At 43.0% G+C, this 57,671-nt stretch carries 49 protein-coding genes (1 of these 49 running past the window's edge); 23 read left to right on the forward strand and 26 right to left on the reverse strand.

Annotated features, from left to right (window positions below):
* Together L4C38_RS18265 and L4C38_RS18270 are read left to right on the forward strand one after the other, a co-directional pair.
* On the forward strand, positions 1-265 hold a 265-nt coding region (locus L4C38_RS18265; protein WP_428796791.1), incomplete at its 5' end, for an IS3 family transposase.
* Between the two features lie 197 nt (positions 266-462).
* Positions 463-1,038 (forward strand): HdeD family acid-resistance protein, encoded by a 576-nt coding sequence (locus L4C38_RS18270; RefSeq protein ID WP_428798985.1) that lies wholly within the window; start codon positions 463-465, stop codon positions 1,036-1,038.
* Between the two features lie 81 nt (positions 1,039-1,119).
* Here L4C38_RS18270 and L4C38_RS18275 read toward each other — a convergent pair whose 3' ends face one another.
* Positions 1,120-3,459 carry a YgiQ family radical SAM protein gene (locus tag L4C38_RS18275; RefSeq protein WP_428798986.1) on the reverse strand — a complete coding sequence of 780 codons (2,340 nt, stop codon included), beginning with the start codon at positions 3,457-3,459 and terminating at the stop codon, positions 1,120-1,122.
* A gap of 263 nt (positions 3,460-3,722) precedes the next feature.
* Between L4C38_RS18275 and L4C38_RS18280 the strand changes: the two genes are divergently transcribed.
* From L4C38_RS18280 to L4C38_RS18290, 3 genes are all read left to right on the forward strand, one after another.
* Positions 3,723-6,179, forward strand: a complete 2,457-nt coding sequence (locus L4C38_RS18280; protein ID WP_428798987.1) for a sensor domain-containing phosphodiesterase — start codon at positions 3,723-3,725, stop codon at positions 6,177-6,179.
* Between the two features lie 148 nt (positions 6,180-6,327).
* A complete protein-coding gene (locus L4C38_RS18285; protein WP_428798988.1) occupies positions 6,328-7,014 on the forward strand; it encodes a hypothetical protein in 687 nt (228 codons plus the stop codon).
* Between the two features lie 82 nt (positions 7,015-7,096).
* On the forward strand, positions 7,097-7,297 hold the full coding sequence (locus L4C38_RS18290; protein WP_428798989.1) for a DUF4250 domain-containing protein: 201 nt from the start codon (positions 7,097-7,099) through the stop codon (positions 7,295-7,297).
* A gap of 53 nt (positions 7,298-7,350) precedes the next feature.
* On the opposite strand, the gene metR is transcribed toward L4C38_RS18290, so the two are convergent.
* On the reverse strand, positions 7,351-8,262 hold the full coding sequence (metR, locus tag L4C38_RS18295; protein WP_428798990.1) for an HTH-type transcriptional regulator MetR: 912 nt from the start codon (positions 8,260-8,262) through the stop codon (positions 7,351-7,353).
* 244 nt (positions 8,263-8,506) lie between these two features.
* Between metR and metE the strand changes: the two genes are divergently transcribed.
* On the forward strand, positions 8,507-10,795 hold the full coding sequence (gene metE / locus L4C38_RS18300) for a 5-methyltetrahydropteroyltriglutamate--homocysteine S-methyltransferase (RefSeq protein ID WP_428798991.1): 2,289 nt from the start codon (positions 8,507-8,509) through the stop codon (positions 10,793-10,795).
* A gap of 95 nt (positions 10,796-10,890) precedes the next feature.
* Here metE and L4C38_RS18305 read toward each other — a convergent pair whose 3' ends face one another.
* From L4C38_RS18305 to L4C38_RS18315, 3 genes are all read right to left on the reverse strand, one after another.
* A complete protein-coding gene (locus L4C38_RS18305; RefSeq protein ID WP_428798992.1) occupies positions 10,891-12,573 on the reverse strand; it encodes an aspartate:alanine antiporter in 1,683 nt (560 codons plus the stop codon).
* A gap of 213 nt (positions 12,574-12,786) precedes the next feature.
* The gene (locus L4C38_RS18310) at positions 12,787-13,050 is read right to left on the reverse strand and encodes a GrxA family glutaredoxin (protein WP_428798993.1); all 264 of its coding nucleotides are present in this window, start codon (positions 13,048-13,050) and stop codon (positions 12,787-12,789) included.
* A gap of 306 nt (positions 13,051-13,356) precedes the next feature.
* A complete protein-coding gene (locus L4C38_RS18315; protein ID WP_428798994.1) occupies positions 13,357-14,016 on the reverse strand; it encodes a TetR/AcrR family transcriptional regulator in 660 nt (219 codons plus the stop codon).
* 277 nt (positions 14,017-14,293) lie between these two features.
* Here L4C38_RS18315 and L4C38_RS18320 point away from each other — a divergent pair, with 277 nt between their 5' ends.
* The 6 genes from L4C38_RS18320 (at position 14,294) to L4C38_RS18345 (ending at position 23,775) form a co-directional block, all read left to right on the forward strand.
* On the forward strand, positions 14,294-16,333 hold the full coding sequence (locus tag L4C38_RS18320; RefSeq protein WP_428798995.1) for a TonB-dependent receptor: 2,040 nt from the start codon (positions 14,294-14,296) through the stop codon (positions 16,331-16,333).
* A gap of 84 nt (positions 16,334-16,417) precedes the next feature.
* Positions 16,418-18,232 (forward strand): ABC transporter ATP-binding protein, encoded by a 1,815-nt coding sequence (locus tag L4C38_RS18325; protein WP_428798996.1) that lies wholly within the window; start codon positions 16,418-16,420, stop codon positions 18,230-18,232.
* 3 nt (positions 18,233-18,235) lie between these two features.
* Positions 18,236-20,017, forward strand: a complete 1,782-nt coding sequence (locus tag L4C38_RS18330; protein WP_428798997.1) for an ABC transporter ATP-binding protein — start codon at positions 18,236-18,238, stop codon at positions 20,015-20,017.
* Between the two features lie 3 nt (positions 20,018-20,020).
* A complete protein-coding gene (locus tag L4C38_RS18335; RefSeq protein WP_428798998.1) occupies positions 20,021-21,286 on the forward strand; it encodes an MFS transporter in 1,266 nt (421 codons plus the stop codon).
* A gap of 258 nt (positions 21,287-21,544) precedes the next feature.
* Positions 21,545-21,979: a GNAT family N-acetyltransferase gene (locus L4C38_RS18340; protein ID WP_428798999.1), complete on the forward strand. Its 435-nt coding sequence runs from the start codon at positions 21,545-21,547 to the stop codon at positions 21,977-21,979.
* Positions 21,980-22,524: 545 nt separating this feature from the next.
* Complete coding sequence (locus tag L4C38_RS18345; protein WP_428799000.1) at positions 22,525-23,775, forward strand: iron-containing alcohol dehydrogenase; 1,251 nt, start codon at positions 22,525-22,527, stop codon at positions 23,773-23,775.
* A 39-nt stretch (positions 23,776-23,814) separates the two neighbouring features.
* On the opposite strand, the gene L4C38_RS18350 is transcribed toward L4C38_RS18345, so the two are convergent.
* The 5 genes from L4C38_RS18350 to L4C38_RS18370 all read right to left on the reverse strand — a co-directional run bounded on the left by L4C38_RS18350 (position 23,815) and on the right by L4C38_RS18370 (position 29,205).
* On the reverse strand, positions 23,815-24,669 hold the full coding sequence (locus tag L4C38_RS18350) for a MurR/RpiR family transcriptional regulator (protein ID WP_428799001.1): 855 nt from the start codon (positions 24,667-24,669) through the stop codon (positions 23,815-23,817).
* Positions 24,670-24,953: 284 nt separating this feature from the next.
* The gene (gene panP, locus L4C38_RS18355; RefSeq protein ID WP_428799002.1) at positions 24,954-26,603 is read right to left on the reverse strand and encodes a pyridoxal-dependent aspartate 1-decarboxylase PanP; all 1,650 of its coding nucleotides are present in this window, start codon (positions 26,601-26,603) and stop codon (positions 24,954-24,956) included.
* Between the two features lie 180 nt (positions 26,604-26,783).
* Complete coding sequence (locus tag L4C38_RS18360) at positions 26,784-27,296, reverse strand: hypothetical protein (protein ID WP_428799003.1); 513 nt, start codon at positions 27,294-27,296, stop codon at positions 26,784-26,786.
* Positions 27,297-27,362: 66 nt separating this feature from the next.
* The gene (locus L4C38_RS18365; RefSeq protein WP_428799004.1) at positions 27,363-28,268 is read right to left on the reverse strand and encodes a LysO family transporter; all 906 of its coding nucleotides are present in this window, start codon (positions 28,266-28,268) and stop codon (positions 27,363-27,365) included.
* 16 nt (positions 28,269-28,284) lie between these two features.
* The gene (locus tag L4C38_RS18370) at positions 28,285-29,205 is read right to left on the reverse strand and encodes an HDOD domain-containing protein (protein WP_428799005.1); all 921 of its coding nucleotides are present in this window, start codon (positions 29,203-29,205) and stop codon (positions 28,285-28,287) included.
* A 375-nt stretch (positions 29,206-29,580) separates the two neighbouring features.
* On the opposite strand from L4C38_RS18370, the gene L4C38_RS18375 reads away from it, so the two are divergent.
* From L4C38_RS18375 to L4C38_RS18415, 9 genes are all read left to right on the forward strand, one after another.
* On the forward strand, positions 29,581-30,168 hold the full coding sequence (locus L4C38_RS18375) for a TfoX/Sxy family DNA transformation protein (RefSeq protein WP_428799006.1): 588 nt from the start codon (positions 29,581-29,583) through the stop codon (positions 30,166-30,168).
* 110 nt (positions 30,169-30,278) lie between these two features.
* Entirely contained in the window at positions 30,279-30,668 is a 390-nt protein-coding gene (locus L4C38_RS18380) for a ribosome recycling factor family protein (protein ID WP_428799007.1), read from the forward strand.
* Positions 30,669-30,826: 158 nt separating this feature from the next.
* A complete protein-coding gene (locus tag L4C38_RS18385) occupies positions 30,827-31,183 on the forward strand; it encodes a helix-turn-helix domain-containing protein (protein ID WP_428799008.1) in 357 nt (118 codons plus the stop codon).
* A gap of 327 nt (positions 31,184-31,510) precedes the next feature.
* On the forward strand, positions 31,511-31,825 hold the full coding sequence (locus L4C38_RS18390) for a hypothetical protein (protein ID WP_428799009.1): 315 nt from the start codon (positions 31,511-31,513) through the stop codon (positions 31,823-31,825).
* Between the two features lie 110 nt (positions 31,826-31,935).
* Positions 31,936-32,931 carry a dihydroxyacetone kinase subunit DhaK gene (locus tag L4C38_RS18395; protein WP_428799010.1) on the forward strand — a complete coding sequence of 332 codons (996 nt, stop codon included), beginning with the start codon at positions 31,936-31,938 and terminating at the stop codon, positions 32,929-32,931.
* 138 nt (positions 32,932-33,069) lie between these two features.
* Positions 33,070-33,705, forward strand: coding sequence for a DAK2 domain-containing protein (locus tag L4C38_RS18400; RefSeq protein ID WP_428799011.1), 636 nt, complete (start codon positions 33,070-33,072; stop codon positions 33,703-33,705).
* Between the two features lie 11 nt (positions 33,706-33,716).
* Positions 33,717-34,601, forward strand: a complete 885-nt coding sequence (gene lsrF, locus L4C38_RS18405) for a 3-hydroxy-5-phosphonooxypentane-2,4-dione thiolase (protein ID WP_428799012.1) — start codon at positions 33,717-33,719, stop codon at positions 34,599-34,601.
* 10 nt (positions 34,602-34,611) lie between these two features.
* Positions 34,612-35,157, forward strand: a complete 546-nt coding sequence (locus L4C38_RS18410; protein ID WP_428799013.1) for a DUF1097 domain-containing protein — start codon at positions 34,612-34,614, stop codon at positions 35,155-35,157.
* A 218-nt stretch (positions 35,158-35,375) separates the two neighbouring features.
* Positions 35,376-35,804: a VOC family protein gene (locus L4C38_RS18415; protein WP_428799014.1), complete on the forward strand. Its 429-nt coding sequence runs from the start codon at positions 35,376-35,378 to the stop codon at positions 35,802-35,804.
* Between the two features lie 108 nt (positions 35,805-35,912).
* On the opposite strand, the gene L4C38_RS18420 is transcribed toward L4C38_RS18415, so the two are convergent.
* The 3 genes from L4C38_RS18420 to L4C38_RS18430 all read right to left on the reverse strand — a co-directional run bounded on the left by L4C38_RS18420 (position 35,913) and on the right by L4C38_RS18430 (position 40,260).
* Positions 35,913-36,710, reverse strand: a complete 798-nt coding sequence (locus L4C38_RS18420) for a cysteine peptidase family C39 domain-containing protein (RefSeq protein WP_428799015.1) — start codon at positions 36,708-36,710, stop codon at positions 35,913-35,915.
* A 479-nt stretch (positions 36,711-37,189) separates the two neighbouring features.
* Positions 37,190-38,818 carry a HAMP domain-containing methyl-accepting chemotaxis protein gene (locus L4C38_RS18425; RefSeq protein ID WP_428799016.1) on the reverse strand — a complete coding sequence of 543 codons (1,629 nt, stop codon included), beginning with the start codon at positions 38,816-38,818 and terminating at the stop codon, positions 37,190-37,192.
* A 281-nt stretch (positions 38,819-39,099) separates the two neighbouring features.
* Positions 39,100-40,260: a benzoate/H(+) symporter BenE family transporter gene (locus L4C38_RS18430; RefSeq protein ID WP_428799017.1), complete on the reverse strand. Its 1,161-nt coding sequence runs from the start codon at positions 40,258-40,260 to the stop codon at positions 39,100-39,102.
* 98 nt (positions 40,261-40,358) lie between these two features.
* Between L4C38_RS18430 and L4C38_RS18435 the strand changes: the two genes are divergently transcribed.
* Complete coding sequence (locus tag L4C38_RS18435) at positions 40,359-40,898, forward strand: helix-turn-helix domain-containing protein (RefSeq protein ID WP_428799018.1); 540 nt, start codon at positions 40,359-40,361, stop codon at positions 40,896-40,898.
* A gap of 153 nt (positions 40,899-41,051) precedes the next feature.
* Here the strand turns inward: L4C38_RS18435 and L4C38_RS18440 are convergent, their stop codons facing one another.
* From L4C38_RS18440 to L4C38_RS18455, 3 genes are all read right to left on the reverse strand, one after another.
* On the reverse strand, positions 41,052-41,531 hold the full coding sequence (locus L4C38_RS18440) for an aminoacyl-tRNA deacylase (RefSeq protein WP_428799019.1): 480 nt from the start codon (positions 41,529-41,531) through the stop codon (positions 41,052-41,054).
* Positions 41,532-41,685: 154 nt separating this feature from the next.
* The gene (locus tag L4C38_RS21310; RefSeq protein WP_489686415.1) at positions 41,686-42,768 is read right to left on the reverse strand and encodes a methyl-accepting chemotaxis protein; all 1,083 of its coding nucleotides are present in this window, start codon (positions 42,766-42,768) and stop codon (positions 41,686-41,688) included.
* A gap of 424 nt (positions 42,769-43,192) precedes the next feature.
* Positions 43,193-45,253, reverse strand: a complete 2,061-nt coding sequence (locus L4C38_RS18455; protein ID WP_428799020.1) for an alkyl/aryl-sulfatase — start codon at positions 45,251-45,253, stop codon at positions 43,193-43,195.
* Between the two features lie 143 nt (positions 45,254-45,396).
* Between L4C38_RS18455 and L4C38_RS18460 the strand changes: the two genes are divergently transcribed.
* Positions 45,397-46,308: a LysR family transcriptional regulator gene (locus tag L4C38_RS18460; RefSeq protein WP_428799021.1), complete on the forward strand. Its 912-nt coding sequence runs from the start codon at positions 45,397-45,399 to the stop codon at positions 46,306-46,308.
* 86 nt (positions 46,309-46,394) lie between these two features.
* Here the strand turns inward: L4C38_RS18460 and L4C38_RS18465 are convergent, their stop codons facing one another.
* The 10 genes from L4C38_RS18465 to L4C38_RS18510 form a co-directional block, all read right to left on the reverse strand.
* On the reverse strand, positions 46,395-46,835 hold the full coding sequence (locus tag L4C38_RS18465) for a GNAT family N-acetyltransferase (RefSeq protein WP_428799022.1): 441 nt from the start codon (positions 46,833-46,835) through the stop codon (positions 46,395-46,397).
* A gap of 408 nt (positions 46,836-47,243) precedes the next feature.
* Positions 47,244-47,972 (reverse strand): GntR family transcriptional regulator, encoded by a 729-nt coding sequence (locus tag L4C38_RS18470; RefSeq protein ID WP_428799023.1) that lies wholly within the window; start codon positions 47,970-47,972, stop codon positions 47,244-47,246.
* 166 nt (positions 47,973-48,138) lie between these two features.
* Entirely contained in the window at positions 48,139-49,080 is a 942-nt protein-coding gene (locus tag L4C38_RS18475; RefSeq protein WP_428799024.1) for a transketolase family protein, read from the reverse strand.
* Positions 49,077-49,928, reverse strand: coding sequence for a transketolase (locus L4C38_RS18480; protein WP_428799025.1), 852 nt, complete (start codon positions 49,926-49,928; stop codon positions 49,077-49,079). Before L4C38_RS18480 ends, L4C38_RS18475 begins: the two co-directional genes overlap by 4 nt.
* 66 nt (positions 49,929-49,994) lie before the next feature.
* Entirely contained in the window at positions 49,995-51,347 is a 1,353-nt protein-coding gene (ulaA, locus tag L4C38_RS18485; RefSeq protein WP_428799026.1) for a PTS ascorbate transporter subunit IIC, read from the reverse strand.
* 11 nt (positions 51,348-51,358) lie between these two features.
* Positions 51,359-51,625, reverse strand: a complete 267-nt coding sequence (locus L4C38_RS18490) for a PTS sugar transporter subunit IIB (protein WP_428799027.1) — start codon at positions 51,623-51,625, stop codon at positions 51,359-51,361.
* Between the two features lie 10 nt (positions 51,626-51,635).
* Positions 51,636-52,079: a PTS sugar transporter subunit IIA gene (locus L4C38_RS18495; protein ID WP_428799028.1), complete on the reverse strand. Its 444-nt coding sequence runs from the start codon at positions 52,077-52,079 to the stop codon at positions 51,636-51,638.
* 447 nt (positions 52,080-52,526) lie between these two features.
* Positions 52,527-53,087 carry a copper-resistant cuproprotein CopI gene (gene copI, locus L4C38_RS18500; RefSeq protein WP_428799029.1) on the reverse strand — a complete coding sequence of 187 codons (561 nt, stop codon included), beginning with the start codon at positions 53,085-53,087 and terminating at the stop codon, positions 52,527-52,529.
* A 22-nt stretch (positions 53,088-53,109) separates the two neighbouring features.
* Positions 53,110-56,238: an efflux RND transporter permease subunit gene (locus tag L4C38_RS18505; RefSeq protein WP_428799030.1), complete on the reverse strand. Its 3,129-nt coding sequence runs from the start codon at positions 56,236-56,238 to the stop codon at positions 53,110-53,112.
* Positions 56,235-57,671, reverse strand: partial view of an efflux RND transporter periplasmic adaptor subunit gene (locus L4C38_RS18510; RefSeq protein ID WP_428799031.1) — the 3' portion only. The gene runs 276 nt beyond the window's last position; only the last 1,437 of its 1,713 coding nucleotides appear in the window; its start codon lies off the right edge, out of view — the gene reads right to left on this strand; its stop codon occupies positions 56,235-56,237. The genes L4C38_RS18505 and L4C38_RS18510 overlap by 4 nt, the downstream gene beginning before the upstream one ends.

The following is a 57,671-nucleotide window of genomic DNA, read 5'->3' on the forward strand; positions in this document are numbered from 1 at the left end:
TCGACAGTACCAGAAAAAGGTAGCGGAGAGTGGGTTAACGCAAAGCATGTCGAGAAAAGGTAACTGCTTGGATAATGCTGTTGCTGAAAACTTTTTTGCTTTACTCAAAACAGAGATGTATCACAACCAAAGCTTTGAAGATGCAGATGATTTGATAGAGCAAATTAAAGAATACATCGAGTACTACAATACCAAACGTATAAAAGTGAAACTAAAAGGCCTGACTCCGATAGAATATCGAACTCAGGCCTTGAAAGCCGCTTAACAGAAATGTCCAACTTTACGGGGTCACTTCAAAACAGCCGGCTTTTTCTTTTTCTACAGTATTGTTCCATTTTCCTGATTTTTAATGACTACAATTACTAATAATGGAATTTATGCTTTTGCTTTAAGTGATTGTTGCAATTAATTAGAGGCGTAGATTGGTAAACATAAGATCGATAGAAACTGTAGGAAATCACTATGAGCGATGTACAACAAGATACGACTCAAGTAACAGCTCAAACACTGCTATCTAAAGGCTGGAAATGGTTTGCCATGGTGGGTGTACTCATCTCCATTGCGGGTTTAGGCTCATTGAGCTTACCTGTTATTGCAGGTGTAACCATCACGACTATTGTTGGTGGGCTATTTTTGTTTAGTGGGATTGTTCAGGCTTACCATACGTTTAGCATTCGAGCGTGGAAAGACAAATTGTGGTACGTGTTAAGCGCTGTACTTTATATTGTAGGTGGCGTGTTTATTCTGTTTAATCCATTTGCTGGTTTGATCACCATGACAATGTTGATGGTCGTTGTGATGATGTTTAACGGTGCCACCCGCATGATCTTTGGTTTCCGAAGCCGCTCGTTACCTGGTAGCTCGTGGGTAATCTTAAGTGGTTTGGTCTCGTTGCTGATAGGAGGCTACTTCTTTACGTTACTAGAAGATCCATCATTCTCGCTTTCACTACTTGGCACCTTTGTCGGTATCTCTCTATTAATTGAAGGTATTAGCTTTGTCTTCCTTGGATTGCAGATGAAAAATGCCGCCAAATAATAGATAGTTAGGGTAAAAAAATAGGCCTCAAAGGAAAAACCTTTGGGGCCTATTTTTTAATTCAGCTTCAATCGAGACTAATTAACGGCGTTTAGGTTTGCGATTGCCTTGCTGGCTATTATTTTGCTGGCTACCACGGTTACCTTGCTGGGTTCGTGATTTACCTGCACCATTTGAATTGCCGTTTTTCGCTTGATCCGTTTGGTCGTTACTACGTTGCTTAGGCTTGATAAAACCACCTTTGCTAGTGGTAGATGAACCATTTTGACTTTTGCCTTTCTCGCCACGTTTTGCCTGGTTTTGATTACCAAAACCGGGTTGATTAGTCGTGTGTTTAGTGGCAAAACGCTGTGAACCATGACGACCAGATTTACGACGTTGTGCCGGAGTTTGCACACTAAGGTCGTCTTCTGGCACTAAGCAATTTGGTTTGTCACCAATGAGGTATTTCTTACCCATGTCGATTAGCGCATCGCGAATAATTGGCCAATTGTCTGGATCATGGTAACGAAGTAGTGCTTTGTGCAAGCGACGTTGACGTTCCCCTTTTGCGACTGGCACCACTTCGCGCTGTTTGTATTTAACGCGTTTCAGTGGGTTAGTTTCTGAGTAATACATTGAAGTTGCATTACACATCGGTGATGGGTAGAAGTTTTGTACCTGATCACATTCGAAGTTGTTCTTTTTCAGCCAAAGCGCAAGGTTGAGCATATCTTCATCTTTAGCTCCCGGGTGAGCGGAAATAAAGTAAGGAATCAAATATTGCTTTTTACCTGCTTCAGCGCTGTATTTTTCGAACATCTCCTTGAAGCGATCATAACTGCCCATGCCCGGTTTCATCATTAAATCGAGCGGAGCTTTTTCGGTATGCTCTGGAGCAATCTTTAGGTAACCACCAACGTGGTGCGTGACGAGTTCGCGTACATATTCAGGTGACTCAATCGCAAGGTCATAGCGAACACCAGATGCAATCATTACTTTTTTGACACCTTTTACTTGGCGTGCCGCACGGTAAAGATCGATGGTGTGTTTGTGGTCAGTATTTAGTTTGTTACAAATACCAGGGAAGACGCACGATGGGCGACGACAGTTTGCTTCTGCCTTTGGATCGCTACAGCCTAAACGGTACATGTTTGCTGTTGGTCCGCCAAGGTCAGAAATTGTGCCAGTGAAGCCCGGCACCTTATCGCGAATTTCTTCTAGCTCACCCAAAATTGATTCTTGAGAACGGTTCTGAATAATCCGACCTTCGTGCTCAGTGATCGAGCAGAATGAACAACCACCAAAGCAGCCGCGCATGATGTTAACCGAGGTTTTTATCATGTCATAAGCAGGAATTTTCGCTTTGCCATACATAGGATGAGGTACACGAGCAAATGGTAAACCAAATACAAAGTCCATCTCTTCGGTCGTCAGCGGGATAGGCGGCTGGTTTATCCATAGTTCGCGGTCACCATGGCGCTGAATAAGAGCGCGACCAGAGTATGGGTTGGTCTCTAAGTGCATGACTCGGCTAGCATGAGCATACAAAATACGGTCGTTGTTGAGCTTTTCAAACGGAGGTAAACGTATCGCACTGGTTTCTGCATCATGTCGAGATGGGCGAATAGTGATCGGTTGTGCTTCCGATTTTTTCTCAGTGCTGGTTTCGCATTGTTCTTCAACAGCGTAAGGGTTTACTGGTACATACGCCTCTTTTCGCGGCTTTTCAATGCGTGAGGAATCGATAACCGTATAGCCTTGCGGAGCTTCGGCAAGATTAACCGCGGTGCCGCGAATATTGGTTAGTGTTGAAATATCTTCGCCGTCAGAAAGACGATGAGCAAGCTCGATGAGTGCACGCTCGGCGTTACCAAACAACAAAATATCCGCTTTTGCATCAAATAATACTGAGCGACGAACTTTATCTGACCAGTAATCATAATGGGCAAGACGACGCAAACTGGCCTCGATGCCACCGAGTACGACTGGTATGCCTTTATATGCTTCGCGGCAACGTTGTGAATACACTAAAGTTGCGCGGTCAGGGCGTTTACCGCCTTCGTTATTTGGTGTGTAGGCATCATCATGGCGCAATTTTCTATCAGCCGTGTAGCGGTTGATCATTGAATCCATGTTACCTGCGGTGATGCCAAAAAAGAGGTTTGGTTTACCCAGCGCCATAAAGGCATCTTTGGTGTTCCAATCTGGCTGAGCAATAATACCGACGCGAAAACCTTGTGACTCAAGTAAGCGTCCAATAATCGCCATACCAAAGCTTGGGTGATCGACGTACGCATCACCCGTTACGATGATGATGTCACAACTATCCCATCCGAGGGCATCCATTTCCTTACGGCTAGTCGGTAAAAAAGGCGCAGTACCAAAGCATTCTGCCCAGTACTTTTTATGCTCGTGAATTGGAGTGATGTTGTTGTACATATTTTGCTCTTAGATCCAGTGAGCGCGAATTATAGCGGCTTGAATCACATCTATCTATAGCCAAGTGATGTCAAGATGCTCAGTTGTTTTGTTATCATAGTTTATTGGCTTAGGTGTAGGCGATTTGTTGAGCGTAATTGTATGATTTTTATGCAGGTAGTTTCGTCATCTACTTAATTTTATTTGATTTGCTACCCTTCTAACGCTGTAGTTTTCTTGATTGGGTTAAACTGCTGTGAGTATTTAACGGATTGAGTATAACAATGAATGATGCTATCCATCATTTGGCGGACACAGAGCCAAACACGGAAGTAAAGAAGCCGAAATATCTGGTCTATGACTGGGAGATTAACTTGGTTTCGCGAGAATTTTCCTGTGATCACGATGTTCAGCAACTGTTTTTTGCCCAGTCATTTGATTCGTTGCCCGTCGTAGAGTTTTTAAAATTAGTGCCTCGCCAACAGAAAAAAGCAGTTAAGGCCGCTTTTAGAAAAGCCTTAACTTCTAATCAGGAGGTCTATTGTCATTGTTGCCTGTTGATCCCCAATTCTCTATTCACTTATGTTGAACTCTCAATTTCTCGCCATGGAGAGCTGCGACTGAAAGGGACCATTTCACCATGTATGGTTGTTCCAGGAGCAACAGAAGCGGCAGAGTTATTTTATTCGATATTTGAAAACCAACATCAAGGGATAGTTGTGACAGATGCTGAAACCCGCATACTGGCTTGCAACTATAAGTTTGAGTCGATGAGTGGCTATTTAAGGCATGAGATAGTCGGGCTAAAAACACACATCTTTAATTCTTCCCATCACGATGATCGCTATTTTCAGGACTTGTGGAATGCGCTTAACCGCGCAGGTTATTGGAGTGGAGTGCTGTTATCTCGCCGTGCTAATGGTGAAGTGTCTCCTCAGAATATCACGATACAGTCCGTCTCCTTAAGTAATGGGAAAAACTACTACATTGGTTTTTATTCTGATCTGTCGACGCAGCTAGAACGGGTAGAAGATATCACCTGTGGTGGGGTCGATTTGTTAACACAATTGCCAGTAACAGAGCGCTTTCTTGTCGATTTGGAACGGCAATGTGGAAAAATAGACAGTCAAAGCAATCTTCTGGTTGTCGCGATGCAGCCTAATTTTTCTTGTGCCAATGTCATACAGGCTAAGCGACAGTTTGCCCAGTATTTAAAAACACACACCAATGCCCTCTGTTGTGGCTATATGGATAGCGGTCGTTTTCTAGCGGCATTACCGATTGCCGTGGAATGCCAAGATGAGCGTATTCGCGATATCGCTAAAACGTTAGGTGCGTTTTTTCAATACTTTAAACAGGGTGGAGAGGTTCTACATACGCAAGTAAAAACGGGAAAGGTAGGCGTGTCTATTTTTGGTGTTGATGCAGAAACACCAAGCCGTTTGGTTTCCCATGCTTGTCAAACATTGTTAGAACTACAACCGGGAGATCGGCGGAAGATGGCGTTTTATGAGCGCGATATTCACCATCAAATCGAGCGGAAAAAACGTTTAGAGGCGCATTTACTACACACACTGGATAACGATAAAGTTGAAGTATTGTTTCAACCGATTATTAACCTCAAAACACAACAAATTGAGAGATTTGAAGCATTGTGTCATATCCCACCTTTAGAGGGGGAAAAGGTGAAGACGGAAGAGTACATTGCTATTGCTCAAGATCTTAACCAGCATACGCGTTTGGATGAAAGGGTGGGTAGTTTGGCGCTGTGCGAATTTAAATTGCTGGCACAGGAGTTCGGCGAACAAGTTGGATTATCCATCAACCGTGCATTTACTAACGATGATAACGTTTATGAAGAGCTGAAAAAGTTATCGTTAGCGCTCGATAAAGCTGGCATTTCACCTGAAAAATTGACCATAGAATGTACCAATTTACCGTTTCTGTTAGGTAAGGAAAAGAATCGTCAAATCATTCAATTACTCCGAGAGGCTGGAGTGAGCATTGCCGTTGACGGTTTCGGTACGGGTTACGCTTCATTTGGATACTTGAAAGATCCTTTGATAGATGTGCTAAAAATCAATCGCCAGTTTATTGCCAATCTACAACCAAATTGTCGTGAATATCATTTGATCGATACTCTTATTCGATTGAGCCACAAATTAGGGCTTGCAGTGGTTGCGGAAGGCGTTGAGTCTGAGCAAGAGTTGCAAGCCGTGACTCAGTTGAGAGTGCAATATATTCAAGGGAAGTTGGTTGCTCAACCGCAGCGATTAGAGCAAATTCTTGGTCAGGATAATTATTGTCAACTTTCCTCAAGCACCAGTACTGAAATTAGTCATTCGATTATTCAACTCGCAAATCTACAAATAAAGCACCTTGACCCTGGAGACCCACTCTCACTGGCTTATCAGTATTTTGAAGACAGTCTGAGTGATGTTTTGCCAGTGATTGATAACAGGCAATGCGTCGGAGTTGTTGACCGTTCGGGGATCAATCTGCACATGACGCCAAATATGGGTACTGATTTAGAAAGTAGCCGAGAGCAGGGCAACTGGAGCAAATCTGTCAATCGAATGATGAAACCGGTCGGATACACTTTAAGCTATTTAACCGATCTGCAAGAGGTAAGGCAACTCGTGGTCAGTCAGCCTTTCCCTTGGTTGCTGGTCGATGATCATGGTCATTACAAAGGGCTTATCGACGTATATTCGGTATTAAAATATCTAGCGGATAGTTGAGATTGGGAGCTTGAAAACCTACTTTGTAGGCTTAAATTACACAGGATTGAATAGCAATTCATGCTGAACCAAGCATCTCGAGGTTACTTGGTTATAGTAAGTTTGCTATTATCCGCATCCACTTATATTAAAACAGAACAGAAATTCCATGGTTCAGCATTTGTTAGCAGTATTTGCCCCGTTACTACTGGGTGCTCAGATTATTTTAACGCTAGTACTTGTGAAGGGTGAGATATGCCCTGGTCAGCGTGGTCGTATTCATAAGATGCTCCCTACACTCGCGCTTTTGTGGCTTGCTGTGGCATCACTAAAGATGCAAGCATTTATGGTGTCAGCGGCGTTGGTGTACTTCTTTTCTCAAGTTCAGACTAAAAAAACACGTGAACGTGGACCACTATGGGTGCTGTATTTAGCCAATGGTTTGGCACTTGCATACGTAGGTATTATGATTAGTGAGCAGCCGAGTGTTGCTGCTGGTGCATACGTAGTGATGCAAATATTTTTGCTAGGCGCTTGTTTTGCGCAGCTTTTGTTGGTTATTGCACGCTCTCGATTACAAGCGTTCCAGCGTATTTTGCCGATCGTGGGTGTTGTCTCTGTAATGTTGACGAGCCTAACGATACTGTTGAGTGTTTATGGTTTAGCAGAAGCGCAATTACAAATGATCATGATGCCAATTTTTACCACTCTAGCGTTCATGATTGGTGCTGCGATTGTTTGGTGTATACCTCTGTTTGTTACTAAACCTGCCACTAAGGCTCAGCTAACTCTTACCTTATTGATGTTGATTGCGGCGATTATGTTTTCTCTACCAATTTTCAATGTAGTGAGTTAACGGTATTTAGATCGTCTTCACTGTTAATTTACTCAATGAGAGCTAGTCTTGAAGTAAGTCTACTTAGATTGGGAGTGGAGATATGGATCTGAGCAATGTACGAAGCCTAGATAGCGTTATTCTACTGGGCATAGTCAACGAAAAGCTTCGTTTGGAATGTGATAGCTTTGACGAATTGGTTAGTCGCTATGAAATGGATGTTGAGCAAGTTGTCACAAAGCTCGACACGGTAGGTTATCAATACGATCCATTGACGAACCAGTTTAAAGCGAGCCAGCGTTAAACCGTCTTTAAATTAAAAACGCCTTTACCGATTTGTTCAGTAAAGGCGTTTTTTTAAGCTAATTTTATGCCAACCAAATGGCTCTTACATTGCTGTTTTGCTGTGGAGAAAAACGCCTGCAAATATCGTTTTTCCTTATCTGAATTCCGTGTCGCAGCGAATAAGCGCCGCCATAACCCATCGCCTAAAGCGACACTACTAATTAATCCTTGTCGTGAAAACTCACTGATCGCCCAATTTGGTAGGGCGGCGACACCAAGCCCAGCTGAAACCATTTGTACCAACATTAAGGTATTGTCGCACTGCTTCCATTTTGCTGGTTCCACACCAGCAGGTTGAAGAAAGTGTTTTACTACATCGAGACGTTGCTTCTGCACGGGGTATGAGATCATCGTTTGTTCGGCAAGGTCTTCTGGCTTTATCTGCGATTTTTCAGCGAGTGGGTGGTTAACCGCAGTGATTAAACGCATCTCAAAATCAAACAGTGGCTCAAAGTGGATTTCAGAGCGAGGTTGAATATCTGAGGTGATGACTAAATCGAGCTTGCCACTCATGAGTGCAGGCAGCGGTTCAAAACCAAAACCGGAAGAGAAATCTAAAGTAACGCTTGGCCAAGTGGATTGATACTCCTTTAGCGCAGGCATTAGCCATTGAAAACAAGAGTGACATTCAATCGCCATGTGTAGGCGACCATTTACGTCTTCTTTTAAGTTAGCCAACTCATTTTGAGCATTTGCAAAGCGAGGTAAAACATCATCAGCCAAACGCAGTAAGATATCACCCTCTGAAGTGAACCTGACTGGTCGGGTCTTGCGAAGAAACAGTTGCCCACCTAAGCGTGATTCAAGATCTTTAATTTGATGAGAAAGCGCCGACTGAGTTAGATGTAATGCCGTCGCTGTCGCAGTGAGAGAACCAGTGTCCCGCAGTGAAGTCAGCGTTCGTAGATGTTTTAGCTCTATCATTATTTCCCTTCATCCCACATTCCTTTGTATGAATATTATTAACCTAACCAGTATTGGTTTGTTTGTAAACGTCTAGACGGCTCTATTTGCAGCTCATATAACAGCGAATAATCTAGAACATGAAATTTTCTAATAAACAGGTTGAATAATTGGATGTTGTTCATAATTAAAAATAGCGCGATATTTTAGCCATCCGGACATCTTTGTTGTCCACCTAAATGAATCAGCACAAGGATTAGGCGAAATGGCGACGACTACACATATATTGGGTTATCCACGAATCGGTGAAAAACGCGAACTGAAATTTACGTTAGAGAAATACTGGCGTGGTGAAATAGAGCAAAAAGAACTTAAACAAGTTGGCGCCGAGCTGCGTGCTAAAAACTGGCAAACACAGTCAGATGCGGAGTTAAGCTTCGTTTCAGCAGGTGATTTTGCTTGGTACGATCATGTTTTAACCACCACACTTTTACTTGGGCATGTACCTAAGCGCCATCAAAATGGTTTTCCAGATCTAGATACATTGTTCCGTGTAGGGCGTGGTCAATCACAAGCTAACTGCGGTTGTTCTGGTAGTGCAGCGTCAGATATGACGAAATGGTTTAACACTAATTACCATTACATTGTGCCGGAGTTCAGTAAAGATGACTCATTCGAAGTAAGCTGGCCACAACTGTTTGAAGAAGTGAATGAAGCGGTTAAAGCTGGACACAATGTTAAACCAGTATTGCTGGGGCCTTTAAGCTACCTTTACCTAGGTAAAGAAGTTGATGAAGGTTTTGATCGTCTCACACTGTTACCGCGTCTTCTTACTGCATATCAAGCAATTTTGGCGAAGTTAGCCAAGCAAGGCGTCGAGTGGGTACAAATCGATGAGCCTATCCTAGGGCTTGAACTTGATAAGAATTGGTTGGATTCGTTCAAATTGGCTTATCAAGTGATCCGCAGTGACGTAAAAGTGCTATTAACCACTTATTTTGATTCAGTTGAAGAGACGCTAGACCGCATTGTTGAACTTAATGTTGATGGGCTACACGTTGACCTTTCAGCGGCACCAGAGCAACTTGATAGTATTGTTGCGAAACTGCCTCAAGGTTGGGTTTTGTCGGCTGGTGTCGTCAATGGTCGAAACGTATGGCGCGCGGATCTTTCTAAACAGCTCGCGTTGCTACAACCAGTGAAAGAAAAACTAGGTGATAACCTATGGGTTGGTAGTTCTTGCTCACTGCTTCATAGCCCAGTCGATTTGGAACTAGAGCCAGTATTAACCGAAGAAGTGAGAAGCTGGTTTGCATTCGCTAAACAAAAAGTGGCGGAAGTATCACTTCTAGGCAAAGCGCTAGACGGTGACCAAAGTGCAATTTCAGCGTGTGACGCTTACAGCGCACCAATTCAAGCACGTAAGAGTGCAACTCACGTAAACAAACCACAAGTGCAACAACGTCTAAGTGGCATTACTAAGGCTTTGGTTGAGCGAAGTGCGCCATATAAAGAGCGCGCAGCTCACCAAGCCGAAGTATTAGGCTTACCTTTGTTCCCAACGACGACCATCGGTTCATTTCCTCAAACTAGCGAGATTCGACTACAACGTGGTGCTTTCCGTACTGGTAAGTTAACGGAAGCAGAATACGAAACCGCACTGAAAGGACACATTGAAGATGCTGTTAAGCGTCAAGAAGCACTAGACCTTGATGTATTAGTGCATGGTGAAGCTGAGCGTAACGACATGGTGGAATATTTTGCTGAAAACTTAGCGGGTTTCCAAACCACCAAATTTGGTTGGGTCCAGAGTTACGGTTCACGCTGTGTGAAACCAGCGATTGTTGTTGCCGATATCGAACGTGAAAAACCAATGACAGTTGGGTGGTCAACTTATGCCCAATCACTAACCACTAAGCAAATGAAAGGTATGCTGACAGGCCCTGTGACGATTCTATGTTGGACATTCCCACGTGAAGATATCACACGCAAAGAGATTGCGAACCAGCTAGCACTCGCACTACGAGATGAAGTGGCTGATCTACAAGAAGCGGGCATCAACATCATTCAAATTGATGAGCCAGCTATTCGTGAAGGATTGCCGCTGAAAAAGCGTGACCATAAAGCATACCTAGAGTGGGCTGTGGATGCATTCAAGATATCAGCGGCAAGCGCTAAGCCAGAAACGCAAATTCATACACACATGTGTTACTCAGAGTTCAATGAAATCATCGAATCTGTTGCCGCATTGGATGCTGATGTGATTACTATTGAAACGTCACGCTCTAATATGGAATTGCTCAAAGCATTTGAAGAGTTCAATTACCCTAATGAAATTGGACCGGGTGTTTATGATATTCACTCGCCAAATATTCCAACAGAGGAGTGGATTGAAGGTCTAGTCAATACAGCGGCAACCAAGATCCCTGCAGAGCGACTATGGGTTAACCCAGATTGTGGTTTGAAAACACGTAACTGGGAAGAAACCGAAGCGTCATTAGCGAATATGGTTTCGGCAGCGAAGAAATTGCGTAAAGAGTTTGCTGATGCATAATATGGATTGAAAACCTAACCAGTTAATATCCAAATAAAAACTCCCCACGGTTTAGTGGGGAGTTTTTGCATTATGGTGGCTTGACGGTGAACTGATTAACTGAGAATGATGAGTATCGTTCCGCCGAGCGTCATCAAAATATTCGCGATAGCATAAGTACCGGCATAACCAAGCGCAGGAATGGTTGATTTTGCGTACTCATTTACGATGTCCATTGCCGGACCACAAGTACGCGCGCCGATGATAGCGCCAAACAGCAATGCGCGGTTCATTTTCAGCACATATGCACCTACTAGGTAAGCGATTACCACAGGCACCACGCTGACTAAGAATGCTAAGCCAATCACTTGTGGACCAACTTGGGCGAGATGTGCAAACATCTTGCCACCAGCACTCAAACCAATACCTACCATAAAGAACATTAAACCTAAGTCTTTAACCATGTTCAATGCGCCTTGCGGTACATAACCAAAAGTGGGGTGATTTGCGCGCAAAAAGCCCAGCATAATACCCGATAGCAACAGACCAACCGCGTTGCCTAAGCCAAACGAGACTTGACCAAATGTCATGGTGATTAACCCAAACATAATGCCGAGAATGAAGAAACTACAAAATGCCAATAAGTCGGCCATTTGGCTATGAATTGAGATGAAACCAATTTTCTCGGCCAAACCGTGTACTCGGCTCTTCTCACCACTTACTTGCAGTATGTCACCTTTTGCCAGCACGATATCGAGATCCATTGGCATTTCTATTTGAGCACGTACCACACGGTTTAAGAAACAACCGTACTCAGAAAGGTTGAGATCCGAAAGGCGCTTGCCGGCGATAGAATCACTCTTCACCACAATTTCTTCTTCGACGATACGTAAATCAAGTAAGTTGCGGTCAAATACTTCTTTGCCATTACGGAAGCTAGGGTCAAGACGAGCATGACTATCGGGGAAACCAACCAACGCGATTTCATCGCCTTCTTGCAAAATCGCATCACCATCTGGGTGGGCTAAGATGCCGCCGCGACGAATACGTTCAATATAACAACCGGTTTGGCGGTAGATACCGAGTTCACGCAAGTTTTTACCATCGGTCCAAGCAACCAATTCAGGACCTACCCGATAAGCTCTAATAATTGGCAGATAAACTTTACGTTGCCCCGAGCTACCAAGTCCACGTTCCTGAGCGATTTTTTGCGCAGAGTCAGACAAGTTTTCTTTTTGCAGATTGGGTAGCAGTTTGGCGAACATGATCATGCTGATTAATCCAATCAAGTATGCCATGGCATAACCAACCGATAAGTTTTCGAGTACCAACCCAAAGTTCATGTTGTGTGGTACGGTCGCTAACCCTGAATTGAGAGCATCTTGAGCGCCAACTAGCACCGGGGTTGAGGTTAGGGCACCGGCCATCATACCTGCAGCTAAACCAAAATCGAGCCCCATCATCTGGCTACCAAAATGAGTGATGAACAAAGCCGTTGCGAGAACGATCAAGCTCAAAATAAAATAGTGCTTACCATCGCGGAAGAAAATACCGAAAAAGTTCGGACCAGCCTCAATACCAACACAATAGATGAAGAGCATGAAGCCGATAGTTAACGCGTCTGGGTTGAAGGTGAATCCAATGTGACCCATTACCAAGGCGGTAATCAGTACACCTATCGAGTTACCCAGTTGTAAGTTACCAAAACGAATTTTACCAATGGCAAGACCGATGGCTAATACCACAAAGATGAGGAGGATAGGGTTTTGTTTAAGCAATAGTATGACGTCAATATTCACAGGGCAGTTCTTGTATCAATACCAGTCAAATACTCAGTATTCAGAGTAAGAGGTTAAGTTAGGCAAATTGTAACTGAATAATGGCAAAAGAAGCAGAAAATATTAATATTTTTATCAACAAAAATAGTAGGCTAATGAGAAGGTGGTCACTAAATGAGAGGCATAAAAAAACCGCTGTAAGCAGCGGTTTTCTCGTAAGAAGAAGCGAGTAGTTTAGTCAAACAGACCAAGATTCTCTTTTGCGTATGCTTCGAACTCGTCACAGCCACCGATATGATCTTGATCGATGAAGATCTGTGGAACGGTTTCAACAGGTTTACCAACCGTTTTCTCTAGATCAGCTTTAGAGATGCCTTCTGCTTGGATATCAACATAGCGGTAGTTGAAATCGTCACGTTTTGCTTTGAGTGTTTCTGCGTGCTCTTTAGCACGAACACAAAATGGGCATGCTGGGCGACCGAAAATAACTACGAACATAGAATCTTTCTCCTTAAATTTTATAGCTGCCACTATGCCGCAAAGCTTGGCGAAAATAAAGTGGCAATTAGCTCTCGATTCAATAGGGAAAAGCTATCGCTAGAAAAGTAAGCAAAACAATCGGTCAAATTCTCGAAAGTACAAATTGTATGCAAATAATTGCTTGAGGCGTGCTTGGTCAAATTGTTTTCCTTGTCACAAGGCAATGATTACTGCCTCAGTTTTCGTACGACTAAGGAAAAGCTCCTGCTAATTAAGCTGGACATATTCACCTGTCGATTAGGTGTTTTCATCGAAGCTAAAACATCAACTCTTCTCTCGGTAAACAGATGCGCCAGCGATAAGTAAATCCAGTTTTTGATCCCACCACAGGGTTAAATCGCCGGCCATCGCATTCATTACATAACTGACATGGGGTGAGTTTTCTATATCACTCATTTGCTCCCACGTATGATAACGATGCTCAAGGGATGACATTCCAGCTCCTTTCGCTTTAGCAAGTTCTTGCCATGAAGACGCGCAATCGGTGGTCATATCAATAATGCTATTAATGATGAGCGCAGAAGATTCCGTCGAAAAGCCAAAACTGTCGAGTTGACGACAAGCAATAGCGAAAGCGTTGATGCTAGCTTCTGGCGCTTGGTTCATTGAACGACAAACATTTGCCAGCCCCGGATATTGGGCAAACAAATTCCAAAGTTGAGTTGCGACAAAGCGTAAGCACTCCTGCCAATCGTCTCCCTGATAACGGAGGTCCAATTCGTTCAGGGCTCTAGAAACCGCCAGCAACAACACATCATCTTTGTTTTTAACGTATCGATAAAGGGTCGTCCGGTCGATGTTTAGTGCTTCTGCTAACCCTTTGATTGTGACCTTATTGATACCGGTTGCTAACGCTATATCTGCAATTTCCTCATAACTAAGTTTCGCAGGACGTCCAAGTTTTGCTTCTGAGTAGTGGGGCATTCCTATCCTTATTTTTTATCAATTTTAACTTATTCGGTTGGGTAGGGAACGATTACTGTCCAATTGAATTTGGTTGATTGAGGTTACTTGTCTGTCAATCCAAGTTCAAGATATTCAATAGCATCCATTCAAATGAACTCCTATCAGCATATTGATAATGAGATTGATTTTCAAAAACACTTTCGCTACAGTGTGTTGCAAAATTACTTTTAAGACAGTTTTTTCAGTCGTTCAAACCCTCTTTTATGCAGTAGATTAGTTGTTAGGTAGGGATATTATGCGTTTTACCCATTCAAAATTAGCGTTGGCAGTTAGTTTAATTCTCGCCACAGGAAACAGTTTTGCCCAAGATAGTGAATCTCAGGTAGAGACTATGGTCATTACGGCTCAGAAAGTAACCCAAGATGAGCAGGATATTGCCATTTCAACCACGACGTTTTCCGGCGATGAGCTTAAGAAAAGTGGTACTGAAGATGTCGAAGAGTTGATTAGCCGAACTCCAAATGTCTTTATGGTTAATGCTGGTAACCCTTCGGGTGCGAGCTTTATATCAATTCGTGGTGTATCGCCATTTATGGGCGGTCAAACCGTTCAAGTATTAGTTGATGGCGTGGCTTACTACACCTTTGACAACCAGCTCCTTGATGTAGAGCGAGTCGAGGTTCTGAGAGGTCCGCAAGGCACGCTTTATGGTCGCAATGCCTCTTCAGGCGTTATCAATGTGGTTACCAATCCAGCAGATTTTGTCACTGAGGGCGAAATTGGCATAACTATAGGCGACTACAATCGCAGAGGTGGGAAGATTATTTCTGGCGGCGCGATTGGCGATAGTGATACTTGGGCTTATCGAACGGCTGTTGAGTTTACCGACAGTGATGGTTACTACACACATGCTAAAACTCGACAAGATGATGTGGATGAGGTTGATAACTTAAATGGTCGAATCAAGCTACGTCGTGCTCCCTCTGATAGTCAATGGGATATTACTGCCACACTAGCAGCGACAAGAATTCGCAACGGTAATACGTCTATTGCGTCATTCGACAATCTTAAAGAAGACCCTCACAAAGTGTACTCGGAAACAATCGGTCACTCTGAGGTGGATTTGTATTCTGGTGCGATCAACGCAGCTTATGAAGGCTCTAGCGTCGATTTCGTTTCGTTAACTTCTTATACCTATGAGAAAAAAGATGAATATAACGATCTTGATTTCAATGATTCGAGTCTTATAGGGATCAGTCACTCACTCGCTCTTGATACTGAGCAGAAAAAGTTGGCACAAGAATTTCGCTTGGTTTCAAAACAAGATCGAAATTTCCGTTGGTTAGCTGGCGTTTATTTGCAAGCAGAATCGATCACTAATGGTGTCGAAAACAATATGAGTGGTTCAGTATTTGTTATCGATGCTGATAGTGATATTCATAACTATGCGGCCTTTGCCAATATTGCGTACGATTTAACCGACAATCTAGAGTTTATCGCTGGTTTGCGCTTCGACTATGAAGATATCGAGTACGATTACCACAGTACCTTTATGGGATTCGATAATGAAAAGTATTTAAAAGACAAATCACACTCTGAAATCTTACCTAAACTAGGCCTTAACTATCATGTGTCTGATGATGCAATGCTTTACGCTTCGGCGTCGCGTGGATATAAGAGTGGCGGTTACTACCTCACAGCCCCAGCAGAGCAATACGCAGAGTTCGACCCAGAATATACCATGAACTATGAAATTGGTATGAAGAGTGAATGGCTCGACCAGCACTTAGTATTTAACACCGCACTATTCTGGGTGGACTGGAGAGACCAGCAGGTTGAAGTGGGACAATACCCAAATACCTACGTGGAAAATGTGGCAGATACTGTCAGCCGTGGCGTAGAGGCTGAAATTTCATGGTACGCATTACCTGGTATGAGATTATTTGCAAATGGTGCCTTTACTGATAGTGAGTTTAAAGACTATCAGCACGGCAACTTGGATTTTTCCGGCAATACACCAAGCAACGCACCAAGATATAACTACAGTGTCGGTGTCAATTATACCTTCCTAGAAAACTACTTTGTGTATCTGGACTATAACGTAACCGGAGACACCTATTTTGATGTAGAGAACAAGGTCGAGCAAGACGCATATGGTGTGCTTAACCTGCGTGCTGGCTACTCCAATGACATATTTGATTTGACGTTATGGGCGAAAAACTTGGCTGATGAAGAGTACATCACCCGTGCGTTTAATATGCCAGCTTTCCAGTCTTGGTACGGACGTTCGGGCGATCCTATGACTGTAGGTATCACCGCGAATATCAATTGGTAATTTCTTATTAGTGTCTCAGTGATATATGGCCACCAGCGATGCAGGTGGCCATTTTGGATACTTTAGTTTAGATAGGTATTGGAAATGGAAAGTAAACCTAAGCAAAACGACTCGCCGATTTATTGGTTATTTCAACTGGTAAGTGGACAAAAAAAACGACTGATAGCCTCTATGATTTTAGCTGTTTTATATTCCTCGCTGTCCGTTGTGCCATATATCGCGGTTTATATGCTCGTCGATGGTTTTATTTCCAATACAATTAATCTGCAAACGGATGTTTGGTACTACATTGGCTTGGCTGGCGCAGCGCTTATTGCCAAGTTGGTCCTACAACTGTTCTCAGGACTACTGTCCCACAAAGCGGCTTTCCAATTGTTATTTGATGTTCGACGTCAGTTGGTGTCTAGCGTAGGGAAATTAACGTTAGGCGAAAGCAATAAACTGGCTTCTGCTAGTTTAAAAAAAATAATCGCAGATGATGTCGAGCGGCTTGAAACATTTATCGCACATCATATGCCAGATATGGCAGCAAGTATTATTACGCCTATTATAACCACCCTTGTTTTACTGTTTATCGATTGGCGCTTGGCGCTTTGTGTATTAATCCCTTTACCGATCGCTATCGTACTGCAACTTAAAATGTTTTCTGGCTTTAATCAGCGTGTGGAGGAGTACCATCGAGTTTTAGCTCAGCTACATATTACCGTGGTTGATTTTGTTAAATCCATCGCAGTGGTCAAAGCGTTTAATATGACCGTCAGCTCTCACTCGAAATATCGAAAGGCTGTGGATGACCACCATAACTTAGTTAAACAGTGGCTGTTGGAAACACAAACACCCGCGTCGCTATTTAAAGTGTCTCTCGATACTGGGCTGGTGTGTTTACTTCCTGTGGGGGCGTTGTTGGTTGCAAATCAATCACTTGATATCGCCACCTTATTTATCTTTTTGCTGCTGGGTGCTGGCTTGATGGAACCACTGTTTAACCTGATTCAATTTGGCGGCATGTTCAGTGAAATGCTTAAAGCAGTAGAGTCGATAAATAGTTTTATTGCTAAAGAGGCGCAGTCAGAGGGCGAAGCGTGGCAAGAAGTGACATCGACGGACGTCGAATTTGATCGTGTTGATTACGCAATTGATCACCAACATGCGATTTTAAAGCAGCTCACATTTAAGGCAGAGACCGGGCAAATTACAGCGATTGTTGGTCCGTCTGGAGCCGGTAAAACCACCGCTGCGCAAATGATTCCGCGTTTTTTCGACTATCAATCTGGCGCTATTCGTATCGGTGGCATTGAGCTGAACAAGTTCCCGCTGAGTCAACTGATGTCTCAAGTGAGCTTTGTGTTTCAGGACGTTTTTATCTTTGAGCAAACCGTCGCCGATAATATTCTCATGGGTAATAGCAAGCTCACGCAGCAAGAGATCGAACAGGCAGCGAAAGCTGCTTGCGCCCATGAATTTATCATGCAACTTGCCGATGGATACCAAACCCTAATTAAGCAGGGGAGTTTGAGCGGTGGGCAGGCACAGAGATTAGCGATTGCAAGAGCTATAGCCAAAGATGCGCCGATTCTGATTTTGGATGAAGCCACGGCTTACGCGGATGCGCGCAATGAAGTGAGGATCCAACAAGCATTGTCCAAGTTGATGCTCGGAAAAACAGTACTGGTGATAGCCCATAGGTTAAATACGCTGACTGAAGTGAATAAGATTGTCGTGATGGATCAAGGCAGCAAAGTGGCAGAAGGCACGCATCAACAATTGCTGACATATTGCAGCGTATATAGAAACATGTGGCAGGCGCACTTACACAGCAAAAATTGGCACTTATCAGCCGATTCTGAACCGCTTGCAGAGCAAGCGCATTTAAGATCTCAAGTGACAGCCGAGGTGTAAGTTATGTTACCGATTCAAACTTTGAAACGTCTTACTGGTGGTCGAGTAAAAGGCTTGGCCAGCATTACATTTTTGACGGTTGTCGACGCATTTTTAGCTTCTGCACCATTTGGCTTTGTTTACTATATTTTGCTCGACATGCTTTCGTCGACTCCTAGTCTTAACTACCAACTGTTCTTATGTTTGGTATGTGTTGCGATGATTGTTTTTAGAGCGATGTTAGCGCGAGCTATTCATGTCAATATCAATTTAATAGGTTTTAATGCCGGGCGCACTGTTCGTGAAAGGCTTGGTGAACATTTACGTCAAATGCCAATGGGCTTTTTCCAAAAGTCCGACTTTGGTGGCGTCAATAACACGCTGCTTAAAGACGTTGATAGAGTCGAGCATATCTTCACCCATTTATATGCGCCGATCATCGCCACAGCCTCTGTACTGGTCTTCTTTGCTGTAGGTTTAACGCTCAAAGATTGGCGCATGGGGGCTGCGATGCTCTCTACCTTACCCCTTGCTCTGCTCGCCTATGTTTTAACATCAGCATACGCACGCAAGTGGCAGAGCTATATGCAGCGACTGATGTACAATCTCAATGACACCTTACTAGAGTATATGGATGGTATAAAGGAGCTAAAAGCCCATTCTATAACGGGCAAAATGTTTAAACGTTTGGACGGGATCTTGGAAGAGACTCGGCAGAAATCTATGCCAGCGGAGCGTGCCGCTGCGTGGCCGGTCTATAGTTTTAATCTATTGGTAGAGTGCGGTTTTTTAGTGGTGTTAGTCACGTTGACCTTCTTCTGGCTTGAGCAGTCAATAACACTTGCCGAAGTGTTGCTGTTTTTGATCGCAGCAATGCGCTTTTTCCGCCCGTTGCTTAATATGTCGATGTTTATGGCGGAGTTGAACTATATGAAGCTCGCCGTCAACCGGATAGAGGATCTAATGTCACGACCAGTAATGGAGAGCGGCGGAGAGCGGCCTCAATTAACGGATTTGACCATCTCTTTTGACAAGGTGTGCTTTAATTACGAGCCTAGCGCCGTGCTATTCCAGTCACTCGATCTTACGATTCCTCAAGGCAAGGTAACGGCTTTGGTTGGGTCATCGGGCTCGGGCAAATCCACCATCGCTTCGCTGGTGGCTCGATTTTGGAATATTGAGAGCGGGAACATTTGGCTGGGGCAGGGGGCGAATAAGATTAATTTGGCCAGTTTAGAGGTTGAGCACTGGCTAAAGTATGTCAGCGTGGTGTTTCAAAGCAGCTATCTGTTTAGTGATACCATAGCGAATAATCTGCGCGTCGCGGCGCCCAATGCCAGCGATGACGAGCTGTGGCAAGCGCTAGACAAAGCCAAGCTTAAAACCCGAGTTGAAGCGATGGAAGATAGTTTGCAAACCCTAGTTGGGGCGCAAGGAGTCCACCTTTCTGGCGGTGAAAAGCAACGTCTTACTATAGCGCGCGCACTGCTTAAAAACGCACCAGTGGTGATACTCGATGAAGCGACTGCTTCTCTTGACCCTGAGAACGAACGAGACATTCAACTCGCAATGCAAACATTGATTGAAGGTAAGACTGTGCTGGTCATTGCACATAAGCTTTCTACCGTTCAATTTGCCGATAATGTTGTTGTCTTGGAGCAGGGCAAGATTGTTGAACAAGGCAATCATCAGCAATTGTTGCGCCTAGAAGGCATCTACTATGAGCTGTGGCAACTTCAACAGCAGGCACAAAGCTGGCGGCTTACTAATTCTCATCAATCGGTTAACGACGCTGAAGGAGTGTGATAAATGGAGATTGCAACTAAGCGTAGTTTGGCGAGCAGTAAAGTGGCACCTAAATTGATGTTCACCTTGGCTTGTCTCTATTTTGTGCAGGGTATACCGATTGGGCTTACCTTCTATGGCATTCCAGCCCTCTTACGCACAACGGGAGTGGCACTAGAGCAAATCGCGATGGTTCAAATTGTTGGTCTGTTCTGGGCGTTAAAATGCTTTTGGAGTTCGGTGGTTGAAAATCATTGGAGCGCAAAGTTAGGCAAGCGCCGAAGCTGGATCCTACCAATGCAACTGGTTATCGTCGTCACGATTATGTTACTTTCGTCGGTTGAAGTGAGCGCCACCAATCTCCCCATTATTGCCGCGATACTTGCGTGCATGTCATTTGCTGGTGCGACCCAAGATATTGCTACTGACGCATTCGCGGCAGAAAATAGCCACACTGAATCTTTGGGCGTAACCAATACCATTCAAATGAGTGGGGTGTTGATTGGACTTATGGTTGCAGGGCCACTTTCTACTGGGCTGTTTGAGCACTTAGGCTATCAAGTTACCTGCTGGATATTGGCTGCGTTGGTTTTGGTGGCCATGTTGCCAATAACACTTTGGCGTGAATCTGCGTCAAAAGGGCACGTGTCTCACTCGGCATCGCTAAAGAAATTCTTTGCTACCCCAAATTCGACGCCAGTCTTAGTTATGTGTTCATTGGCGACCATAAACGGTGTGATTATCTTAGCGATTATCAAATTTGTATTGATTGATAGAGGTTGGAGTTTGAGTGACGTTGGCTTAGTCACGGGCATTGGTCATTTAATGTCAATGTTACTCGGATGTCTTTTAGGTGGGATAGTCATCAGTTATTTGACGTTTAAGCGGGCGTTAAGTATTGGTTTGTCTGGTGTGATTAGTGGCGGTTTGATCTGGTTTAGCATTACCCAATCTTCTGAGCTACCCGTTCACTTAGTGTGGATCGCGACCTTTGTTGTTGGCGTCAGTATGGGGTTAGTCGCAGTGGCGGTTTATACCTATAGTATGAGGTTTTCCAAATCAAGTAATCAGCCGGGGATCAATATCTCGGTATTTCAAAGTACACAAACTTTTGGTGAGATTGTGTTTTCATCTATTGCCACCTCAATCGCTGGCGTATTAGGTTATGGTTCTGCGTTTATCGCTGGCGCTATGATTGGTTTCGCCTGCTTGATCGCCCTTTATCTCTGTTACTGCTATAGAGGTTTTGCAGTGAATACTAAGCAGCCTCTTAGCGCAGAGCCGTTGTAAGTTTGTGCGTTGCTTGGTTTCACACCTATCTCTACGCTCTATCCATGGGTCTTGCTATCGCAAGGCTCTCTATCTAAATAGCCTAGATATTTAATACGTGATCTGGAAAGCATATCCTTCTAATCATTGGATTTATTTGAAACGTGAGTCCTGTTAACATACTGAAAATACTTGAATCGTATTGGGTCAAGTGATCGCAACAATTTATAGACTAATTCGATGATGTCCAAATGCTAACCAACTAACATGCCTATTAATATGACTGTAATCTACCGCTCAATTGAACAACATGAATTTGCCATGATGGCACAGCTGGAGCAGTACTGCTTTGGTTCTCATGCTCTTCCTGATTTCTTTTTCCGCCAAGCATATGATTGTTGGCCGAAAGGGTGCTTTGCTGGTTTTAAAGACCATAAGATGCAAGCTTTCTTGATCCTCGCCCAAAGTGAAACACCTGATATAGGTTGGATTCTTTCCGTGGCGGTTTCACCGGAAGTGCAAGGTCAAGGTATCGGACGCAACTTGCTTTCTTACCTACTTAAGCAGCAGACTTACGGACGTGTTCGACTTACCGTTGATCCTGATAATCAAGCTGCGCTAGGCTTATATCAATCATTAGGGTTTATTAAAATTGCCGAAGATGCTGATTATTTTGGACCAGGTCAGGCGCGCTGGATGATGGAATATAGTTAGCTATGATGAGGTAACCTATGTGGTCTCTACTTGAGTTTGCTTGAGCCAAAAAGTTATACCCGTCATACTTGAAGTCGTAGCTGTGTTGGCTGTGTTCGTACGACCCAATCATATAGTTCACCTATACTCAGGGAACGTTCTTACTTGCCGCCTACCTGCATCTTGAAGTGTCTATTTGAGTAAAATAGACCGAACTTCACCGTCGATCACACTTGATAAACTTAACTCAGCGGCAATAATTTTAGTGTGACCTTTAGGCGGGGAGGATTTATTAGATATGGCATGTCTTCAAAGTTAACATTGTTCATGCTTCATAAAATATACAGCTAAACGTGCTCCTACTCAAATATCAACTAATGGAACTGACTAAAATCAAAACAAAATGATTTGAAACAAGGAACAAGAAGGTGAGGGTGTGTTGCTATGATTACTGAGGATAGATTTTGAAAGTATCACCACTTAGTCGCCATTGATGGTATTAAATCAAGTTAATTAATATAGCGCACTGAATTTATTTGATTTAATTTCATTCTGGAGTTTGGTGTATGTTCCAATTCATGACCTCCACGCGCATAATCTTTGGTGAAGGTGCGCTTCAATCCTCTCTCTCCGTAATTAACCAGTTTGGCTACAGTGTGTTGTTGGTGTCGGGTAAAAACATTCAACGTGCTTCGCCGATTCTCCAATACATCAAGATGCAAGGTATGCGTTATCAACACGTCGCAATTTCCGGTGAACCCAATATTACCATGGTGGAAGAAACGGCGTTAAATGGTCGCAAATTTAAACCTGATATGGTCATCGCGATAGGAGGTGGTAGTGTTATCGACATGGGTAAAGCGCTTGCCGCGATTATTCCAAACCAAGGTGATGTTTACGATTATGTTGAAATTGTCGGTCGTAACGTTCCGTTAAAGACGAAGCCTATCCCTTTTATAGCCATTCCAACCACGGCAAGTACTGGTTCTGAAGTGACACGAAATGCGGTTTTGCGCTCTGGACAAGATAAAGTCAAAGTGAGTTTGCGCAGCCCAGATATGCTGGCAGATGTTGCGATTGTCGATCCGACATTAACCTATGCTACCGATGCTTATACCTCAGGGCGTGGCGCCATGGACGCCTTCACTCATTTAATGGAAGCTTACGTGTGCGGTGAGCCCAATCCAATCACCGATATGATTTGTGAAGAAGGGTTACGCCGATTGAGTCGTTCGGTACTTGCAGGTTGCTTAGAAGATGACTTGAGCGCACGCGGTGACTTGTCTTTTGCTGCAATGCTTGGCGGAATGGCGATAACCAATGCCAAGCTTGGGGCTGCCCATGGTTTAGCATCGGCTTTAGGTGGGAAACTGGCAGCGCCTCATAGCGTGATTACAGCTAGATTAGCGCCCTATGTAATGCTAGAAAACATTCGAGCTGCCAAAATAGCGGGCAGGGCAGATGTCCTTGGAAGATATAGAAAAATGGCACATTTGTTGACGGGACGAACCAATGCTTCTCTTGATGATGCAGTGTTATGGGTCAATATGATGCTTAGTCAGCTTAAATTGCCGGACTTAAGTGAATTTGGGGTATGTAAAACATCGTTTGAGAAAGTGGCTGATGACGCACTCAAATCGGTGGCGATTAAGGGAAATCCATTACCATTGACCAAAGAGAGGTTGATGTTTATTTTGCAGCAGGTATGCCAGTGTGACGGTAGTTGCGAGAAAGAGCCAACTTTTGATAAGCAAACTCAAGTATCACTGGTGTCGCAATCAGACCAAAGTGGGCTTTCAGCCTTTCACCAAACATGATAACCACTAAGCGTAAGAAAGAGGCCGCATGGCCTCTTTTTAAAAGTGTGACAGTTTATCGTAGCGTGAATCTTTCAGCGCGTCTTTTACTCGTCTGAGGTTTTCACGGAAACCAGTACCGCGACGTAGCGTAAAGCCAGTAGCTAATACATCGATAACAGTCATTTGTACAACGCGACTTGCCATAGGCATGTATACGTCGGTATCTTCTGGCACATCAAGTGATATGGTCAAAGAACTGGCTTTATCTAGTGGCGAATCTTTAGCTGTAATTGCGATTACTGTCGCGCCGTTTTCACGTGCTAAGTGAGCAATTTCGACCTGACTCTTAGTTCGACCAGTATGAGAAATCAGTACGATAACATCATTGTCTGAGCTGTTAATACAACTCATACGCTGCATCACGATATCTTCAAAACAGGTAATTGGAATATTAAAGCGAATAAATTTGTTTTGTGCATCTTTTGCTACAGCAGAAGACGCGCCCAAACCAAAGAACGAAATACGTTTTGCTTGGGTAAGCAAATCTACAGCACGGTTTACTTGCATTGGATCTAAGCTGTTTTTAGCTACATCCAAACACGCCATGGTTGATTCAAAAATCTTATGGCTGTATGCATCAGGACCATCATCTTCTTCGACATTACGATTGACGTAAGGTGTTCCGTTAGCAAGGCTCTGCGCAAGGTGCAGTTTAAAATCTGGGAAACCTTTGGTGTCCAAGCGACGACAAAAACGGTTTACAGTAGGCTCACTTACATCAGCCATCTTGGCTAATGTAGCAATGCTAGAATGAATAGCAGTTTGTGGCGACGCCATGATCACTTCCGCGACCTTACGTTCGGACTTACTGAAATTTTCTAGGTTTTTCTGGATTTTTTCTAATGTATTCATAGTGTTCACAAGGGTATAGAGAACAACTTGCTCAACGAGCGTCTTGTCGTCTCAATCGTTACAATTAAGTGTTTTACGAACAAGAAACGCTCGATAGCGCCGTTGGACCAGTATAAACCTAACCTTAAGTATTACAGTAATTTTTATACAGACCAATTGGCTAGAATATGACAGGCATCAAACAAAATTTTGTGAAAACTACAAAATTTATATCTATTATCACGTGTTCTGTCGTGAATATAACTGCTATTGATAACAAATTACATTAAAAAAGAAAGAAAATTTCAGTTTGCCAATATTTTGTCTGCAACTTGATCAATTTTTGTTAATAGACTTTGAGCACCCGTCTGTGCGATTTCGCGCTGTTCTTCCAATACGCTCTGTAAAATTTCGCAGCTTGATAATGGATTAGCGAGCACCACTCGGAAAACAATGGTATTCAGACCATTCACCTGTTCAGGATTGAGTCGTGTCCGTGAAACAAATGAACGACCATTTTCACGCTGGCGTTTTTGCACAAACTTAGTGAGGTCATTGAGTAGTTTGTTCATTTCAGCAAGTTGATCTTGTGAGGCCACTGCATTAGCTTTACGCACTTTTGCTGGCACATAACGATAAGTGAGTAGGCATAGTTCAGGCTCTGAAACTAACTCAAAATCAATCTGCTGTTTGATTAAATCGGCGAAGTAAGCCGCTTTCTTAATACTTTGATCAATCAGCAACTCATAGCCTGGTCGACTGATAATATGCATTGCGGCATACACCAACATTGCCATACCTGAGCGAGAACCTTCTAATGTATGGCTGCCGAGGTCTTTTGAACCTTTGCGTAAAATGTATTGAGCGTGGTGCTCTATTGATTTCATCGCAGCAGGGTCTTTAAATAGCACCATGCCAGCACCCATAGGGATATACAGCTGCTTGTGTGCATCAATAGTTACAGAGTCAGCCAATTCGATGCCATTGAGTAAATGACGGTGATTGTTTGACATTAAGGTCGCACCACCCCATGCCGCATCGACGTGAAAATGGCAGTTCTCTTGCTGACAAATAGCCGCTATATCAGCAAGTGGGTCAATGTTGCCTGTCTCAGTCGTTCCGGCAACACCGATCACAGCAAAAGGTTTAATACTTTTTGCTTTTAGTTCTTGAATCTTGCTCTTAAGGCTTTCAGGGCAAATACGGTTATTGCTGTCTGTTTCAACTGCGACTAAGCCGTCTTGACCTAAACCTAATACGTCTGCTGCTTTCTTCAGTGAGTAGTGACCACGTTCAGAAACAAGAATTGCCATACCTTCGTAGCCATAATGCTTCATGGCTCTGAATAGCCCTTCTTTCTCAACACCACGGAAGCCGTTTTGTGGGCGAAGGGCGTTATTGCGCGCTACCCAAAGAGCGGTAATATTCGCAATTGTGCCGCCTGAACAAAATGCACCTAGAGAGTGGTTGGCGCTATGCATCCACTGGCTATAGAAGTTGTCATCTTGAGTATAAATAAGGCGGTGTAGCATGCCGAGCACTTGGCGCTCAAGTGGCGTAAATGCTTTAGATGTCTCGATTTTCACCAAATTTTGGTTGAGCGCGATCATGATCTTAGAAAGCGGCATCAAAAAATAAGGGAGTGCTGAGGTCATATGTCCAATAAAGCTTGGTGCAGAAGTATGCACTGAGTGTGCAACTAGCGTTTCAAGCAAATGCTGGGTGTGGTCGGAAACAAACTCTGGTTGCTCAGGTATAACAGGCGAAGAGAAGTCTTTTTCAATTTCTCTTAGAGGTTTTTCTTCCGCGACGATATGCTCACGCAAAAACTTATTTAAGTTGCGCGACAATTCAGCTTCGATTTGAGTTAGTGTTGAGTCTGGGCCTTCTGGGACGGTAAAGATTCGGAGTAAACTCTCGAAACTAGCGTCGGCCGTTTTTTGTTCCGATACCATGCAATGACATTGCTCTTATCATATTTTGTTGCAGACGAAGAATCTAAACGAAAAACAAAAAAATGTCCCGTCTTAATTGAAGAAACTTAGATTGTAAGTTCCGCTGTTGATTAAAATGTAGGTAAATTGATGGTTAATTAACCTAAGCGGTGTTCTCCGGGGTAATTAACCATAATTATACTAAGGACAAGTCATTGATTCGACTTTGGCAATTGATGTGTTGTAACGTTTTAATGCACTGTCAATTTTAGTTGGATGGCTTAACAGATCAGCAAACGCTGAGCGAAGCTCGTAGTTTTGAGGATGAGGTTGATCTTGGCGATCTGCAAAGGTTTTTTCTGCAGCATTGCCCAAAGAATCGCTGCGTGACGCGAGAGTTTTTATATCTTTTTGTTCTAATTGCAACCATGCTTCAACGGGCTTTTCGCTCGCCACTTTTGACGAATCATTCTCAAGGTAGAACTTAACGGCTTCTGCATTAAGATTAAAATGGTTGCGTCGACCATCCAAATACCACTGACTGACTTCCTTGAGATCAGGATACTGCTCTGCTGTTAGTTGCGCTAAATCTTCATACCAGTGCATTGATGCTTCTACATAAGCATCGTATTTATTCGATAGGCAAGAGTTGTCAGCAGCAAAGGCCGCTGTAGAAGTCGCGCTTAGCAGCAGTGCTAGTAACGTACGTTTCATGGTAACTTCCTAGTTGTTATTAATTGTGGGCGTAGTTTAAGAGAATTTTAAATGTATTCCCACGATCTAGCCCGCAAGTGAGACAAAGAACAGCATCAGTACTGGTACTAATAGGCTAAGTATGAAGCCGCTAACGATTGCAACGGGCACGCAACGCACGCCACCAGTGGTTTGAATCACAGGGAGGGTGAAGTCCATTGCAGTTGCACCTGCGTAACCAATTGCTGTGCATGGACGAGTGCGAATAATCAGAGGTATTAGCACCAACGCTACGAGTTCGCGCAGTAGCTCTAGCATAAATGAAGCGCCGCCATATATTGGTCCAAACGCATCACCCATCAAAATACCAGCTAAAGAGTACCAACCAAACCCTGACGCCATGGCAAATCCGCGGTAGATATCGATATCGAGTATCATCGCTGCGATTGCGCCGCCAACTAAAGAACTCACTATAATCAGTGCGGCGATGCACATACCTTGTTTGTTGATTAGGATTTGCTTTAGGGTTAAACCGCTATTACGCAGTTGAATACCAATGAAAAATAGCAAAAGGAAAAGTATCCATTCGCTGGCCGTATCGACCCAAGAAAGATCAAATGGCAACATTAAGCCAATCACTAGACCACCGCCCACCACTAAAATGAGTTTCAATGATTCCATTGCCATGGAAGATAGTGGAAGGTGAGTGTTTTTCGCGTCAACCTCAAGCGGGAGAAATTTATCCACTATTGGTAATACTGCGATATTGCATGCACCTAAGCACACGAAGAAAGTCGCGGTATAAGACAAAATGGTTTGAAGGTTGTCACCGAGATTATCCAGTGCCGCGAGACTTAATCCCATTAGCGCCAGAATGACATAAATGAGATGGGTCGTGGTGGCATTGATTCTATCGAGTAAACGTTGATTTGAAACAGCAATAAAATACCCCACTACAAGCGGGGCAAAAATAAATAACATCCCTGAAAACATACAACTTCCTGACGGACTAAAGCCCGCTTGCTCTGATTAATTCTTGTATTTTGTTGCGAAATTCACTATCGCTCAAATTGGTCAAGTTGTACAGAATATCTGCACCGGTAACATCGACTTCAACCGTGTGGTCGTCAATATTCTCGTCGTTTCTGCGAAACATTAAGATATGGTGAGCGATACGAGCTACATCGAGGTATGAGACATCAAAATCGGTATTATGCTGATTTTGATTCATCGCGACGTCAATAAAGTCGGCGTCAAAACCCCACTTAGTTAACACCAAGCGACTAGCCGCAGGACAAAGAGCGCTAAAAATTCGCAATGCTAGTTCGCTATCTAAATAGTTACCATTTTCTAAATAGAGGTAGTATTCGTTTACGATGCAAAATAAGCCAATATCGGCGAGCAAGCCAGTTAGTAGTGCCTTATCGGAAACCAAATGTAGGTAATCATCAGACTCTGTCTTTCTAAACTCTTTTGTCACCATAACCATGGTTGCAGCCAACTCTTTTGAAGTGGTCGCGCTTTGACGCAAAATTTGATTGCACTCTTTCGAGAGGTTGACAGAATTTTTTAATTGTTCAATTGCTTGCGCTGTGACGATGTCACGCACACGGACAATGCCCAAACGAGAAACAGCAGTAATCACCTCAGTACATTGAATGTTGCGACGATTGAAAATCACTGAGTTTGCAATGCGAATCACTGCGGCAGTAAGCCCTGGATCCTCAACGAGGCAATCGGCGACATCCATTGCTGTTGTAGAATCTTGAGTACATAATTGCTGTATTTTGGTGACAACTTCCGGAATGGGAGGAAGGGTAATTTTACCTGAGTCGATAGAGCTCTCTATAAAAGAGGCGAATTCAGTTTCAATTCCTTTCTCGATTAATGCGCGGTTTTCTGGCAGCCAGTAAAAAGATAGATGAGTCATAGCATTTTTATTATGGTTCTTATTTGTCAGAAGTGTACCGTTTATACGAGTAATCAAGCAATCAAAGAATGTTACTCAGTGATATTTCAGTTAATAATTTTAATTCACTCCAAAAGATGATTTTCTGCCGAGCTGAAAATGATGCATTTTGTTGAATGTGATACCGGTCCCATAAAAGTGTCATTTGATAACGATTGATGTGAAGTTTGACCAGACTTAATTTGTTTCGTTAACTATCATTTCCCAATACAAATTAAACACTAAATAAACGCCGAAATTCAATACTATACAAATATATCGGCAAAGATTTTTTTTCGCTTTTTAAATGCTGCAAGTCTGGTGATCACCAATAATCGGGGAAGATTAGAAGGATCAATGGATATGACAGAGCAATCGTTCGTTCAATATGTAAGTCAGTATGGAAACTTCCAAAAACGTTCAATGTTTGGAGGTACAGGTTTATTCAAAGATGATGCAATGTTCGCTTTAATTAATGGCGATCGTGTATTTATTCGAGGTGGAGATAGCTTAGATGAAGAGCTTTGCACTCTAGGGTGTGAAAAATACCGCCATGTTAAAAAGCAAACCACAGCGACTGTAAATTACTATGATATTAGTGATATTTTTACGTCTCGAGATGACAAGTTAGACTATCTTGTCAAACAGTCGATCGATTATTCTGTGTCACAACGTAAATTTAAGCGTTCGTCTGCAAATCGTCGTTTAAGAGATTTGCCAAATATGCAGTTAACGCTAGAACGTATGGTGAAAAAAGCAGGTATCGATGATGTGGATGAGTTTGTTGATCTAGGAGCGGCACAAGTCTTCTCTCGTGTTAAGCAAACTTATGGCAGTGATGTTGATGTTAAACTGCTATGGAAATTTGCCGGAGCAATTGAAGGCGTGCATTGGAAATTGATACAAGAGCCGCGCAAGCGCCAGTTGCTGGCAAACTGTCAGTAACGCAATCGTGTTAGTCGATTAAAAAATTTTGAAAACACCGAGTAAGTTGCTCGGTGTTTTTTTGTTTCCCTTGCTGTAAAGTAGCCTAAGTTTTAAGAGATGATCGAGCTATGTCTGACGAACGCTACACAGCATCACTCCCTTCTTTAATACATCGGATTGGGCGAGAGCAAGCTAATTTTATTCGTGCAATTGCAACTGAACATGGTTGTCAAATTCAGCGTGTCCGACGATCTAGAAATTGGCAAGCACAAGGGAGCTATAATAATTTACAAGCACTGCTGAAGCATCTTCAAGCGCATGATTCGTTAACAAACCAGTTTGTGATTGGTAAATTAGTTGCGTTACTCGCGCAAATTGAACCTCCCGTAACAATAGAACAGCAACTTGCTCAATTGCTACAAAGTAATCCCAATATCACGCTTAGTGAATTAATGGATATTACCCAGTGTGATATTTCTCAAGCAAGGTTGGCACGCTTTAAAAACGAGACATTGTAACCTTTCCATTTATCCCTAGTTATCAAGCCTTATATTCATTTTAAATATTCCAACATTCTAGCCGCGCCCGTTTTTTAATCACGTATTGTTTTCCCATTCACGGTTTTTTTCAGCAGGTTCATAGATTATAGACTTTTCATTGCCTAGAGGAGTTCTCGATGTACCAACAACTCACGGAAGAAAAGCGCTTACAAATTTGGGCGATGAGAAAAGAGGGTAAAAACCAATCGGAGATAGCTAAGCTACTCAATATCCATCGCTCTACGGTTAGCAGAGAGCTTAATCGTAACTCAGGTCCTTATGGGTATGAACCTCAACTAGCCCAACAAATGGCCGCGTATCGAAAGAAATTTCATCAGCAAATTATTGAACAGCAATATGAAGAGTTGTTTAGAGAGCTTATTCGGCTCGGATTGAGCAAAGATAACTGTAAAAAATTTGTTCAAAATCACCATCCAGAACTCTCTGTAGAACAGTTAGATCAGCTAATTAATTCGTGCCAGCGAGAAAAATAACGTTAATTAGGTTTAAAACGTGAAGTTGATCACGTGTTGCACTTGCTCATAAAGTGGCGATTACGATTGGATTACCTCTGTTGCACTTGCTCAAGCCTATCAAATTTCCTCTTACTGCAACCGAGAATCAATGTTGCACTTGCTCAAGAATAGTCAATTTTTACGCTTGTTGCACTTGCCCAGTTAATCGTTAGTTGTTTGTTTAACTTGTTGTTTTCATTGCGCTTTTTAAGTTTGTTTCAACGTGATTTATATCACGTAAAATATTCATGATTCTTCTTATATTCATTTCATCGAACAAAGAACACACGATCTAAGGAGTATGAAATGAGGAAATTTAGTCATATTGGTATCCCGACACAACATGTTCATCAAGGCGAGGTTTTTAATCAAGATATCGGACTTTACGCTACAGACTTCAATCACAGTGAACACAATATTGAGTGGCTGAGGTTCTTAGAAGAAAGCCCTATGCCGGAAGCACTGAAAACGACCGCGCACGTTGCTTATGAGGTCGACAATCTTGAAGAGGCGATGCAAGGAAAAACGATTCTATTGGAGCCATTTAATGCTAACGAATCATTGAAGATAGCCTTCATTATGGAAGATGAAGCACCTGTTGAGCTAATGCAATACCTCTAAATATAAGATGAATGCAGGACTCGTTATGTATTGGCTGCGGTAGAAAGCGCATAACCACCGCCTGTGATTTAAAGGATTCTCAATCAATCACGATTACAGAGAGTAATATTATGAAAAAGTTTATCAATAACGCTGAAAACATCACGATAGAACTTCTCCAAGGCTATGCAATGACTTTCCCTCAAAAGGTGAAAATCGTCTCCGACAAAATTGTTGCTCGTTTTGCACCTAAAGATCCCAATAAAGTCGCGATTGTAACCTTAGGTGGGGCGGGTCATGAGCCTGCGTTAAGTGGCTATGTTGGCGAAGGCATGTTGGACTATTCCGTTGTCGGGGATATCTTTGCTGCTCCTGGTGCGCCTAAAGTTTTTGAAGCGTTGAAACTGGCTGACTGCCCAGCAGGGGTTTTGCTTATTGTGCTTAACCACGAAGGTGATGTCATGGCTGCAAACATGGCAATGGAAATGGCGGCACGCGAAGGTATTAACGTTAAAATGTTGCTGACTCATGACGATATCAGTGCGGGTCTTCAAGCTGATATCAAAGATCGCCGAGGCTTAGCTGGTTGTGTTCCTATTTATAAAATTGCTGGTGCGGCTGCGGAAGATGGTTTGAGTTTAGATGAAGTCTATCGTATCAGTGACAAGTTCAATCAAACCATTGCAACCCTAGCGGTTGCTATGAGTAATGCAACCCATCCACAATCGGGCATGGCAATCGGTGATCTGGCTAATGATGAAATGGAAATTGGCATGGGTCAACACGGCGAGGGTGGTGGTGGACGAATGAAAATTCAATCAGCTGACGATACAGCGCACATTATGATTGAGCAGCTCTGCAAGGCAATCGACGTGCATGCGGGTGACGATGTGATGCTAATGGTGAATGGCTCAGGTGCTACCACGCTGATGGAAATGTTTATTGTTGCAAGGGCTTGCCACTTAACCCTGCAAGATAAACAAGTCACAGTTGCGCGTTCAAAAGTGGAAGAAATTCTAACTGTTCAAGAAATGGCAGGTTTCCAAATGTGCTTAGCCAAATTTGATAGTGAAGCGCTAACCTACTGGGATAAACCCTGCAACGCTCCTTATTGGACCCAGCAATAACCAAACGCCCTTAACGTAGCAGCTAACAGTTAAAGCTGACGTTAAGGGAAATCTATCCGTCAAAGGCACCTTTTTTATATGTGGTATCAGCAATGAAGCCACGTAGGGCATTGCTTTGCCTAAAGTAGGGAGAACACCATGACTGTATTAAATCAGCACCTTTTATTTAGCATGCTTCAAACGGCAACAAAGAACCTATTGGAGCAAGTTCCAATGCTTAATGAATTAGATAGTAAAACCGGAGATGGCGATCATGGTTCTACTATGTTGCGAGTATGCCATTGCATCGATAAATCAGTAAGTCGCGAAGAAAAACAATGGGATAAGCAGGTTGATGCGCTTGGATGGAGCATCATGGAGCAAGATGGCGGTTCAGCAAGCATGTTGATTGGCAACCTGTTCTTGGGATTAAGTGAAGGGTTAACCAGTGAAGAGCTTAACCCGATAGAAACTGCCATAGCTTTCCAATTTGGCGTAGAGCGTGTCATGCGATTAAGTGGTGCCCATCAAGGTGATAAAACCATGTTAGACGCGTTAATTCCAGTGGCTGAAACCATGCAATCTGATGCAAAAAATGGGGCGACTCTTGAAGAGCTGTTTGAACATGCAGCCATCGCAGCAAGATTGGGAGCGGAATCGACCAAGGCGATGATTCCAAAACGTGGTCGGGCAAAAAATATGGGCGAAAAGGCAATTGGCTTTATTGACCCCGGAGCAACCAGCATGGCGATTCTATTTGAATCGTTTAATCAAGCCGTCCACCAAGTTCATTAAGGAGCATCATTATGGCTGATAAAGATGGAAATCAAATAGCAAAAGACTACGGATTGGATCAACCCGCGACTGGTCAATCATTCTATGTCAAAGGCATGGATCATGTTGATTGGGGAATGAAAGATCGCCTTAGCCGAATCTTTCGTCCAGAGAGTGGTAAAACGGTAATGCTCGCGTTTGATCATGGCTACATCATGGGAGCGACGGCGGGATTAGAACGGCTCGATCTCGCGATTGAACCTCTTGCACCTTATGCAGATGCATTAATGGCAACGCGTGGGGCGCTAAGAACCTGCATTCAACCAATACACAATAAACCAGTCATTCTGCGCGCAAGTGCTGGAAGCACAGTACTTAATGACGACATGAGCAATGAAGTGGTTGGCGTGGATATCGATGATGCGGTTCGCATCAATGCCTCATGCTTAGCCATTCAAGTATTTATTGGCGCTAATGGTGAATGTTCGAGCTTGCATAACTTAGTTAAAACGATTGATGCAGGTGCTCGGCTTGGTATCCCTACATTGGGTGTGACTGCCGTTGGTAAAGAGATGGAACGAACTAACCGTTATTTCATGCTTGCGTCACGCGTACTTGCTGAGTTGGGGGCACACATCGTTAAAACCTATTACTGCGAGGATTTTGAAAAAGTCGTCGCAGCATGTCCAGTGCCAATTGTGGTCGCTGGTGGTAAAAAAATTCCTGAGTTTGATGCATTGACCCTAACCTACAACGCAATTCAAGCAGGCGCAGCGGGTGTTGATATGGGGCGCAATGTATTCCAATCTGAAAGCCCGATCGGCATGCTTAAAGCAATCAATGCAGTGGTGCACTCAGGTTTAACACCGAAACAAGCTTTTGACTTATTCGAAACTGAAAAAAACACACTACTTTAAGGAAGATAACATGAAATTTTCGCAATTTATTGTCATTCCAATCATGGTCGCGTTTTTAGCTTTTACGATTCAAATTGTTGATCAAGTTGTGGCTCCACTTATGCCTATAGAGGGCAATGTTGGGTTTGGCTGGATAGCATTTATTGCCTGGGCGATGTACTTCATGGCAGGCTGCAATGTTGAAGGAGGTAAAAAGACCTTTTTTGGCTATATCTCGGGCATTATTGCCTCAATAGCCATCATGGAGTTCGGCGGAGTCTTTAATGCACTCGGATTTTTTGCGGTGCCAACGGCGATCTTTGTGGTGGTGGTGCCATGTATCTGTTTAGAACGGCTACCACCGTTTGATTTTGTGCCCGCGCTATTTGTAGGAGCCGGAACCTTCTTTGGCTTTATGTCTTACGTAGGTGGAGCGACTTATCTAACTGCCAGTATCACAGAGTTAATCTATTGCCTTATCGGCTTAGGTTATGGTTGGGTAACGATTAATCTGCGCAGCCGCTATGAGTACTATGTAGAGCACGGCTCTGATCACGGAGCGCATGTCAGTCATTAATTTAAGAAGCGAAAGTGTAGTAGACCCCAGTATTAATTGAGATGCTGGGTTCTACATTTTTGGCTCATCTAAAAGACAAAATGTGCAATTATCGATACAAAACTAACAGCGATTAGATGAAATTTCTGGACCTAGAAAAAAAAGCTTTACCTGAAGTTAACTTGAGGTTTTATAGTTGATGCATCCAAACAGGGAATATCAACTAAAGGATTAAACTTATGAAAACCTATTTTGAGCACGCCAACATCTCAGTCGTTAACCCACAAAACACCATCAAGCTTATTCTAGCGGCACTGCCAGATTGGCAAGTGCGTGGTAAAGGTGAATATGAAAATGGTCGGGGTGAACAAATCCAATGGTTTCATGTCGGGGATGAGACATTTTACCTCGCTATTGACTCACAGGGTAAAGGGCATATGCCATACTGGACAGAGCGTTTCACTGGGCTCAACCATTTAGGCTTTGCGGTAGAGAATCTAGGCGAGACAGTAGAGCGTTTGCAGCAAGCAGGATTCGAGCTCGATCATTGGGGGGCTGAACACCCGCATCGAAAAAATGTTTACTATATGGATGAACACGGCATTCAAGTTGAGTTTGTCGAATATTTCTCGCAGGTCGCTGAAGAACGTAATGATTACGAGTTGTAGTTTAAATATTGCCCTCCAAAATGGAGGGCAATATTTATCGTGGTTAGGATACGCTCGGAAGTAAATATAAACGCTAGTGACTATAGAGTGTCGGGCGTTATCGTCATGCTAACTTTCGAGTTTAAGCTTGGTATTTTCTATCGTATAGAAGTAGCTTTCATGTTTATCTAAGACGAGATGTTTAAACGTCATTGTGTCTTTACTAGCCACAAATAGCTCTGAACTGTCGATAACAGTTCGCTTAGAGTCCATGTCAATTCGATGTCTCGATAAAGTGTATTGCTGACCGACAAGTAAATCTTGGACTCGAATCCCCAAATTAACTTTATCTTCAGTTTCGCCTAACACTAAAAGCCGAACTGGGTGGGAATTCGGCTTGTTTTTGTCATGTAAATTGATGCCATCTACGGCAATGCCAAAATAGAAATTAGAAGAGTTTTTGAGGTTATAAGGCTTGGAAGACGACAGGAAGAGTGATTCTTCAACGACAACCTCACCATGGTTTCGATTATTACTGTTGTAAAAAATATTCCATTTATCGTAACCAGTTAGAACTACAAAATGGTCTAAATACCAATTCGGATTTCCGGAAGGGTTTCTTTTTACACCAGAGAATACGGGTATACGGTTTGCAAGGTTATGTTTAACCCAACGAATGTAATCACCAACGTCCTGTCCTCTCTCGTTTATATAAAAAGAGTAGTCAAAACCGAGCAGTTTCATTACCGATTCAATTTCATCTGAATAAAGGTCCAAATGCTTTGGTTTGCCGAGTTGGTTTATGGTTTTTTGGGAGTGGTAGTAGCCATAGTGTAAGGCGATCATTTGAATGGATACCTCACCACACCAACCAACTCGTTCAACACCGGCTGTATAGGTATCCCAGTTCAAATTTGGGATGTTCAATTTAATACTGTCGTCATTGATTGTATAAGTTGACTCTTCTAGAGACCGCTGGCTGTTATAAAAAATTTGCTCAGGTTTAACATGCTTGCAAGAAGCAATGAATGTTACGGAAATTATAATAATAATTCTTAGGACGAAAGTCATTGAAATACCTTAGCTTATCTACACGACTTTACCCAAGTCACGTCAAGATGCTTAGGTATACATTTGTATTTAAGAGTCTGTTGTAACACCCATTATACGGTAACAAGCTTTGAGCATGAGTTTAAGTGACCATCTTTCGACTCGCATAACAACTCTCTCTGACTACAAATCAGAAATTTGCTTAAGTGTCATTTATTACAGTTTGGATCGTAACTGTTTAGATATCGGAGTGAGGGTGGAATACGTCGCGTAGCCCAAATTTTTGAATGTTTGAGTTAGGCAAGAGAACGCCCTCATTGAGGGCGTTTACTGGAGTAGTTTAGTCAAGGTTAGCGTTATAACTTGAACGACTCGATTCGTACTTTAAGGCCGTGAGCCAAGCTACTAATTTGTTGGCATGCCACTGCAGTTTGTGAAGCCCCTTCAGCCATTACCGTTGACGCACTATTTATGTGAACAACGCTACGATTGAGCTCTTCAGATACTGAATTTTGCTCACTACAGGCCGTTGCGATTTGGGTGCTCATCTGTGCGATATTGTCAACGGACTGTTCAATCTCGTTGATCTGATTGCCAGCCTCATTAACTTGTTCAACACATTGAGCGATTCCAGATTGACAATCTTTGCTCGATAGTCCCATTTTGCTCGTATTGGCTTGCAATTGATTTACGATTTCAACGATTTGCGATGTTGAGTCTTGGGTTCGTTGAGCTAGCGAACGTACTTCATCCGCAACGACCGCAAAGCCGCGTCCTTGTTCACCAGCGCGCGCGGCTTCAATCGCGGCATTTAACGCCAATAGATTGGTTTGTTCAGCAATACCTTGAATTACATCAACGACCATATTGATGTTTTTGGAGCTTGATTCGAGCTCTTGAGCGAGTTCTTCTGATTCCTGAATAGTGACAGAAACTCGTTCAATAACTGCAATGGTCTGATGAAGCGTCTGAGTGCCTTGTTTTGCTACTTCGGTTGCTGAGTATGCAGACGTTGCGCCGACTTCGGTATTCTGCGCAACTTCACCAACTGCAGCTTGCATTTCAGTCATGGCTGATGCCATCGAAGTTAGCTCTAATTCTTGGTTCTGCATACCGCTTGCGGTTTGAGAAGAAATAGCACTCACTTCTTCGACGGCCGCAGTAAGTTGAATCGTCGAATCACTGATTTCAGAAACGAGCGAATGAAGGTTAGATTGCATGGTCACCAATTCTTTAAGCAAGGTGCCTAGCTCATCTTTGGTGAGTTCTCGCTCATCAATAGAATTGTTGAGTTGTCCGTGAGCGATTTTTGATGCGAAGTCGAGCGCTCGGTTCACTGGTCGGCAGATCACACGAGACAACAACACAGATGAAAGAATGATCACCACAGCAATCACCACAGCTCCGATGCCGGCACTGTACTGAGCCGACATTGATTCACTTTGTACTTCCTCGCCAATATGACTCACCATTTCATCATTTAACTTCAGCGTATCATCAAGGCTAGTGAGTGCTTTGGAATAAGTAGAAAAGCTCGCCAGTACAACGTCGTTAGCACTATTTATGTTGCCGTTTCTTAAAAGGGTATTATAGGTTCTCGTTTCTTGAATATATTGGTTCCAAGTATCTTTAAATACTTGAAAAGCTTCCTTTTCGTTTCTGTCGAGAGGTAAGGCTTCAAAAGAAGTGATGCCAGTTTGGACATCCGAACGCCACTGGTCGAGGTCTTTCAGCCATTCTCCAATTTTCGGGTGGTTACCATTAGGTAACAATGAAAATTCATCTTTGCGAACTTTCGTAATATCGACTTGAATCCCTTTCAATATTGATACGGATGGTAGACTTTTGTTGGTTAACATTGTGATATTTTGATTGAGCGTAGATAAGCTCAAAACCAACATGATTGATACTGATATACAAACTAAAAAAACAGTTAAATAACTAAGCCATATTTTTTTTACGATGCTTAAATCTCTAATACTCATGTCTCTTCCTGAAATGGATTTACCCAGTAGTCGACACCACGTAGTTAGTGGTGAACAGACCAAAATATAAAACTCAAGTAATAAATGATTTGATTCACACTCTTTTGTCGACTTTTTCGTATTGTCGGCACGCTTTGTTACACTTTATCGATAAAGTTCATTATATGTGAGTGATTTGTATCACAAAAATAATTAATTGTTGAATGTGTTGATATCATTTTTTGCAGATGGCATCGCAATACAAAGATAGAGTGTGATCCATTATGTTTTTTATCAATAGCTTATGTGGATCTGTTCGTTGTTCGTAAATGGATCATTCCGATAAGTAGTCCCCACAACGTAGCACTGACCCCCAAAAAGCTAACGCCTGAAAGAGTAATCAGAAATGTAAATAGCGCAGACTCGCGATAGCCAACCTCTTGAAGTGTATTTGTTAGGCACATGAGTAATGTTCCTAATAACGCAAAGCCCGCTAAAATTTTTGTCACTTCAGGTGGTAGCGCCATAAATAGTGTAACTACGGTTTTGGCGAAAACTCCTGCGATGAGATAGAAAACGCCAGCCCATATTGCAGCGCGATACCTATGTGCACGGTTGGCATCAACTTCTGGTGTCATACAAATAGCAGCAGAAATAGCGGCAAGATTGGCACTAAACCCACCAAATGGAGCAAAGAGAATATTGGTTAATCCTGTGCCAATCAGTATTGGTTTCACTGGCGGACTATATTGATAGCTTTTGATCATCGCAATACCCGGTAAGTTCTGAGAAAGCATAGTCACGAGGTAGAGAGGAATGGATAGATTCAATATTGATGCTATATCAAATCCAGGTTTTATCCATATTGGTTGAGCTATAGAGAACTCAATGGTTCCGAGTTCAGTGTTACTAACGATCAAAGTGCATATAACGCCGATAGTCAGTAGAACAAGCATTGCGTATTTGGCAACAAAACGCTTCGCCAGTAAAAAACCAGCGAACATAGATATAAAGATCACTGGCGTAGTCGTGATCGTTTTAAAACCCTCAAGACAAAAGGGGAGCAATATAGCAGCCAGCATAGCTGTTGCTAGTTGTGATGGAATACGCTCTAACGCTCGACTTAATGGGGTGATTAGTCCGGTTAGAAGTATCAACCCCCCTGACACAACAAAGGCACCAATAATGACGTTTAAGTTATAATCGTGCGCAGAAATAGCGAGCATTGCTGCTCCCGGTGTGGACCAAGCAGTTAAGATCGGCATTTTGTAGAACCAAGAATAGGCGATGGATGTTAGCCCCATAGCAACGCCCAATACCAGCAGCCAACTTTCAATTTGTGCGGGTGTTGCGCCCGCAGTCGTTGCTGCTTGAATAATGATAACCACCGAACTTGTGTAACCGACTAATACCGCGGTAAATCCAGCAGAAAAATGACTTAGATTGAATTGCCTTTTTATCATTTTCTTTTCCTGATGCTGTGATAAAATTCCTTTGTGCGCTAAAGCGCACACCAACCAAAGTATCATCGTGCGTTATAGCGCACAAGAGGCATTGCATTGTGAATGATTCAGTTTTTAAATCTGAAATAGCTAACCATTTGAAATATGAAAGGAAAAAGAAAGGGTTGAGTTTAGATGCTACATCCAAACTTACGGGCGTTTCCAAAGCCATGCTGGGACAAATCGAAAGAGAAGAGTCTAGCCCAACGATTTCTACGTTATGGAAGATCTCGAGTGGGTTGGAGACTTCTTTCTCAGCCTTCTTTGCTAATTCTCCTGAGCTACTTTCAAGCCAGCAAACATTTCCTGAAGATGGCTCAATGAAAGTGAATACTGTATTCCCTTATAAGGCGGATAGCGGTATGGAAATGTTTGAGATTACACTGACCGAGCATCATCGACAGATGTCGTCGGCACATGGGGTAGGGGTAATTGAACATGTACTGGTGTTAAGTGGGCAGTTGAATGTATATTTTGACAATCAATGGCACCCGTTATATGCCGGAGAACGGCTCCGTTTCTTGAGTGATCAACCACATGGGTATGAGGCGATTAGCGAAACCGCGATATTCCAAAATATTGTTTGCTACCCAAGGTAATGTAGTTGATTTGGAGTGTGAAGCCTTAGATGTAACCGTTACTTAACTAGAGTCGGACAGCCGAGTGCTTTGCTATCTAGTGGCTAAAGAAAAATGCCCCCAGTAAGTACTAGAGGCATTTGGATCTAACTGTCAACACTAATGTAATCTGCATCAATGGAATACTTCGCTACTAAATCGAAAGCACTTGCTTTGACCCATTAGCTGTTTAAATGACTCTCTATCGAGCTTAATTAAGGTTTCATGATCACCCGCTTCAAGATAGACTGAATCAAGGTTGGTTAAGGTTTCATCACACAAGGTCGACATATGATAAGGGCTGCCAATCGGTGGAACAGCACCACTATCGCAATCGTCGAACAACTCATACACTTGCCTCTCTTTCACAAGATGAAAGCTCGCACAGAGCTCGTCATTGACTCGAGAAAGACTGATCTTATTGTTCGAAGGAAGAACCGCCATCACATGATGTCCTTCATGATCTTCAAGTACAACGCCTTTCGCTAAGCTCATGAGCGGGATGCCCGCTACAGAGCCGCTGTGCAATGAGCTCCGGCTATGTATATGTTGAACCGTCTGAAAATGAATATCGTGTTCTTTTAAATATTGATTAAATCGAGCCGCAATAGTCATACGCAACTCCTTATATCTAACACCCAGTTTAAGTATAGAAACAGTGAGCCATTCAGACCAATTTAGCCGTGCATAATATCGCCAAATAGCGAGTTTTAATGTGCATTTTGATTGGCGACAGTTTTTGCTGTGTGATGATCCTCGCAAGGGAAGGCTAGTCTAGCTCTTGTGCTAGCGTTTCCAACCCAGAAATTACACTATCAGCAGCACTCTCCATTTGTTCTAGGTACTGATATGCTTGTTCTGCATTACCATTGATTAGAGTCTCTACTGCTTTTAAGCCAAAGGTATGCACATCTGCGTGAGGTTGTTCTAAACGCTTAAAGCTGTTGAATTCAGAAAACAAATCACGCCCACGTCCTCTGTAATACCATTTACCCAACCTACAATCATGGTGACCAACAATTAATTCTGCGTTTGGTTTATCACTATTAAAATTCCTATATACATCTATTTTCCAAGCGACATGGTCAAGAGCTACCAGCCTCAGAAATATATGGTTATAGCTTCGTTTTACAATGGCGTATAACTTATTGGAGTTATTAACCAAGATAGTGATAATATCAACGAGCTCTTCAATTTGCGCACCTAAAATATCGAATTCTTCATTGATTTTCGACATGTCTCTATGGCAAGAAGAGGTGTTGTCGCTAATTTCAGAAACAACATCTTTTATTTGTTGTGCTGACTGACCAGCAGTTTGAGCAAGGGATCTGACTTCATCAGCAACAACAGCAAAACCTCTACCATGTTCACCCGCACGAGCGGCTTCAATAGCGGCATTCAGAGCAAGTAAATTGGTTTGTTCCGATACGGCATCAATCGTGACAACAAACTTAGCGATATCTTCAGCGTTTAACTTTAGAGTATCTACCTGCATACCGATTTTTATCGTATTATCTTTTGTATTTAATAGGCTTTCTTGAAAACTTGCCAGTAATGCTAGCCCATCTCGAGTCTCTTCATCATACGAAGACAAAAAGCGTTCTGTCTGAGCTGCCGACTCAGCTAGATTGCTGCGGATTTCTTGCAATGGGGCGGTTGTATTGATAATGCGGGAGATCATCGCTTGGCTTGAGTCATACTCTCCCTTTAGCTGACAGCATTCCTTTTCTAACATGATGATTTTTTGTGACAAGTCTTCTTGAATGCTTATGCTGGTACGTAATTCATTTTTTGATGAAGATAATTCACTTGTTAGCGAGTTTATTTTGTTTACAGAAATTAGTTTATACATGGATAATGTTCTTAAATGCGAATCGAGAGCATTAATCTAGATGAATATATGCCGCGCATAGTACGCATTTTACTCTACAAAAAAAAGGGCAATAAATAAAAGTAACAAATTATTTCTGATATTTAGTGATTTTTAATTAAATATAGTAAACAAAGAGGTGTAATTTGTAATGGTATGATATTCTAATAAATCCCTTATAGAATTCGCAATGTTCACCGCTCATTTTTTGTGCATTATGGTGAGTCTTGTAGCAGTTGTGTTGGTCACAATTTGAATTGAGCTAGTTACTTTAGGATGAGATTTGTAGTAGCCGATTATGCTTAATAAGATTGCGCTGGCTAAAAGAAAACCTCAGCGAGAAAGTTCTGACTGAGGCTTTTGTTAGATCAAAGGTTCAAGCGATATTAACGGTTTCAATGCTGAATTAGTGCACGTGTTCATATAGCTCTGCGTCGATTTCTTCTCCGTTGTTTGGGCGTGGAACGATTTCAAACGATGCTTCTGCTTCGGTTAATGAAGAGAGCAATTTATTAATTGATGAACTATCACCTTTCACTCCCGCTTGTTTACTATCAAGCAACGCCGTTAGAGTTGTTTTGTGCAGAATAACGTCTGATACATCTGCTTTGTTGATGATTAAAGTACTCTGGGCATCTTGCAGTTCATCGACTTGAATATTGTTCAGGTTGCCGTTAGACATCTCAACATAGTAAACCTCATTGACGTCAGGCAACTGGATGTTCATGGTAAACGGTGTGTTCTGAGCTTTAAGTGAATCAACTTTCACCGCTAAGTAATCAAGTAAATTCTCGATGGTCATATTCGCCAATACATCCGGTGATGCAGTCTTCGGAGCTCCAGGCTGAGTACCGATACGCAATTCTTGAGCTCCTGTTAAGTAGATATTTCTCCAGCCAGCGCCTTCAGATTGATAGCCTAATTGCTCATAAGTATCCGCCAGCAGACCTCGTGCTTTCTTGTTGTTTGGCTCTGCTTGCATAACCTTGTTCAATGCTGTGGCAACAAAGCGATATTCACCTTGTTTGAAGTCCTGTTGCGCTTTTTTAATTACTGCGTCACTGCCACCCATATATTCAACAAACTTAACCGACTCTGGTTCCACTGGTAGAGGGTTTAAGTTTGCAGGGTTCATATCAAAGTAACCAAGGTACATATTGTAGACACCACGTGCGTTGTGTGAGTACGTACCATGGTAGCCGTTGGTGTGCCAAGATTGCTGAATGCTGTCTGGCATCACTTTGTAGATCTCATCACCGATGTCTTGCAATACCACACCATTGTTGGCTAAGCGTAGCGTTTGGTTGTGGGTAAAACCGTAAGCGTCACGCTGCATTTTTAGATAGCTTTCAATTTCTTTTTCACCCCAAATTGGCGCTGAGTGCGAGGCAAATAAGACTTCGCTATCGGCACCCCATGTGACTAGCATTTCATTAATTTTCTTCGACCACTTTAAAGCATCACGCACTTTGGCACCGCGTAGAGTATAAATGTTATGCATGCCTTGGTAGGTAAGTTCGCCCGTCCAGAGTGCTTTCATGCTTGGTATATAGGTCACCATTTCAGATGCCGCTTCTGTGCCTGATGCGTCCATAAATTGCATCTCTAAACCATCAATGACTAGTGTTTCAATCTCTTGTTCATGGTTGAGTTCATAATCAGGTAATACATAGGTAATAGTGCCAGTCGAGAGTCCCTTGGCGAGGGCGGCATCGACAATACCGTGTTCGTGTCGATTTAGAGTTGCGCCATATTGATAAGCGCCGCGACGTGACATGGCATTGCCCGCGAGTACGTTCTCATCCACAATTTCTTTGGTAATGTGCTTTGAGCCGTAGACGGTGACTTCAGGGTAAGCTTCTTTAATTGCTCTTGCTCCACCAAAGTGATCGGCGTGAGAGTGTGAGTAGATCATTGCAACAATAGGTAGGTCACCACCTTCAGGAACATTGCTTTGGAAAAACTTCAGTGATTTCTCCGCAGCTTCTTTGGTTAGTAAAACATCGTAAGCAATCCAGCCATTGTCACTACGAATGAATGAAATTGAAGCTAAGTCGACACCTCGTACTTGATAAACCTTTCCCGGAATCACTTCATACAAACCTTCGGCCGCTTGGTTAAGTACCGCCTGTCGCCATAGTGAAGGGTTGACTGAATCGGGCGCTTGATCGGCGTTAGCCACATTTGAGTCTATGAAGTCGAAGCTGTTACGAATGATATTGCCGGTTTCTTCATCAAAGCTCGCAATGAGACCGCGGTTGTTGTTTTCAAAAGCGCGAGTGTCTGAAAAATTTAACGTCCTAGCGAACTCATTATTGACTTTGATCGTCATATCAGTCGCATCTTTACCGCCTTGCTGACCAATATCATTAAAATGTGAGTGGTCATGATTGGCAGCTACGGCAGGGAAAGCCAGTGAGATTGCGATAAGTAACGATGCATTTTTAAATCTAGGTGAAGTTGTCATAAGTGCCTCTTCAATCAGTGTTCGTTGCGATGAGGAGAGTATATGACCAAGACACATAACAAAAAATAAAGTAAAGTTTATTTGATACATCACATTTGGCTATGTTTTGATGATTGCTTTCTAAGGGATTGAGGAAGGGAAAGATGAGTGAAACTGAAAAGTTAGATTTAAACTTATTAAGTGTTTTTCTAGAGGTATTTCGCCACAAATCAATCACGCTTGCTTCTGAGTCTTTAGGCATGACTCAACCGGGAGTGAGTGGGGCACTTAAGCGCTTGCAACTGCAAATTGGAACCGACTTGTTTACCCGAGAAGGGCGAGGAATTGCGCCAACCAACGCCGCGATTCAACTGGCAATGCAACTAGAGCCAGCTTTACAAGGTATCACCAGTGCGGTAAGTACACTTAAGCAGTTTGATAATCAGCAACATCACCAGTTTCGCATTTTAGTTAATGAATCGGCATTGATTAAAATTCAACCCATTGCAGAAGCAGACCAAACTTTGGGTAATATATCTATTGAGTTCAATATGGTGCCAAACAATGAGGAAGACTTATTGCATAGTTTGAGTATGCAAAAAGCTGACTTAGCGATTGATATCCACTACCCACAAGTGAATGGCTATAAGACTCAACACGTTCAGAACGATGAGTTGGTATTAATAGCTAGAAAGGAGCACCCAAGGATCAGAGATTCAATTGATGAAGCGCAGTATTATGACGAAAAACACGTTACGTTTAGAATGCGTCGCTCAAATCAATACACGGCAGACTATTTTACTACGCTACCGTTGAAAGAGAGAAAAATCAGCGCTGAATGCGACTCGTTAATAACCATGTGTGCTTTGATTTCCTCTTCAGATTGTATCGGCAGTACCTCGCGATATATCGCCAACCGATTCGCAGAGCACTTTCAGCTGCAAGTGCTACCTATCCCATTTGAAACCGTGCCAGTACAGCAATATATGATTTGGCATAAGCGTACCGATAATCACCCATCACACCAATGGCTGAGAGACAAAATTTTGCAGTATGTGGAAATAGGTAAGACGTAAACAATAGATACTGAGACAACGCGTTTTAGATCTAATCCCATCGAGCTCAAAAATTGATTATATTTTTTTCATGAAGTTTTGAAATCTCAAATGCTGGTGCGTGCTATTTGATGACGCATTTCTATTAACTGATGCGCACCAACAATTTCAACTTCTCGAATAAACTCAAAGCCAAATTTTTCATAGTAATTTTGTAGATACCCATGTGCATGAATTTTAATTGAGCTTACGCCGGCGTTTTTGGCATATTCCATCAATGATTTAACCATCTTAGACGCTATGCCCATACCTCGGTAAGGCTCAATAACAGCGACTCTAGCTAGAACTGAAGAATTATCGTCTTTTATCGTTAGTCGAGCCGTGGCAACCGCTTTGCCCTGTTCGATGACAAGAGCATGAGTCGATGTTTCATCGAATCCATCAATTTCTAACTCCTCCGGGATTTTCTGCTCAATCATAAACACTTGATAGCGAATAGCTTGCGCTTTTTCTATAAGTTCAGAGCTATTGCCGATAGTTGTTTCCATTTTACTTATCCTCAATGGGAAGAACGTATTTATATACGCAGAAATGAGTTTTTCTGAACTTATCATGTAGCTTTTATTATTTGTATACAACTTAAAATCAGGTAGTTAGCGTTGGAATTGAGAGGTTAGGATGCAAAAGTAAATAAAGAGGATGATGCGCTATTTTCGTTTTCTCGTTGGGTGGTAATTACCTAAATTTCAAGGAGGTTTTTTTGAATTAGGAGAGAAAGAGAGCAGATTAGTGTGAGTTGAATTAATAAGTGCTTAGAGCCATGTCACTGAAAGCAGCAGCACTCATCGAACGCGTTGCTACAACTTATGATGAGAGAAGGTTTCGGGTTTTTCAACCCCTAGGATTCAATGTCGGCTACGCGACATTTATCATCTGTATGGTTGCACTTTTGACATTTATCTTCTTAACACCTGATGGATATTAAACAAATCACTATTGATTACGGCAACCGTGTACTCGAATGGAGTGCCATCATCAAACGACACAAGCTCTCTTAGCTCAATCATAGCTTGGCCTTCATCAACTTTAAGTAATGCTGACTGCTTTGAATCATTTAGATTAAAGGCAGAAATATCTTGTTCTCTTAGTTGTACTTTTTTTCCTGTGATCTGTTCCATGTGGCTATATTTTGATTCTTCTAGTTTATGGATTTCAGATAAATCGCAGACAGAGGTAGGAATATGAACTTTTTCATATGAAACGGGCATATAGCCAAAGCTTACCAATCGCTCTAAGCAGTAGACTTTGTCGTTTGGATTAATGCGCAGAGCGTGAGCGATTTGAATAGAAGGAACGTCAATAATGTCGATAGATAAAACTCTACGTACGGCACTTTGTCCTGCTTGTTCGGCTTGGTGATCAAATGGAGATATAACACGGAAATCATTTTCGTGTGGTCTGCTGACAAAACCTACATACAGCCCTGAGCCATTGACGCGATAAATGATGCCTTTTTCGACTAAATAACTCGTTGCTTCTCGAACCGTTGCGCGAGTTATACCGAGTGCTTTAGCTATACCTGATTCTGTATCGAGTTTGTCTCCAGAAGGTATTTGATTTTCTGCGATTTTGTTTTCGATAAACTCGACAACAACCTGTCTTTTACCTGTTAGCACTAATGTCATAATGGTTCGATTTAATTATATTTATACGACTAAAATGGGGGGAATTTAAGTGCAAGCCCCAAACTGGCGACTGGCTCTTATAGCGATACCAGCCGTCAGTATATGTGAGCCTTAGCGTTTGAAAAAGGTTTTTACCTCATGGACTAAGTCGAATAATAAGTACTTATTAGTGCTTGTTGAGAATGTTTAAACAAGATTCTGCGATTTTCCCAGCACTAATTCCGTAAGTTTCTTTTAAGAAATCGAGTGAACCAACTTGTCCGAACTGTTCTTGAACCCCCAGCTTGCAAAAGCTTTTTAGTGTGACACCTGAAGAGAGGAGTGCGCTTGCGGCAGCATCACCTAAGCCGCCAGTTGCATTATGGTTCTCAATTGTGATGATGCGTCCAGTTTTCTCGGCATACTCAACGAGTAAATCAACATCGAGAGGTTTGATGGTATGCATATCAATAACCGCGACTTTATGATCGGTTTTTTCTTCAATGATGCTTGCTGCTTGCATTGCATCATGTACGCAGATGCCAGAAGCGACCAATGTGATTGTCGCTCCGTCTTTCAGCACATTGCCTTTGCCAATTTCAATATCTTGTTCTGATTGATATAAATGAGGCAGATCTTTTCGAGTTGAACGAATATAGTTTACACCTCGGTGGTGATAGGCATACCGCATGGCTGCACGCAGGACGTATTCGTCTGATACATCGACAACCGTTGAGTTAGGTACAAGCCGCATCAGTCCCGTATCTTCGAATGGCATGTGTGTTCCACCGTTTGCGACAGCTGTTACCCCAGCGTCACTACCAAATATATTGAGATGCTGCTGAGCATATCCGCCAGCAAGAAAGACTTGGTCGTAACAGCGGCGTGTTGCAAAACAGCCAAATGAATGCACGAATGGAACCTTATTCACCGCAGACAGACCTGCAGCTACACCGATCATGTTGGCTTCTGCGATACCACACTGGAGGAATTTATTGGGGTGTGCTTCCGCGAACTTACCTGTACTCATACTTCCCATCAAATCGGCTTCCAGCACCATTATTTCATCATGATCATGAGCGAGTTCCATTAGCATTTCAACGTGAATAACTCGAAGTTCTTGGCTCATTTTAACTCCTCAATTGCTCTCTCTAACATAGCGATGTCTGTTTCAATTGCTACGCGAAGATTGTCATCAATGCGCAGGTGATGGTTGGCAGGGATATCAACAACCGTTTTTAATCCTTGTCCTTTTACCGTATCGAGAATAATGGCTGTTGGTTTGTCGGTTGTAGCAAGGGCTTGTTCTATACCACTACAAATTTCGGCGATATTTCCTCCGTCAACCGTCAGTGATTTGAAGCCAAAAGCCGCGAATTTTTGCTGTAGATCGAACGGTTCTTGTATATCAGTCAATGCGCCATCGAGTTGGCGTTTATTGTTATCAACAAATACAACAAGGTTGCTGAGTTTATAGTGAGCAGCGAATTGAACAGCTTCCCAGCATTGACCTTCTTGAAGCTCGCCATCACCTACGATAGTAAATACGTTTGAATTACTACCAACCGCCATGCCAGTTGCACATGATATCCCTTGACCAAGTGAACCTGTGGTCATGTCGACTCCGGGTGTTTTATTCATATCTGCATGACTTGGGAGGTTTGTACCATTCGCATTAATGGTTTGGAGCCAAGAGAGGTCGAAGAAGCCACGTAGCGCCAGTGTTGCATATAGAGCAGGACCGGCATGACCTTTAGAGAGAACAAACAGATCACGATCTGTCATTTTCGGGTTTTGTGGGTCGTGCTTTAGGTAATGACCATATAAGCAAGCGAGAGTTTCCGTTACAGAAAGGCAACCACCAAAATGTCCGTACCCCATGTTTAAAAGTGCCTGAGACATTTCTTTTTTTATCGCTAAATTGAAAGATTCAATTTGGTGTAAGTCGAGTGGTACCTGCATAGCTTGAGTCTGCATATAAACCTCTTATTAAATTCGGCGGGGGAAAGGCGGGTGAGCCGTTAATGCTCACCCAGTTTGTTGCTAGCTGTTTTCTGCGGTGTCGGAAGATTTTTTGCCGAGAAAGTTAGTGCTTAATACAGCCCCAGCCACTATAGCAATACCTATGATGACAGCTTCTTTACCAATCATGGCTAAGTAACCAAGGAAGATACCGGTTACGGCGAAATCAGAATCAGAGAATGTTGTGTTGGCAAAACCAAGGTCGCCAAGTACTGGTAGCAGCCATAGCGTTAGGAATGTTATTACTACTCCGTTGATAAATGATCCAATTGCCGCCCCGCGGCGACCACCAGTAGCATTACCAAATACGCCAGCGGTTGCGCCAGTAAAAAAGTGGGGAACAACACCAGGAAGAATGAGTGTAAGTTCCATTACACCTAAGATCCCCATGCTCACTAAGCCACCAAGGAAACTGCATAGGAAACCGACTAGCACTGCATTTTGTGCGTATGGGAATACGATTGGGCAGTCTAGGGCTGGTTTTGCGTTTGGAACTAATTTTTGTGAAATACCAGTGAAAGCGGGTACGATCTCGGCAAGAATTAGTCGTACCCCCTGCAGGATAACGAACACACCGGCAGCAAACCCGATTGCTGTAAGGATTGCGTAAACAATAGGATTTTGCCCATTACTTAGATTTTCCGTTACAAAATCAAATCCGGCAGCTAATACGAGTACCAAGTAAATAATACCCATTGTTATTGAAATCGAGATCGATGAGTCACGAAGAAAGACTAGATTTTTCGGCAAGTTCATCTCTTCAGTACTCTTTGAGCCTTTGCCAACGAACTGACCAACGAGACCTGATGCGACATAACCAACAGTCGAGAAGTGCCCAAATGCGACGTCATCACTGCCAGTGATCTTGCGCATAAATGGTTGAGCCATCGCAGGGAATAACACCATGACCAGCCCAAGTGTTATCGACCCGAGGACAACAAGCATGACACCGCCAAAGCCTGCCACACTCAAAATAATGGCAACCATACATGCCATATATAATGTGTGATGCCCTGTTAAAAATATGTATTTAAATTTGGAATAGCGAGCAAAGAAAATATTAGCCACCATACCAAAAGCCATGATCAAAGAGGTAGAGGCACCAAAGTCAGCCATTGCTGTTGCATAAATCGCTTCGTTGTTTGGAATAACACCGCGAAGATTGAAACCTTGTTCCATCAATACACCCATAGGTGTAACCGCGGCAACTAAAATTCCAGCACCACCACCAAGAACAATAAAACCTAAAACTGTTTTAATTGAACCTTTAATAATGTCGGAGCTTGATTTTTTTTGAATAGCTAAGCCCAGCAATGCGACTAAGCCAATTAATATTGCAGGTGTACTAAGAATATCAGTAATGAAATGGAGCATAATGAATTCCTTTAGTGATTGTTTAAATAAGCCTCAATTTTTTCTTTCATTGCGGATTTATCTATAATATTTGGAATTGAAATAACATCGCCAGCGTGGATGCTATCTGCGAGATCTTTTGTGCAAATAAAAACATCAGCCATATCAGGAGTAACAGAACCAAGATCTGTGTGCTCAACTTCTGCATCAATACCCAACTCATTCATGACTTCTTTTACTTTCATTTCAATCATGAAAGAAGAACCTAAACCAGTGCTACATACCGCCATAATACGCATAGACTTTTCCTCAATATTTATTGATTATTTCTAAAATTTGCTTATTTTCTGTGGCTTTAATTACTTTCAATACATCGGATTCGTTACAGAAGAACGTAGAAATTGAAGTAATTAGTTCAATGTGTTGATTACTGTCTTTCGCAGCAAGCAGTAGGAGAATTTTTATAGGGTCATTGTCTTCACTGTAAAACTCGACACCGTTACGAACTACAAGAAGAGATAGGGAATGGTTAATAACACCTTGCTCAGGGCGAGCGTGAGGCATTGCGATCATTGGTGCAAGGACATAATAAGGACCAAGTTCCAGCGTTACATTAATAATGGATTCAACATATTCAGGTGTAATGTCACCTGATTTGATTAGAGGCTTACACACCAAGTTAATAGCGGTTTGCCAATCTAAAACGTTATCAACAATTTTGATTCGTTGTTCGCAAAGTAAACTTGAAAGCATATTTGTACCTCAACCAGTAATACAACAAAGCTGTCTATACAGGTTATGCTATAAGAGATATTTGGAAAATAAGGTGACAATGGTCTCAATATTTCGGAACTAACAAAAATTATTCTGTCAATGTTTTTTTGATCACGTATTCGTGGTTATTATTACGTTTAAGTCTGTTGTGAGATCTAAGTGTGGGTTTTATCAATAAATTGGTGGTATACGGTAAGAGGCAGTAGAATTATTTGATGTCTCGTTTATTATCTTGTATGAGTAAAATTAAACGGAAGAGATATATTTTATGCAGTCAATATCAATGTTCTTTGATTTGTAACACTTTCGTACGAGGGTACTGACCATGCATATTTACGGTGATGATATTTCTCTAAGTAACCTGCCTATCTTCACTATAAATTATAGGCAGGTTACTCTTATATTAAATCATTTATAATTCAGTCACTACAGACTCAAATTAAGAGGCTTGCTATGTTGGCTGTGCCCTTTGATATTGCAATCAATAGCAACTTGGTTTTCGCCATGGAAATGCCAAGTTAACTGGCGCGCCTTTTTGGCTTCAACAATGATCGAGTTATTCGTGTCATGTTCCATGCCTACCATTTGGCTCATCATTTTACGGTGTGTCGCTAGCTCTTTTTCTGAGCCAATAGCAAACTCGTGGGCTTGAGTGCCCGTATTCATGATGACGAACTGCACCACATCGTTTGGCTCAATCGTCACGTTTTTTTTAAACTGAATTGGTTTGTTGTCACTCAGAATTACGTGGACAACTTTATCCGCTTTTGCGCCTTTAGCTGGCATGCCAACCGCTGACATTCCCGGCATGCTCATCATGCTGTGATCCATTTTTCCTTTGCCCATTTCAGCGTGTTTCATTTCGCCATGTTTCATGTCGTGATCCATGTTCTGATGGTCCATCTGTTTATGATCCATCCCTTCGTTAGCCGCAAACGCCATACTGGTGGTTAAGCTCAGTGCAATTAGTAGTGTTGTTTTCATCAATATTTCCTTTATTGGGAGTTCATTATTTGAGGCGCGTAAGTTCACGCAGTTTCCATAATTTAAACATGGCGGGTAATACCAGTAGAGTAAGCAGTAGGGCAGATGCCATACCACCAATCATTGGCGCAGCAATGCGCTGCATCACTTCTGAGCCTGTGCCATGTCCGTACATAATTGGAATCAAGCCAATAATCACCGTACTTACTGTCATCATTACTGGGCGCACACGCAGCCCAGCACCTTGGCTAATTGCATCATTGAGATCTTGCTGTGAGAGCAATTGCTGGTTTTGTTTGGTTGATTGCTTGCGTTCATCCCACGCTTGGTTGAGGTAAACCAACATGATTACCCCAATTTCGACTGCGACACCTGCAAGGGCGATAAAGCCAACGCCAACCGCAATTGAGAAGTTGTAACCAAGCCAATGCATTAACCATAAGCCGCCCACCATCGCCAATGGCAGGGTAGACATGATGATCATCACTTCACCCACTCGGCGGAAGCTCAAGTAAAGCAGTAGAACGATAATGGCTAGGGTAATGGGGATCACCATACTTAAACGCTGTTTGGCGCGTTCCATATACTCATATTGTCCTGACCAAGTGAGCGAGTAACCCGCAGGCAGTTGAAGTTGCTCAGCAACCGCTTGTTGTGCTTCCACTACGTACGAGCCAAGGTCGCGGCCTTCTATATCAACAAACACCCAGCCGTTCGGGCGTGCATTTTCGGTCTTGATCATTGGTGGTCCATCTTCGTAGCGAATCTCTGCCACGTCGGCTAACGCAATACGTGCACCATTGGGTGTGACTAGCGGCAGGTTTTGTAACTTCACTACCGAATCACGGTAATCTTGTGGGTAGCGAACATTAATCGGGTAACGCTCTAAGCCTTCGACGGTTTCCCCCACCTTCATACCGCCAACGGCGGTGGCAACAACCTGCTGAATATCTTTGATGTTTAAGCCATAACGCGCAGCTTGGCGGCGTTTTATATCAATCATGACGTAACGACCACCCGCAACACGCTCTGCATACACAGAGGTAGTGCCCGCAATTGGGTTAAGAATCGGTTCAATCTGTGCGCCAATCTGTTCGATTTGCTTCAAATCTGGGCCTGAAATCTTGATCCCGATAGGAGTCTTAATCCCGGTGGCTAACATGTCGATGCGGGTTTTAATTGGCATTACCCATGCGTTGGTTAAACCGGGGAACTGAATCAATTGATCTAATTCTTTGCGTAGTGATTGAGTAGTGACACCTTCTCGCCACTGATCGCGAGGCTTAAGTTGAATGGTGGTTTCAATCATGGTTAATGGTGCAGGGTCGGTGGCGGTTTCTGCACGTCCGATTTTGCCCCAAACGGTTTTAACCTCGGGTACGGTTTTAATTAACTTATTGGTTTGCTGTAGAAGTTCACGTGCTTTACCAATAGAGATGCCTGGGTACGTTGTTGGCATGTACATCAAATCGCCTTCATCCAGTGGCGGAATAAACTCACTGCCCAATTGTTTGGTTGGGTAGTAAGAAGACGCGAGCAATACCAGTGCGAGAGAAATGATGGTTTTAGGGTAACCAAGACTTAGGTTGAGCAATGGGCGATAGATCGCGACCAAACCGCGGTTGATTGGGTTTTTGTGCTCTGGTAAAACGTTGCCACGGATAAAGTAACCCATTAGAACGGGTACCAGTGTTATAGCTAAACCAGCAGAGGCGGCCATGGCGTAAGACTTAGTAAACGCGAGAGGCGAGAACATCTTGCCTTCTTGTCCTTCTAAGGCAAACACAGGCACAAAACTTAACGTAATGATCAACAAAGAGAAGAACAGAGGTGCTCCCACTTCTTCCGCCGCTTTGCCTATCACTTGCCAGCGGTTCTCATCGGTAAGTGGTGTTCGTTCTATATGTTTGTGTACGTTTTCAATCATCACAATGGCGCCATCGACCATGGCTCCAATCGCTATTGCAATACCACCTAATGACATAATGTTGGCGTTGATACCTTGCCAATGCATCACGATAAATGCCGATAGAATGCCTATAGGTAAACTGATCGCGATAACCAGTGAAGAGCGAATGTGGAACAAGAACAGTGCACACACCACCGCGACAACCAAGAACTCTTCAGCCAATTTTTGCCAAAGGTTATCAACGGCTGCGTTAATCAAGGTGGATCGGTCATAGGTGGCGACAATTTCAACACCTTGCGGTAGCCCTTGTTGCAGTTCGGCAAGCTTGGTTTTGACGTTCTCAATTACTTGGCTAGCATTTTCACCAAAACGCATCACAATGACGCCACCAACCGCTTCGCCTTCACCATTAAACTCTGAGATACCACGGCGCATTTGTGGTCCGAGGTTAATATCAGCGACATCGCCTAATAACAGCGGTGTGCCGTTGGCGGTGACTTTCAGCGGGAGCGCGCGCAAGTCATCAATACTGCTTAAGTAACCCGAGGTACGCACCATGTGCTCAGCCTCGGCAACTTCAATTACTGAAGCGCCGGTTTCTTGGTTGCCATCATTAATTGCGCTATTGATTTGTTGCAGTGTTAAGTCATAGGCGCGCAGTCTGGCTGGGTCTATTTGTACTTGGTATTGTTTTACCATGCCGCCAACGGTCGCCACTTCCGATACACCGGCGACGGTTTGCAGTTCGTATTTTAAAAACCAGTCTTGTAAGCTGCGCAGTTCGGCTAGATCGTGCTTGCCAGTTTTGTCTTGCAATACATAACTGTAAACCCAGCCCACTCCTGTGGCGTCTGGTCCTAAGGTAGGTTTTGCCTGTGTAGGTAGGTTAGGTGTAACTTGGCTCAAATACTCTAACACGCGCGAACGTGCCCAGTACATGTCGGTATCATCATTGAAAATGATATAAACGTAAGAGTCACCAAAAAACGAATAGCCACGCACTGTCTCTGCTCCGGGTACCGCGAGCATCGCTGTGGTAAGCGGGTAGGTGACTTGATCTTCCACGACTTGCGGCGCTTGCCCTGGGTAGCTGGTTTTGATGATCACCTGCACATCCGACAGATCAGGAATGGCATCCACAGGGGTGTTTTTTACGCTGTATAGCCCTGCCAATGTCAATAAGATGGAAGCAACCAACACTAAGAAACGGTTGTTGATTGACCAGCGAATAATTGTGTTAATCATTGCTCGCTTCCTTGTGTTTCAATCTGTTTAAGTAACCATTCTCCAGAGTCGTTGACGATTAGAAACCGTACTTTTTGCCCTTCACCAAATGGTGAAAGATCAAAGTTGTCACTCACGGTGAAATTTTGCTCGCCAGCTTGCCATTGCCATTGTGGGATAGCTTGGTGAGAGAAAGTGACCATATTAAAATCCGTCATCAACATAGTGATGGTGCCTTCGACCCACATTTCTTGTTTAACGGCAACAGCCGGTTTGATGTCGGTTATCTCGTAACCACTTTGGTCGGTTTTTACCATCTCAAATTCAATCGAATCGCCTTGTTTTAATGCTTCTATATCAACCTTGTCTGCCACGCTAAAATTCATCATCATGCCTGGCCAATCCCACTGTGCAACTGGCTGGTGGTTGATGGTTAACATACGCTGATCCGCCATAATGTCGTTGATTTGACCAATCGCCCATGCGCGTTCGTTTGTATCTTCAACACCATTGATTCTTGATAGATCGGCGCTTTGGCTTGATTCTGAGTCAAGCATAAATTGTGCAGAGGTGACGATGCGCTCGTCAGGTGCTAGTCCCTGTAATACTTCAATGCGTTCGCCAGCTTCACGACCCACTTCGATACGGGCTGAACGAAATTGGCCATCACCCAGTGCGAGCACCACACGAGCCATCCCTCCCGAGCGGATCACTGCTGATCGAGGAATAGTTAGCACTTTTTCATCGCTGACTGGTTTGAGTGCTATTTTGGCGAACATATTGGGTTTTAACTCACCATTTGGGTTATCGAATTTAAGTCGCACTCGTAATGTACGTGTGGCTGGGTCAAGAATGGGATAAACATAATCAACCTTGCCTTGCCAAGTTTCACCTGGAAGTGCTTCAAGTATCATCTCTGCTTGGCTGCCAGCGCTTACCCAATGGGATTGCCTTTCAAATAGCTCGACATCTACCCACACATGCTCAAGAGGGCCAGCACTAATCACGGTTTGTGCTGGCGAGAGGTAGCCGCCTTCACGAATATTTAGGCTTTCGATAATACCGCTCGCAATAGCTTTTATATCTACTTGTTGCTTTGCTTTTCCTGAGCGGTAGATTTGTTCAATTTGAGCACTATCAACCCCAAGTGAAGCTAGTCGGTCTTTAGCGCCATTAATTAGCGCTTTGCGCCCGGTTCGTTTCGCGTTCAATAGCTCTTGCTGAGCTTTGACTAAATCAGGAGAATAGAAGGTAAACAGTACATCTCCGCGAGCAACTTTTTCACCTACCGAATTGACATTCAGTTGCTCAACCCAACCGCTGGCACGCACGTTGGTCTGCCACAAAGTACTTTCATCAAAAGCGATATAGCCGACGGCATCAATCACAGGTTGTAGCGGTTGTTTTTCTACCAGCGCGGTTTTTACACCAAGGTTGTTTTCTACCGCAGAAGA

Source organism: Vibrio kasasachensis (assembly GCF_050337565.1).
GTDB lineage: Bacteria > Pseudomonadota > Gammaproteobacteria > Enterobacterales > Vibrionaceae > Vibrio > Vibrio kasasachensis.

Excerpts from the sequence above, each read along its gene's own strand:
- L4C38_RS18270 (WP_428798985.1), top strand. The coding sequence starts at position 463 with ATGAGCGATGTACAACAAGATACGACTCAAGTAACAGCTCAAACACTG.
- L4C38_RS18275 (WP_428798986.1), bottom strand. The coding sequence starts at position 3,459 with ATGTACAACAACATCACTCCAATTCACGAGCATAAAAAGTACTGGGCA.
- L4C38_RS18280 (WP_428798987.1), top strand. The coding sequence starts at position 3,723 with ATGAATGATGCTATCCATCATTTGGCGGACACAGAGCCAAACACGGAA.
- L4C38_RS18285 (WP_428798988.1), top strand. The coding sequence starts at position 6,328 with ATGGTTCAGCATTTGTTAGCAGTATTTGCCCCGTTACTACTGGGTGCT.
- L4C38_RS18290 (WP_428798989.1), top strand. The coding sequence starts at position 7,097 with ATGGATCTGAGCAATGTACGAAGCCTAGATAGCGTTATTCTACTGGGC.
- metR (WP_428798990.1), bottom strand. The coding sequence starts at position 8,262 with ATGATAGAGCTAAAACATCTACGAACGCTGACTTCACTGCGGGACACT.
- metE (WP_428798991.1), top strand. The coding sequence starts at position 8,507 with ATGGCGACGACTACACATATATTGGGTTATCCACGAATCGGTGAAAAA.
- L4C38_RS18310 (WP_428798993.1), bottom strand. The coding sequence starts at position 13,050 with ATGTTCGTAGTTATTTTCGGTCGCCCAGCATGCCCATTTTGTGTTCGT.
- L4C38_RS18315 (WP_428798994.1), bottom strand. The coding sequence starts at position 14,016 with ATGCCCCACTACTCAGAAGCAAAACTTGGACGTCCTGCGAAACTTAGT.
- L4C38_RS18320 (WP_428798995.1), top strand. The coding sequence starts at position 14,294 with ATGCGTTTTACCCATTCAAAATTAGCGTTGGCAGTTAGTTTAATTCTC.
- L4C38_RS18325 (WP_428798996.1), top strand. The coding sequence starts at position 16,418 with ATGGAAAGTAAACCTAAGCAAAACGACTCGCCGATTTATTGGTTATTT.
- L4C38_RS18330 (WP_428798997.1), top strand. The coding sequence starts at position 18,236 with ATGTTACCGATTCAAACTTTGAAACGTCTTACTGGTGGTCGAGTAAAA.
- L4C38_RS18335 (WP_428798998.1), top strand. The coding sequence starts at position 20,021 with ATGGAGATTGCAACTAAGCGTAGTTTGGCGAGCAGTAAAGTGGCACCT.
- L4C38_RS18340 (WP_428798999.1), top strand. The coding sequence starts at position 21,545 with ATGACTGTAATCTACCGCTCAATTGAACAACATGAATTTGCCATGATG.
- L4C38_RS18345 (WP_428799000.1), top strand. The coding sequence starts at position 22,525 with ATGTTCCAATTCATGACCTCCACGCGCATAATCTTTGGTGAAGGTGCG.
- L4C38_RS18350 (WP_428799001.1), bottom strand. The coding sequence starts at position 24,669 with ATGAATACATTAGAAAAAATCCAGAAAAACCTAGAAAATTTCAGTAAG.
- panP (WP_428799002.1), bottom strand. The coding sequence starts at position 26,603 with ATGGTATCGGAACAAAAAACGGCCGACGCTAGTTTCGAGAGTTTACTC.
- L4C38_RS18360 (WP_428799003.1), bottom strand. The coding sequence starts at position 27,296 with ATGAAACGTACGTTACTAGCACTGCTGCTAAGCGCGACTTCTACAGCG.
- L4C38_RS18365 (WP_428799004.1), bottom strand. The coding sequence starts at position 28,268 with ATGTTTTCAGGGATGTTATTTATTTTTGCCCCGCTTGTAGTGGGGTAT.
- L4C38_RS18370 (WP_428799005.1), bottom strand. The coding sequence starts at position 29,205 with ATGACTCATCTATCTTTTTACTGGCTGCCAGAAAACCGCGCATTAATC.
- L4C38_RS18375 (WP_428799006.1), top strand. The coding sequence starts at position 29,581 with ATGGATATGACAGAGCAATCGTTCGTTCAATATGTAAGTCAGTATGGA.
- L4C38_RS18380 (WP_428799007.1), top strand. The coding sequence starts at position 30,279 with ATGTCTGACGAACGCTACACAGCATCACTCCCTTCTTTAATACATCGG.
- L4C38_RS18385 (WP_428799008.1), top strand. The coding sequence starts at position 30,827 with ATGTACCAACAACTCACGGAAGAAAAGCGCTTACAAATTTGGGCGATG.
- L4C38_RS18390 (WP_428799009.1), top strand. The coding sequence starts at position 31,511 with ATGAGGAAATTTAGTCATATTGGTATCCCGACACAACATGTTCATCAA.
- L4C38_RS18395 (WP_428799010.1), top strand. The coding sequence starts at position 31,936 with ATGAAAAAGTTTATCAATAACGCTGAAAACATCACGATAGAACTTCTC.
- L4C38_RS18400 (WP_428799011.1), top strand. The coding sequence starts at position 33,070 with ATGACTGTATTAAATCAGCACCTTTTATTTAGCATGCTTCAAACGGCA.
- lsrF (WP_428799012.1), top strand. The coding sequence starts at position 33,717 with ATGGCTGATAAAGATGGAAATCAAATAGCAAAAGACTACGGATTGGAT.
- L4C38_RS18410 (WP_428799013.1), top strand. The coding sequence starts at position 34,612 with ATGAAATTTTCGCAATTTATTGTCATTCCAATCATGGTCGCGTTTTTA.
- L4C38_RS18415 (WP_428799014.1), top strand. The coding sequence starts at position 35,376 with ATGAAAACCTATTTTGAGCACGCCAACATCTCAGTCGTTAACCCACAA.
- L4C38_RS18425 (WP_428799016.1), bottom strand. The coding sequence starts at position 38,818 with ATGAGTATTAGAGATTTAAGCATCGTAAAAAAAATATGGCTTAGTTAT.
- L4C38_RS18430 (WP_428799017.1), bottom strand. The coding sequence starts at position 40,260 with ATGATAAAAAGGCAATTCAATCTAAGTCATTTTTCTGCTGGATTTACC.
- L4C38_RS18440 (WP_428799019.1), bottom strand. The coding sequence starts at position 41,531 with ATGACTATTGCGGCTCGATTTAATCAATATTTAAAAGAACACGATATT.
- L4C38_RS21310 (WP_489686415.1), bottom strand. The coding sequence starts at position 42,768 with ATGTATAAACTAATTTCTGTAAACAAAATAAACTCGCTAACAAGTGAA.
- L4C38_RS18455 (WP_428799020.1), bottom strand. The coding sequence starts at position 45,253 with ATGACAACTTCACCTAGATTTAAAAATGCATCGTTACTTATCGCAATC.
- L4C38_RS18460 (WP_428799021.1), top strand. The coding sequence starts at position 45,397 with ATGAGTGAAACTGAAAAGTTAGATTTAAACTTATTAAGTGTTTTTCTA.
- L4C38_RS18465 (WP_428799022.1), bottom strand. The coding sequence starts at position 46,835 with ATGGAAACAACTATCGGCAATAGCTCTGAACTTATAGAAAAAGCGCAA.
- L4C38_RS18470 (WP_428799023.1), bottom strand. The coding sequence starts at position 47,972 with ATGACATTAGTGCTAACAGGTAAAAGACAGGTTGTTGTCGAGTTTATC.
- L4C38_RS18475 (WP_428799024.1), bottom strand. The coding sequence starts at position 49,080 with ATGAGCCAAGAACTTCGAGTTATTCACGTTGAAATGCTAATGGAACTC.
- L4C38_RS18480 (WP_428799025.1), bottom strand. The coding sequence starts at position 49,928 with ATGCAGACTCAAGCTATGCAGGTACCACTCGACTTACACCAAATTGAA.
- ulaA (WP_428799026.1), bottom strand. The coding sequence starts at position 51,347 with ATGCTCCATTTCATTACTGATATTCTTAGTACACCTGCAATATTAATT.
- L4C38_RS18490 (WP_428799027.1), bottom strand. The coding sequence starts at position 51,625 with ATGCGTATTATGGCGGTATGTAGCACTGGTTTAGGTTCTTCTTTCATG.
- L4C38_RS18495 (WP_428799028.1), bottom strand. The coding sequence starts at position 52,079 with ATGCTTTCAAGTTTACTTTGCGAACAACGAATCAAAATTGTTGATAAC.
- L4C38_RS18505 (WP_428799030.1), bottom strand. The coding sequence starts at position 56,238 with ATGATTAACACAATTATTCGCTGGTCAATCAACAACCGTTTCTTAGTG.